Here is a 56,915-nt window from a genome sequence, read left to right as displayed (position 1 = left end):
GCGAACCGCGGGTCGGTCTCCCACCAGGGACGGTCGAGGAGCGGCTCGGCGGCTTCGGCCGCGGCCTGTCCCGGGGCGACGGCACCCCGCCCCGGCGCTGTCACGTCGCCACCATCGCCTCCGGCCCGGGCCGCCCTGAGGGCCTGCTCGGCGTCGAGGCGGGCGTCGACGGCGACCGCCTCGCGGGCGTCGGCGCGCACCCACGCCAGCACCGTCGCCGCGAGCAGCGGCAGCCCGACCGCCTCGGCGACGCCGAACATGGCGCCACCGCCGAGCCGCTGCTGCCACAACGGGTCCGACGCCGCGAGGTACGCCGCGACGGGCGCACCGAGCAGCGCGGGCGAGGCCATCACGACCACGCCGGGCACGGCGTCGAACAGCCCGTCGGCGAAGCCGATGAGCACCCGCACCCCGGCCGTGCACCAGGCTGGCACCAGCTCGTCGGCGAGCAGCGGCAGGGTGAACAGGACACCGGTGCCGAGCAGCACGGCATACGTCGCCTCACGCAGCCAGGCGTCCTGCAGGCTGTCGGCGAGCCACGGCGTGACGAAGAGCAGCAGGTGCACGGCGGTGGCGACGACCGACGCCAGCAGCGGGAACATCACCACGCGGGCCACGCGCCCGGACAGCACGCGGTCGAGCCGATGCACTCCCCCACCGAGCGCACGCCGCGTCACCCCCACCGGGTCGCCGAGGGCGAGGCCGACCGGTGTGATCGCGGCGAGCACCGCCGACTGCGCCGCAGCGGCGACGAAGGACTGCCCACGGTCGGCGGCCAGCCCGCCGTCGGTCGCGAGGACCAGGGAGCCCACCCCGAGACCCAGGAACGCCAGCGTGCGCAGCACGCCCACCCGGTGCCCCTGCGCCCGCCCGGCGCCCAGGGCGACGACGTAGCCCACGGCGAGCGCGACAGCGAGCGCCGTCCCGAACGGCGACACGACCCAGCGGGTGAGCAGGTCGGTCACCGGGAACGACATCAGCGCAGCGACGCGACCAGGTCGGCCACCTCGACCCGGCGGCCGGTGTGGAAGGGGATCTCCTCGCGGACGTGCATCCGGGCGCGGGAGGCCCGCAGCTCGCGCATCAGGTCGACGATGCGGTGCAGCTCGTCGGCCTCGAACGCCAGCACCCACTCGTAGTCGCCGAGCGCGAACGCGGCGATGGTGTTCGCCCGGACGTCGGGGTACTCGCGGGCCTGCTGCCCGTGCTCGCGCAGCATGTCGCGGCGGTCCTTGTCGTCGAGCAGGTACCAGTCGTAGGACCGCACGAACGGGTAGACGCAGATCCAGTCCTTGGGGTGCTCGTCCGCCAGGAACGCCGGGATGTGGCTCTTGTTGAACTCCGCGGGGCGGTGCAGCGCGGCCGCGGACCAGGTGCTCTCGAGCTGGCGGCCGAGCTCGGTGCGCAGCAGGGCGCGGTAGGCCGCCTGCAGGTCCTCCATCCGCTCGGCGTGCCACCAGACCATGAAGTCGGCGTCGGCGCGCATGCCGCCCAGCTCGTACACGCCGCGGACGACCACGCCGGTCTCCTCGAGCGAGGCGAACAGCTCCTCGACCTCCTTGGCGACCACGTCGCGGTTCTCGCCCAGCGGTGCGGTGACCGAGAAGACGGACCACATGGCATACCGGATCGAGTCGTTGATCTCACGGATGCGGGACGGGGAGGGCTTGCTGCTCATGCAGCCATTGTCACCCCTGCTCGGCGCGCCCTCTCAGGTGGGTCAGGACCGCCTCGGCCGCCGCCCGCCCGCTGGCGACGCAGGCGGGGATGCCCACCCCGTCGTATGCCGCCCCGGCCACCTCCAGCCCGGGCAGGCCGGCCACGCCGGCCCGGATCCGCCCGACCCGGTCGACGTGCCCGACGGTGTACTGCGGCAGGGCGCCGCCCCACCGCTGCACGTGCGCCTCGACGAGGCGCGGCAGGGGGTGCCCGAGCGCCTCGCTGACCTCCGTCACCGCGAGCGCCTCCAGCTCCTGGTCGGGGCGCTGCAGGTCGGTGGTCTCGCCGTACCGGCCGACCGAGGCACGCAGGAAGACCAGGTCGTCCGCGGCCTGCGCCGCCCAGCCCCACTTGGAGGACGTGAACGTGCTCGCCTTGATGGTGCGCCCCTCGGTGGCCGGCACGAGGAAGCCGGAGCCGGGCAGGTGGCGGACGGCGTCCCGGGCGTCCTCGACGCCGACCGCGAGGGTGACGATCGCCATCGACGCGTACGGGATGTCGGCGAGGTCGCGCGCGACGGCCGGCGTGTGGGGGGCGAGCAGCCTGCCGGTGGGGACGGCGGGCGCGGCGAGGACCACCGCGTCCGCGACGATGCGCTCAGGTGCCGTCGTCGGCCCGACGACGACCGACCAGCCACCGCCCTCCGAATCCGCTCGCGGGGCCACCTGCCGCGCGATCGTCTCGCTGCGGATCTCCACCCCCTCGGAGCGGAGCAGCTCGGTCAGCATCTCCGCGAGCCGGCCGATGCCGCCCTGCAGCCCGGTGAAGACCGGGGTGGGGACGGACGCGGCGCCGGGCACCGGCGCGGCGGCGGGCACCGGCGCGGAGCCCGACGACGCACTGGCGGTCACGGCCTCGGCGTTGGCGGCGGCCGCCCGGTCCGCGGCCGCGCGCGCCTCGGCGAGGAGCGACGCGCCCCGCTGGGCCGCGGCGAAGACCTGCGGCAGGCAGGCGCGCAACGACAGCGAACGCGCCTGCCCGGCATACACGCCCCCGAGCAGCGGCTCGACGAGCCGGTCGACGACGGCGTCGCCGAGCCGCGCCGCGACGTAGTCGCCGACGGAGACGTCGTCGAACTCCCCGCCGCCCCACGGCTGCTCGTCGGCCAGCCGGGCGACCTCGGCGGGGCTGAGGATGCCGGCTGCGGACGCAGGGGTCGACGGGATGCCCATGAGCGTCCCCCTGGGCATCGGCTGCAGCTCACCGCGGGACCAGATCGCGGCCGAGGTCGTCGCCGGGTGCACCCGGTCCGCGCCGAGCCCCACCTCGTCGATGAGGGCCACGGCCTCGGGGCGTCGCGCGAGGACCGACTCGGCCCCCACGTCGAGGGCCACCCCCGCCACCGGCTCGCGACGCAGCTTGCCGCCCGGGCGGTCACCGGCGTCGAGGACGGTGACCGAGACGGCGGCGTCCGCACGCACCAGGGCCCAGGCGCAGGCAAGCCCGGTGATCCCGCCCCCGACGACGACGACTCGTGACCGAAGCATGTCCACATGCTGTCAAGACCGTGACTGTTCCGATACCGGGGGCTGGGAACGTCGCGACTCCAGCGCCAGTCGCACCGGTGTCCGTTCGTTCCACCGTGCAGCCCGTAGGGGGTCGTCATGCCAGTCCCGAAGCACCGTCCCACCGTCCTCGCCACGGCCGCGCTCACTGCCGCCGTCGCCGTCCTCGTCCTCGCCGGGTGTGCGGGCGGGAGCAGCGACAGCTCCAGCGGCGCCGCCCGGTCCGACTCCGCCGGCGTCGCCGGAGGGAGCGGGCCGAAGTCCCTCACCGACGGGGCCGGCGGCTCTTCGGGGTCCTCGGGCTCGCGGGCCGGCTCACCGGCCCAGCCCTCGTCCGGCGCCAAGGCGTCGGGCGCCTCGGGGTCCGCGGCCCAGCAGGTCTCGCCGGCGAGCCTGCGCGCCGCCCAGCAGCAGCTCGCCCGCCGGGCGACGGTGGCCCTGGAGGTGAAGAACATCTCCCAGGCGGTGGCGCGGGTCCGCGCCACGACGGCGACCTCCGACGGGATCATCCTGTCCGAGAACATCGGTGCCACCGACGGCGCCGCACCCCTGGCCGAGCGCTCGAAGGTGAGCCCGACCACCTACGGCGAGATCACCATCTCGGTGCCGTCGACCAAGCTCGACGCGGTGGTCGCCGACCTCGGCTCGATCGGGACGGTGCTGCGGTCCACGACCTCCAGCGAGGACGTCGGCTCCCAGATCGTCGACACCCAGTCGCGGCTGGAGACCATGCGCGTCAGCGTCGCCCGCGTCCGGGCGTTCCTCGACCAGGCCAAGGGCCTGGACCAGGTCGTGAGCCTCGAGGCCGAGCTCACCCGCCGGCAGGCCGACCTCGAGGCGCTCGAGGCCCAGCTCGCCTCGCTCAAGGACAGCGTGGCCATGTCACCGGTGCAGGTCAGCCTGACCACGCAGCCCGAGGTCGTGCAGCCGAGGAAGGCCGACACCGGGTTCCTCGCCGGGCTGCGCAGTGGCTGGGACGCCTTCACCGGCTCGGCGGCCGTGGCACTGACCGTGGTGGGCGCAGTGCTCCCGTTCGCCGTGCTGCTCGCGCTGGTCGGGGTGCCCGTTGCGGTCTGGATGCGGCGACGCCGGCCGCTCGCGCCGTCGCCGGCCCCGCTGCCCGAGTGAGGGCGTCCCTCAGCCCGAGTGAGGGCGTCCCTCAGCGGGCGCTGACCTCGTGGACGAGCTCGACGACGCGGGTCAGGACGTCGGGGTCGGTGTCGGGCAGGACGCCGTGGCCGAGGTTGAAGATGTGCCCTGGGGCGGCCCGACCCTGCTCGACGATCTCGCGCACCTTGGCCTCGAGCGCCTCCCACGGAGCGAAGAGGAGGGCGGGGTCGAGGTTGCCCTGCACGGCATACGCGTCGCCGAGCCGGGCGATCGCGTCGGTCAGCGACACCCGGAAGTCGACCCCCACGACCTCGGCGCCGGCGGCCCCCATCGACGGGAGCAGCTCACCGGTGCCGACCCCGAAGTGGATGCGCGGTATGCCGCGTGCCTCGACCGCGCCGAGGGCGGCGGCGGAGTGCGGCTGGACGAACCGCTCGTAGTCCGCGCGGGGCAGCGCGCCGACCCACGAGTCGAACAGCTGGACCGCGGAGGCGCCGGCAGCCGCCTGCACGTCCAGGAACGCGCCGGAGATCTGCGCCAGCCGCGCGCACAGGTCGTGCCAGAGCTGGGGGTCGCCGTACATCAGCGCCTTGGTGTGCTCGTGGTTCTTGCTGGGACCGCCCTCGACGAGGTAGCTGGCCAGGGTGAACGGCGCGCCCGCGAAGCCGATGAGCGGCGTCTGCCCCAGCTCGGCGGTGAGCAGCCGGACGGCGTCGGTGACGTAGGGGACGTGGCCGGGGGTGAGCTCGGGCAGCCGGTCGAGGTCGGCGCGGGTGCGCACCGGCTTGGCGACCACCGGCCCGACCCCCGCGACGATGTCGAGGTCGACCCCCACGGCGGCGAGCGGGACGACGATGTCGGAGAAGAAGATCGCCGCGTCGACGCCGTGCCGGCGCACCGGCTGGAGGGTGATCTCCGTGACCAGGTCGGGACGGCGGCAGGAATCGAGCATCCCGACGCCCTCGCGGACCCTGCGGTACTCCGGCAGCGAGCGCCCGGCCTGGCGCATGAACCACACGGGGGTGTGCGGCACGGGCTGGCGCCGGGCAGCGCGGACGAGGGCGGAGTCTTCGAGCGAGGTCACGCGGCAATCCTAGGTGGGCTGCAGGTCGCCCCCTGACGCAGCGGTCCGTTCGTCGAGCTGCTGCGTCCCGACCACCCGGAGGAGGGCGAGGGCACCGGCCTCCGGGGTGCCGGGCGCCGCCGAGTAGACGACGAGCAGCTGGTCGGAGTCGGGGACGTGCAGGGTGTCGCAGTCGAGCGTGAGCGGCCCGACGGTCGGGTGGAGCAGCGTCTTGCGGTGGCTGCGCCAGAGGCCGGCGGACGTGTCCTCCCACAGGGCGACGAACTCCGCAGAGCCGGTCCGCAGGTCGTGGAGCAGCCGCTGGAGGTCGGGGTCGCGGGGGTAGCGGGCAGCGGCGCGGCGCAGGTTGGCCACGCTGTGGCGCGCGGACGCGGCACGGTCCTCGGGCGTGCCCCCCACGGGGGTCACCTGCTCCTCGGCCGGCTCCGGCAGGAACCGCAGGCGGGCGAAGTTGCGCCGTTCGGGCGGCAGGCGGGACCAGTCCCCCTGCAGCGCCGCCGACATCGCGTTCCACGCCAGGACGTCCCCCTTGGCGCTCTGGACGAAGGCGGGGAGGTCGACGAACCGGTCGAGCAGCCGCAGCACCGAGGGACGGACGTGCAGGTCGATCGTTCCCGCCTCGGGTGGCGGGCTGCCCGCCAGCCGGAACAGCTCGTCGCGCGCGTCGACGTCGAGGCGCAGGGCGCGCGCCAGGGCGCCGAGCACCTGCGTGGACGGCTGGGGTCCGCGGCCCTGCTCCAGCCGGACGACGTAGTCGACGCTGATCCCGGCGAGCAGCGCGAGCTCCTCTCTGCGCAGGCCCGGCACCCGGCGGCGCGACCCGGCCGCGAGACCGACGTCCTCCGGGCGGACGGCCTCGCGGGCACGGCGCAGGACGAAGGCCAGCTGCGGGCGGTTGGGTGGCACCGGCCCAGCATCCCCCGCCAGGCGCCGCGGTGGGTAGGACTGCCGGTCCCACGACGAACCGTCCCTTCCGCGGGTCCCTCGGCGGCCGCACGGTGGTGCCATGACCGACATCTCCATCAGCGCCACCTCCGCGACCGACATCACGACGACCGCCACCTCCACCAGCGACACGTCCGCGACCGCCACCACGACGCCCGCAACCTCCGTCCTGGTCACCGGCGCCACCAGGGGCCTGGGCCTGGAGACCTCGCACCGGCTCGCCGACCTCGGCTGGACCGTCTGGATGGGCGCACGTGACGCGGCGGCCGGCGAGGCCGCCGCCCGCGCGGTCGCGCAGGCCCACCCCGGTGCCGACGTCCGGTTCGTCGAGCTCGACGTGACCGACGACGACTCGGTCGCCAAGGCGGTCGAGGCGGTCGACGGCTCCGGCACCGGGCTCGACGTCCTCGTCAACAACGCCGGCATCCTCGGCCCCGGACGCCCCGCCCTCGACACGGTGCCCGCCGACTTCCTGCCCGTCCTCGACGTCAACCTGCTGGGGCCGGTCCGCGTGACGCACGCCTTCCTGCCCCTGCTCACGGCGTCGTCCCGTCCGCGGCTGGTCATGGTGTCCAGCGGCCTGGGCTCGATCCAGCACGTGAACGACCCGGCACGGACCGAGTCGAGGGTGCCGGGCCTCGTCTACCAGTCGTCCAAGGCGGCGCTCAACATGGTGACGACCCTCTACGCCAAGGCGCTGCCGGGGGTGCGGGTCTGCGCCGTCGACCCCGGGTACACCGCCACCGACCTCAACGGGCACTCCGGCACCCGGACCGTGCGCGAGGGCACTGACGCGATCGTCACGGCTGCGGCCGCCGACACGGTGCCGGGTCCCCACTTCGACCGGTACGGCGTCTCCCCCTGGTGACCCGGTGCCGGTGACCTCACCGCCGTGACCCCCCCCCCCCCCGTCGGGGCCGCGGCCTCGGGGCCGAGTCCGTCGTGGACGCGGCCTCGGCCGCCAGGGCGCGGCCGTCGACTCAGAGCGCGATGACCGCGGCCCCGGCGAGGGACAGCAGGGCGCCGACCTTCTGGATCGCCCGCAGCCGCTCCTTGAGGACGACCCGGGCGAGCAGGATGGTCATGACGGGGTAGAGCGAGCCGAGCACGCTGGCGACGCTCACCTGGCCCCGGCTGCTGGCGAGACCGAAGAGGATGTTCGCGAGCATGTCGCCGCACCCGATCACCAGCAGGGCCGGCAGCTCGCGCACGACGACCCCGCCGACGGACCGGGCCACGACCGCCACCGTGACGAAGACGACGACGGAGGTCGCGCGCATCCCCCACAGCGTCATGAGGGTCGAGGTGCGCGCGCCCCGGTCGATGCAGAACAGCGCGAACCCGAAGCCCATGGCGGCCACCGCCGCCAGCACCACGGGCCGGGGCGAGACGTCACCGCTCAGCTCCGGCCCGGAGGCCAGGGTGACGCCGATGACGGCGACGAGGATGCCGACCCAGGTCCAGGGCCCCGGCTCGTCGCCCGTGGCCACCCCCAGCAGCACCGGCACGGCGACGCCGAGGGCGGCGATGGGCGCGACCACGCCCATCGTCCCGGTCGACAGTGCGGTGTAGAAGCACAGCAGGCCGGAGAGCCCCGACAGGCCCGCGGCGACCGACCACAGCGGCCACCCGTGCCACGGCACGTTCCCGAGCTGGGTGAGCACGACGACGCTGATGACCACGAAGGCCAGCCCCTGGGTCCAGCCGACGACCGCCACGGCCGGACGACGGCGTGAGAAGAGCCCCGCGAAGAAGTCGGAGGTTCCCCAGACCACGCTCGACGCGAGGGCGAGCAGCGACACCATGGGGCGCACCGTACCGGCCCCCGATCCCGTCCCGGACGGCGTGTCCGCGCGGCGCGGGAGCGGCCCGACACCCCGCGCGGCGTGCCGTTGCCTGTGATACGCGACGCCGCGGCATACGCTCTGACGGTGGGCAGTCGAACGGTCCCCGGTGACCAATCCCCCGAGTTCGCGCAGGCGTTGGCCGATCTGCGTGGAGCGCGACTGCGCCCCGAGATCCGGCTCACCGAGGTGCCGGCTCCGCAACGCATCGCTCCGTATGCCGTGGCCCTCACCGCCGAGGTGGTGGGCGCCGCGTCCGACGAGGACGAGCTGGCCTCGGGCCGGTTCGTCCTCCTGCACGACCCGTCGGTCCCCGACCCGTGGGACGGCGCCTGGCGCGCCGTGACGTTCGCGCGGGCGGAGCTCGAGCCCGAGCTGGCCGCCGACCCGATGCTCGGCGCGGTGGGCTGGTCCTGGCTGGTCGACGCGCTCGACAGCCACCACATCGGCTACACCGCGGAGGCCGGCACGGTCACGCGGGTGGTCTCGGAGAGCTTCGCCGGTCTGTCGGACCGCCCGGCGAGCGTGGAGATGGAGGTGCGGGCCTCGTGGACACCGGTGACCGGCAACCTCGGCGCCCACCTGCTGGCCTGGTCGGACCTGCTGTGCACCATCGCGGGCCTGCCGCCCCTGCCCGACGGCGTCATCGCCCTGCCTGGCCCACGCCGCTGAGGGACCCAGCCGGTAGGTTGGGCCGGTGACCGACACCGACGCCGAGCGCGACGCCGAGCTGGACTCGGCGCCCGACGCGGCCCCGGCCGATGCGCTGGTCCCCCTCGACATGCCGGCCGAGGGCGTGCCCCCCGTTGTCGAGACCGAGCGCGCCCTCATGGAGGCCGCCCGCGCCATCCGCGCCGGCGAGGGGCCGGTGGCCCTCGACGCCGAGCGCGCCAGCGGCTACCGCTACGGACAGCGCGCCTACCTCGTCCAGCTGCGTCGCGAGGGCGCCGGCACCTGGTTGATCGACCCCATCGCCTGCCCCGACCTGTCGCCGGTCGACGAGGCCATCGGCAACGCCGAGTGGATCCTGCACGCCGCGACCCAGGACCTCCCGTGCCTCGCGGAGGTGGGGCTGCGACCACGGCAGCTCTTCGACACCGAGCTGGCGGGGCGGCTGCTGGGGCTGCCCCGCGTCGGCCTCGCCGCCGTCGTGGAGCACTACCTCGGCCTGTCGCTGGCCAAGGAGCACTCCGCCGTCGACTGGTCGACCCGCCCGCTGCCCGAGCCCTGGCTGCGGTACGCCGCGCTCGACGTCGAGGTGCTGGTCGACCTGCGCAACCTCATGGGCGTCGACCTCGCCCGGCAGAGCAAGGACGGCTGGGCGCGTGAGGAGTTCGAGGCCCTGCTCGACTTCACCGGTCCGGCGCCGCGCGTCGACCCGTGGCGCCGGACCTCGGGCATGCACAAGGTGCGGCACCGCCGGACCGCCGCCATGGTGCGCGAGCTGTGGGAGGCGCGCGACGCCATCGCCCGGGACCGTGACGTGTCCCCCGGCCGGGTCCTGCCGGACGGCGCCATCGTCGACATCGCCATGGCCGCCCCCGCCGGCCCCGACCAGCTCCCCGGTGGGCACCGCGCGGTCCGGCGCTACCAGCGCCAGTGGCTCGACGCCGTGAACCGCGCGAACGCCATCCCCGACGACAAGCTGCCCCCGATGACCCTGCGCTCCGACGGCCCCCCTCCGGCCCGGGCCTGGGCCGAGCGCGACCCGGTCGCGGCGGCCCGGCTGTCCCAGGCGCGGGCCGAGCTCACCGAGCTCGCGGCCGACCGGCAGGTGCCGGTCGAGAACGTCCTGTCCCCCGACCCGCTGCGCCGGGTCATCTGGACACCACCGGCCGACCGCAGCGCCGACGGGTTCGCCGAGGCGCTCGCGCGGCTCGGTGCCCGCCGCTGGCAGACCGACATCGTGGCGCCGATGGTCGCCCGGGCGTTCGCCGACCACCCCGATGCCAGCGGAGGCGCCGCAGTCGGCGCCGGCGAGGAGGCCGGCACCGGCGCGGAGGCGGGAGCAGGCGCGGAGGCCGACGCCGAAGCCGGCGCCGGGGCCGACGCGGGCTGACCCGCCCGACGACGGCGGGACCGCCGGGTGACGCCGCTCACCCCCGGCCTCCCGTGACCGGGCAGTTACCCGCGGGTAGCATCGAGCGGTACGCACCGGCATACCGGTGTCACCCCACCTTCCAAGGGAGACCACTCGTGCCCCGCACCCTGCGTGAGGTCGTGTTCGTCGACGGTGTCCGGACGCCGTTCGGCAAGGCCGGGGAGAAGGGCATCTACGCCCAGACCCGCGCCGACGACCTCGTCATCAAATGCATCCGTGAGCTCATCCGCCGCCACCCCGAGCTGCCGCCGGAGCGCGTGGAGGAGGTCGCCATCGCCGCGACCACGCAGATCGGCGACCAGGGCCTGACCCTCGGCCGCATGGCCGCCATGCTGTCCGGCCTGCCGAAGACCACGCCCGGCTACTCCATCGACCGCATGTGCGCCGGCGCGATGACCGCCGTGACCACCACCGCGTCCTCGATCGCCTTCGGCGCCATCGACGTCGCGATCGCCGGCGGGGTCGAGCACATGGGCCGCCACCCGATGGGTGAGGGCGTCGACCCCAACCCGCGCATCGTCGCCGAGAAGCTCGTGGACCCCTCCGCGCTCGTGATGGGCTCGACCGCGGAGAACCTGCACGACCGGTTCCCGCAGCTGACCAGGGAGCGCAGCGACGCGTATGCCGTCGCCTCCCAGGACAAGCTCGCGAAGGCGTACGCCAACAACCAGGTGCAGCCCGACCTCGTGCCGGTCGCGACCCGCCACGAGGAGCTCGGCTGGGGCCTGGCCACCGAGGACGAGCCGCCGCGTCCCGGCACGACCGTCGAGGACCTGGCCCAGCTGAAGACACCCTTCCGTCCCCACGGCAACGTGACCGCGGGCAACGCCGCCGGCCTCAACGACGGTGCCACCGCCTGCATCCTCGCCTCTGCCGAGGCCGCCGAGGAGCTCGGCCTGCCGGTGCGGATGCGCCTGGTGGACTTCGCCTTCGTCGGTGTCGAGCCCGAGGTGATGGGCATCGGCCCGGTGCCGGCCGCCGAGAAGGCGCTCGGCAAGGCCGGCCTGTCGATCGAGGACATCGGCCTGTTCGAGCTGAACGAGGCGTTCGCGGTGCAGGTGCTCGCGTTCCTCGACCACTTCGGCATCGCCGACGACGACCCGCGGGTCAACCAGTACGGCGGCGCCATCGCCACCGGCCACCCGCTCGCCTCGTCCGGGGTGCGGCTGATGACCCAGCTCGCGCGCCAGTTCGAGGAGCACCCCGAGGTGCGCTACGGCATGACTGCCATGTGCATCGGCATCGGCATGGGCGGCGCGGTCATCTGGGAGAACCCCAACCACGCCGACTACGGCAAGGAGGACGCAGCGTGAGCACGGACACCAAGCAGCAGGCCCCGGCGGACAAGACCGCCCAGGGCTTCGAGGAGGTCGTGACCCACACCCCGGTCCGCGACATCGCGCTCCCCGGTGGGGCGGGCACCCTCGCGCTCCTCACCCTCGACAACCGCTTCGACCACACCAAGCCAAACACCTTCGGGCCCAAGACGATCGAGGGCCTCGTCGCGGCGGTGGCCGAGCTGCGGCGGCGCGCCGACGCAGGTGAGATCCAGGCCGTCGGCATCACCGGCAAGCCGTTCATCTTCGCCGTCGGCGCCGACCTCAAGGCCGTGGCCCAGGCCCGCACCCGCGAGGACGCTCTCGAGGTCGCCCGCGCCGGTCACGCGGCCTTCGCCGGCATCATGGACCTGCCCGTGCCGACGTTCGCCTTCGTCAACGGCGCGGCGATGGGCGGTGGTGTGGAGATCGCGCTGTCGGCCGACTACCGCACCATCTCCTCGGGGGTGCCGGCGATCGCGCTGCCCGAGACGTTCCTCGGCCTCGTCCCCGGCTGGGGCGGCTGCTGGCTGCTCCCGAACCTCGTCGGCCCCGCGAACGCGCTCAAGGTCATCATCGACAACCCGATGAACATGAACCGCATGTTGAAGGGCCCGCAGGCCTTCGAGCTGGGCATCGCCGACGCCATGTTCGAGCCGGCCGACTTCCTCGAGGAGTCCCTGCTCTGGGCGGCCAAGGTCGTCTCCGGCGAGACGACGGTCGAGCGACCCGAGGTCCGCCGTGACGAGGCCGAGTGGGCGGCCGCGCTCAAGGCCGCGAAGGGTGTGGTCGACCTCAAGACCGGCGGCAAGTCTCCCGCTCCGTACCGTGCGCTGAAGCTCGTCGAGGCGGCCCGCACGGCCACCCGTGACGAGGGCTTCGCCGCCGAGGACGAGGCCCTCGCCGACCTCGTCATGGGCGACGAGCTGCGCGCCGGGCTGTACTCGTTCGACCTCGTGCAGCGCCGCGCCAAGCGGCCCGCCGGGGCTCCGGACAAGGCGCTGGCCCGCAAGGTCACCAAGGTCGGTATCGTCGGGGCGGGCCTCATGGCCAGCCAGCTCGCGCTGCTGTTCGCGAAGAACCTCGAGGTGCCGGTCATGATGACCGACCTCGACGAGGAGCGCGTCGCCAAGGGCGTGGGCTACGTCCACGGCGAGGTCGACAAGCTGCTCGCCAAGGGCCGCCTGGGCAACGACAAGGCGAACCGGCTCAAGGGCCTGGTCACCGGCTCGACCTCCAAGGACGGCTTCGCCGACGCCGACTTCGTGCTCGAGGCCGTCTTCGAGGAGATGTCGGTCAAGAAGCGGGTCTGGGCCGAGGTCGAGGCGATCGTCGGTGAGGAGTGCGTCCTCGCGACCAACACCTCCTCGCTGTCGATCACCGAGATGTCCTCGGGGCTCGAGCACCCGGAGCGGGTCGTGGGCTTCCACTTCTTCAACCCGGTCGCGGTCATGCCGCTGCTCGAGATCATCAAGGGCGAGCAGACCGACGACGCCACCCTCGCCACGGCGTTCGCCACCGGCAAGGGGCTGAAGAAGACGACGATCCTGGTCAAGGACTCCCCCAGCTTCATCGTCAACCGGCTGCTCGGCCGGTTCATGGGCGAGGTCGCCCGGGTCGTCGACGAGGGCACGCCGATCGAGGTGGCGGACCGCGCTTTCGCCGGCCTCGCGCCGATGCCGCCGTTCATCCTGCTCGGCCTCGTCGGGCCGGCGATCGCGTTGCACAACAACGAGACCCTGGCCAAGGCGTTCCCCGACCGGTTCTACGTGTCGGAGAACCTGCGCAAGGTCGTCGCCGCGAAGAAACCGGCGATCTACGCCTGGCCCGAGGGCAAGCCGGTCGTCGACCCCGAGGTCGAGGCGCTGTTCGACAAGCCCGCCGACCCGGTCGTCCTGACCACCGAGGAGGTGCGCGAGCGCGTCCTCGGCGTGCTCGCCGACGAGGCGCGCCGGATGCTCGACGAGGGTGTCGCGCAGGCGCCGATGGACCTCGACCTGGCGATGATCACCGGCGCCGGCTTCCAGTTCTGGAACGGCGGCCTCACGCCGCTGCTCGACCGGGAGGGCGTCTCGGAGAAGGTCACCGGGAAGCGCTTCCTGCCCCCGGGCGTGGCCAGCGTCCCTGCCTGAGCGAGCACGTCACTCCCCCAAGGGGCGGTACACGACACCGGTCGTGTACCGCCCCTCCGGCGTCAGTCGAGCAGCTGCGCCACCAGGGTCCGGCGGACGAAGTCGGCGTAGTCGTCGAGTGACCACCCCTGCTGCAGCACCAGGGTCTCGTAGAGGCCGGCGCCGGTGATCGCGAAGAGCACATCACGCGCCCTGCGTGTGGACAGGCCGGGTCGCAGGAAGCGGCGGATCGCCTTGGCGTTGTGGGCCATCCTACCCAGGCGAGCGGCCTCGAGCTCCTCGTGCAGGGCGGCCACCGCCGGGTCGCTCGCGGCCGCCGCGCGCACGAGGAGCTGTACCGGCGCGGCACGTGGTGCCACCTCGGCGCTGAGCCTGGCCCACGCATCGAGGACCACGAGGGCATCGGTCGCCGTGCTGGACACCGCGTCCGACCGGCGCTCCGCCGGCTCGGGCCCGGCGCCCTCGAGAGCCTGCAGCCACAGCGCCCGCACCAGGCCGGGCTTGCCACCGAACTGCTTGTAGACCGTCTCCACGGACACCCCGGCGTCCGCTGCGACGTCGGCCACCGTGGTGCCGGCGTAGCCCTGCGCCGCGAACCTCGCCGCGGCCGCGTCGACGACGGCCCGGCGCCGCTGGGCAGCCGCGGCACGGCGCCCCGACGAGTCGTAGGAGCGCCGCCTCTTGACGACCGCTTCGGGCAAGGAGCACCATCCCTGTATTGGTTACGAATCACTGTAACCAATACAGGGATCGAGGCACCATGGACACGACACACGCCACGCCCGCCAGCACCATCGACAGGCTCTTCGCAGCGACCAACGCGCACGACCTGGAGGCCCTGGTCGCCTGCTTCGCCCCGGACTACGTCAACGAGACGCCCGCCCACCCCGACCGCGGCTTCCGGGGCCCGGAACAGGTGCGCACGAACTGGACCCAGCTGTTCGCCGGCCTGCCCGACATGGCGCTCAGCGTGCGAGCGCAGGTCACCCAGGGGGACGACGTCTGGGCAGAGGTCGAGATGTCGGGCACGCGGGGCGACGGCAGCAGGCACCTGGCCCGGGGCGTGCTCGTCTTCACCGTCGGCGACGGGCTCGTGCGGCGGCTCCGCTTCTACGTGGAGCCGGTCGACGAGAGCGGCTCGACGGCGGACGACGCCGTGGCCCAGGCAGTCGCGGGCGGTGCGCCGTGATCACCGTGGTCGGCGGGACCGGCCACCTGGGACGTGAGGTGGTGCGACGCCTGCTCGCGGACGGCAACGCGGTCCGCGTGTACGCCAAGGGAGCCGCGTCCGCCACCGACCTCGCTGCCACAGGCGCCCAGCTCGTGCCGGGCGACATCCGTGACGCGGCGGCCGTCGCGCGGGCGGTCGAGGGAGCGACGGTCGTCGTGAGCGCGGCCCAGGGGCTCGCGGGCACCGGCAAGCCCTCCCCCGCCTCCGTGGACCGCGACGGCAACCGCAACGTCGTGGACGCAGCAGCCGCTGCCGGAGCGGCGGTCGTGCTCGTGTCGGTCGTCGGCGCCGGGCCCGGCCACCCCGTCGAGCTCCACCGCATGAAGGGCGCGGCCGAGTCGTACCTGCGGTCCAGCGGCGTGCCGTGGACGATCGTGCGTGGCACCGCCTTCGTCGAGACCTGGAGCGACATCCTTCGCGCGAGCGCCAACCGGGCGGGTCGGGTGCAGGTCTTCGGCACGGGCCGGAACCCGGTGAACTTCGTGTCGGTGACCGACATGGCTGCTGCCGTGGTTCGCGCCGCGGTCGACCCGACACTCCGGGGCGAGGTCATCGAGGTCGGCGGCCCCGATCAGCTGACCCTGGACGAGCTCGCCCACCTCGTCGCACCCGGGACGGAGCCGCGCCACGTGCCCCGGACGGCGCTGCGCCTCATGCGCGTGCTCGCCCGACCGGTGCAGCCGCAGCTCGCGCGCCTCGCCGAGGCCGCCCTGGCCATGGACACCACCGACATGACGTTCGACGCGTCACCGGCACACGCGGCATACCCGTGGCTGTCGTCGACGCACGTCGAGGCGGTGCTGGCCTGAGCACCGGCAAGCACCTCGAAGCACCCGGGAGCCGCGGTCCCGGGAGTGTCCGACTCGCCCTTCCGGCTGGACCTGGCTGATCCCGGCCCGCGACGGAGCGGGACCTGTCACAGTCCCCTGCGTGCCCAGTCCCTGTCGCGTGGTCCTCGCCGCCGTCACCGCCGTCGCGGTCGGCGGGTCCACCGCCGCGTGCCTCCGGGCGCCCTCGGGAACAGCCGTCCCGGCGAGCGCCGGAACGGCGACCACGGCAACGGCGACCACGGCAACGGCCGCCACGAACGGCTCCTCCGGCCCTGCACCCGTCGCTCCCGCAGGTGGCCAGTGGTCCGACTTCCGGGTGCCGGCGGCCGCCTGGACCAGCTGGAAACCCGTCCTGCGCCACGTGCGGCCCGCCGGCGAGGACGACGTCGAGTCCGTGGCACGCCGCAGCCGCACGGTCCTCGAGCGGCCGTTCACCGCGACGGTCCAGGGCCCGTTCGGCGAGTACACGCTCACCCGCAGCCCGGCCCGTTCCCACGTCCGGCTCGCGCTGCAGGACCGTCCCTTCCTGGACGTGTACGCCGACCGGACGGCCCTGGCGGACCCCGACCCGCAGCGCCTGCTCGTCGTACCGCTCACGGTGTGCCCCCACGCGGAGAGGAGCTGCTTCACGATCACGGGCAAGGAGCCCGCCGGTGACCGGCCGCACCTCTTCGACACCCTGACAGACTCCTTCGTCTACATCGCGGCGGCCGCGATGACCGCCCAGGCCCGCGGGCCGGCCTTCCTCGACTCGGTCCGCGGGCACGGCCTGGTCCTGGGAACGGCGACCGTGGAGTCCCCGCTCGGCACGCTGGCCTGTGTGGTCGTGACCGACGACCCGGGCACGCTCGCTGCCCTCGAGGGAGAGAAGCCCTCAGCGGGCGGCGGAGCAGCCGACCACGGGGAGCTGTGCGTCGACCGTCGCGGGCTGGTGGTGCTCGCCCCCGGTGAGGCCCTCTCCTCGGCCACCCCGTGGACCTCGCTGCGGACCGGCGCCTCCGACGACTCGGCCGGCTACCCCTACCCGGTTCGCCCCTACCCCTCCTGATCGGGTCGTCATCCCGGTGGCGGTCATCCGGGAGCGCCACACAGGACGGCGCAGAACTGTGGTCGGCCACCACATGCTCGACCGTCCGGCGCGCTCCTAGTCTCGCGGTCATGCCGACGACGCCAGCGCTGCTCGACCTGTCCGGACGCACGGCCTTGGTGACCGGCGCCGCGAGCGGGATCGGCGCCGCCTGTGTCGAGCGGCTGGCCGCGGCCGGGGCCAAGGTCTACGCGGTCGACCGCGACGAGGCCGGCCTCGCCCGGTTCGGGGGCAGGGACGTCGTGGCCCTCACCACCGACCTCAGCGACCCCGACGCCGTCGACGCCCTGCCGGACGACGTGGACGTGCTCGTCAACAACGCCGGGATCCAGCACGTCGCCCCGATCCACGAGTTCCCCACCGAGACCTGGGACCTCATCGTCCGCCTCATGCTCACCTCGCCGTTCCGCCTCGTGCGGCGGGTGCTGCCGCACATGTACGAGCAGCAGTGGGGTCGGGTGGTCAACGTCTCCAGCGTCCACGGCCTGCGCGCCAGCGAGTTCAAGGCGGCCTACGTCTCCGCCAAGCACGGCCTCGAGGGGCTGTCCAAGGTGACCGCCCTGGAGGGCGGACGGCACGGCGTCACCAGCAACTGCGTCAACCCTGCCTACGTGCGGACCCCACTGGTGGAGAGGCAGATCGCCGACCAGGCCCGCACCCACGGGATCGGCGAGGACGAGGTCGTCACGAAGGTCATGCTCGACCCCGTGGCGGTCAAGCGGCTCGTCGAGCCTGGTGAGGTGGCCGAGCTCGTGGCGTTCCTCTGCTCCCCCGCCGCGGACTCCGTCTCGGGCGCGTCGTTCGCGATGGACGGCGGGTGGACGGCCCACTGACCGTGCCCGCTCCCCTAGGATCCCGGGCGATGGCTGCGGACCGCGACGACCCGGCGATGACCCTGCTGCGCCTGCTGGCCGAGGGGGCGCCGGCGGCGGAGCTCGGTGGCGTCCGAGACGAGACCGGCGAGGCCCGCGAGCTCGCCTTGAGGGTGCGTGCCGCGTTCGACTCGCGGCGCCGCCGCGAGGCCGAGCTGACTGCGCTCGTCGAGACGGCGCGCGACCTGGCCTCGCTGCGCGACCCCGGCGGGCTGCTCGAGGCGATCGTGCGCCGTGCCCGCACGCTGCTCGGCACCGACGTCAGCTACCTCACGCTGTACGACCCGGACGCGGGCGACACCTTCATGCGGGCCACGGACGGGTCGGTGAGCGTGGAGTTCCAGAACGTCCGGCTCTCCCTCGGTGACGGGCTCGGGGGCCTGGTCGCGTCGACGCACAAGCCTTACTGGAGCGCCGACTACCTGCACGACCACCGGTTCCAGCACACGGGGACCATCGACAGCGCGGTCGGCGACGAGGGCCTGGTCTCGATCTGCGGCACGCCGCTGGTGGTCGAGGACGAGTTCGTCGGCGTGCTGTTCGCAGCGAACCGGTCCCCCCGCCCGTTCTCCCCCGACCAGGTGGCCCTGCTCGGCTCGCTCGCCGCCCTGGCCGCCGTCTCGATCGTGCAGACGCGCAGCGCGGAGGAGGTCCGCCGGCACACGGCAGGCGTCGAACGTGCGGCAGCCGCGCACGACCGGTTCGCCGAGCTCGTCCTCGCCGGCGGTGGGGTCGACGACATCACCAGGGCTCTCGGTGACCTGCTCGGCGGCTGGGTCGTGTTCCTCGACTCCGAGGGCGAGGCCCTGAGCAGCCACGGGCCGGTGCCCTCCGAGGGCGACAAGGACACCGCGGCCCTCGCCGGCTCCCGCGCGGTGGTCGAGACCTCCGGCACCGGCCGGCTCGCGCACGACCCCGACCGGGACCAGTGGGCCATCGCGGTCAAGGCGCCGCAGACGCCGCTGGGGGCGCTGGTCCTGGGCGGCGCAGGCCTGCTCGACGACGCCGACCGGCGCACCCTGGAGCGCGCTGCCGTGGTCTGCGCGCTCGTCCTGCTCTTCGAGCGCACGGCGGCCGAGGCCGAGCAGCGGGTCCGCACGGACCTCGTCAGTGACCTCGTGAGCGGGCGCGGCGACCCGCAGAGCCTGGCTGCCCGGGCCAGGTCCCAGGGCGTGGACCCGTCGGCGCCGCTCGCGGTCCTCGTCGCGCACGCGAGCGACCAGACGCCTCGGCGCACCCTGCTCCTCGCAGCGCATGCGGCCGCCGGCCCGGGCTCGGTGGTCGGCGAGCACGACGGCAACGTGGTGGCGCTGCTGCCGGCCGACGACCCCCACGCCGCGGCGGGGCAGCTCGCCGCCCGGCTGGCACGGCTGGGCTCGGTCACGGTCGGCGCAGCCGGGCCGGTCACCGTCGGGGGCGACGTCCCCGCGGGCTGGCGCGAGGCCGTGCGCACCCTGGACGCCATGGTCGCCCTCGGCCTGCAGGGGCGCGGTGCCGGCTCCGCCCACCTGGGGTTCGCGGGTCTCGTGGTCGGGTCGACCCCCGACATCGACGGCTACGTCCGCACGCAGCTCGGCCCGCTGCTGGACTACGACGCCCGTCGCGGCTCCGAGCTCGTCAAGACGCTGCAGGCGTACTTCGACGCCGGCGGCAGCCCCCGGCACGCGGCCACGACGCTGCACGTCCACGTCAACACGGTGAGCCAGCGCCTCGAGCGCATCACCGCGCTGCTGGGCGCCTCGTGGCAACAGCCCGACGCCGCCCTCGAGCTGCAGCTCGCGCTGCGGCTCCGCCGGCTCAGCGCAGGCGTTCGGCGAGCGAGGTAGCGACGGCGTCGGCCGTCAGGCCGAGCTCCTCGAGGAGCTCACCGCGCGAGGCGTGGTGCAGGAACTGCTTCGGTATGCCGTGCACGTGCACCGGCACCTCGAGGCCCGCCTCGCGCAGGGCGAGGGTGACGGCCGCCCCGATGCCGCCGCTGACGAGGTTGTCCTCGACGACGGCGACGGCCCCGGCCGTCCGCGCCAGGTCGACGAGGTCGTCGCTCACGGGGAGCACCCACCGCGGGTCGACCGCCGTGACGGTGTGGCCCTGCGCCTCCAGCTTGGCTGCCACGTCGACCGCCATCGAGGCGAAGACCCCGACACCGACCACGAGCAGCTCGCAGGAGTCGGAGGCCGTCTCGTGCAGGACGTCGACGCTCCCCTGGCGGCGCAGCGCGGGCACGCCCGCACCGACGTCGCCCTTGGGGAAGCGCAGGACGGTCGGGGCGTCGGAGACCTCGAGCGCCTCGCGCAGCTGCTGGCGCACCTGCTGGCCGTCGCGGGGGGCGGCCAGGCGCAGGCCGGGGACGATCGAGGCGAGGGTCATGTCCCACATGCCGTTGTGCGAGGCGCCGTCCGAGCCCGTCACGCCGGCCCGGTCGAGCACGAACGTGATGCCGGCGTGGTGCAGGGCCGCGTCCATGAGCAGCTGGTCGAACGCCCGGTTGAGGAACGTCGCGTAGACGGCCACGACCGGGTGCATCCCGCCGAAGGCCAGGCCGCTGGCCATCGTGACGGCGTGCTGCTCGGCGATGCCGACGTCGAACACCCGGTCGGGGTAGGCGGCGGCGAAGCCGTCGAGACCGACGGGGATGAGCATGGCGGCGGTCAGTGCCACGACGTCGTCGCGCTCCCTGCCGACCTGCACCATCTCGTCGTTGAACTCGTCGGTCCAGATCCGCCCGCTCACCTCGAACGGCAGGCCGGTCTCGGGGTTGATCTTGCCGATGCCGTGCATCCGGTCGGCCTCGTCGTTGAGCGCGGGAGCGTAGCCGCGGCCCTTCTGGGTGATGACGTGGACCAGCACCGGGGCGCCGAACGCCCTGGCCCGGCGCAGCGCCTGCTCGACCGCCTGCTCGTCGTGGCCGTCGACCGGGCCGAGGTACTTCAGGCCGAGGTCCTCGAACATCCCCTGCGGGGCGACGATGTCCTTGATGCCCTTCTTCATCCCGTGCAGCGTCTCGTACATCGCACCGCCGACGACCGGCGTCCGCGACAGGGTGCTCTTGCCCCAGTCGAGGAAACGCTCGTAGCCACGCGTGGTGCGCAGGGTCGCGAGGTGCTCGGCGAGGCCGCCGATGGTGGGGGCGTACGACCGCTCGTTGTCGTTGACCACGATGGTGAGCGGCAGGTCCTTGTCGGCGGCGATGTTGTTGATGGCCTCCCAGGCCATGCCGCCGGTGAGGGCGCCGTCACCGATGACGGCGACGGTGTGCCGACCGTGCTCACGGCGCAGGCGGCGCGCCTTGGCGATGCCGTCGGCCCAGGACAGGGCGGTGCTCGCGTGGCTGTTCTCGACGACGTCGTGCTCGGACTCCGCGCGGCTGGGGTAGCCGGACAGGCCGCCGCTCTTCTTCAGCCGGCTGAAGTCGTGCCGGCCGGTGAGCAGCTTGTGGACGTACGACTGGTGCCCGGTGTCGAAGACGATGGCGTCCCGGGGGCTGTCGAACACGCGGTGGAGCGCGATCGTCAGCTCGACGACGCCGAGGTTGGGGCCGAGGTGGCCTCCGGTCTTGGAGACCTCGCTCACCAGGAAGGTGCGGATCTCCTCGGCCAGCGCCGGGAGCTGGTCAGGCGTCAGCGCCTTGAGGTCTGCCGGGCCCGCGATCGTCTCGAGCAGTTCCACAGGGTGGGTCCTTTCGCCGTGCTGCGTCCGTGGTGGACTCGTGCTTGCGTCCTGGGGGGAACGCCCGAGTCTATTCCGTGACCACCACGGACACCGAGTCGGGCAGCCCCTCGACCCGCGTGCTGCCGTCGCGGGCCACGGCCACCGAGAAGGTCACGTCGCCCCAGCGCAGCCCGTCGACCCGCAGCGCCCCGAACGGGCCCGGGCGGACCGGGGCCAGGCGCAGCTCGCCGGCCGGCACGTCGGCGTCCAGCCCCAGGGCGACGGTGAGCAGGGCGGCGGCGGAGGCGGCCGACCACGCCTGCGGGCGGCAGGACGCCGGGTAGGGGGTCGGCCGGTCGAGCAGGACCTCTCCCGAGTACAGCTCGGGCCAGCGGAGGTCGAACGCCTCACCGGACGCGACGAGCGCTCGTGCGAGGGTGCCCGCCAGGTCGCCGAAGCCCTCACGGCTCAGCCCCAGCGCGCAGATGGCGGTGTCGTGCGTCCAGATCGACCCCGTGTGGTACCCGATCGGGTTGAACCCGCCGGTGTCGGTCGACATGCTCCGCACGCCGAACCGGTCGAGCAGCGCGGGCCCGGTGAGGGTGTCGGCGACGCTGCGGGCCTCCTCGGGGGTGAGGGCGCCGGTCGCCAGCACATGGCCCATGTTCGAGCCCAGCCCGTCGACCGGTGCGCCGGTCGCGTCGAGGGCCATGGCGAGGTAGCGGTGGCCACCACGCTCGACCCAGAACCGCTCCCGCAGCCGGTCGGCGAGCGCAACCCCCTCGGTTCGCCAGTGGTCGGCCCCCTCCGCCCCCAGTGCGTCGAGCAGGTCGGCCGCGGCCGCGAGGGCCTGCACGGCATACGCCTGCGCCTCGACGAGCGCGATGGGAGCCGGCGCGATGCTGCCCTCGAGGCGGCGCATCGAGTCGGCCGAGTCCTTCCAGCCTTGGTTGGCGAGGCCGTGGCCGGTGGGGTCGACGTAGGTGAGCAGGCCCGCGTCGCCCGGCTGTCCGTCGGTCGTCAGCCACGTGAGCGCCGCCTCGAGGTGAGGGAGCAGGGCTCGCGCCTCGCGCTCGGGCAGGCCCCAGCGCCACGCCTCGACGAGCAGCACCACCCAGAGCGCGGTCGCGTCGACCGTGCCGTAGTAGAGCGGGGGCAGCCTCAGCCCTCCCGCGCGGCCGCCGTCGTAGGCCGTGCGGCGCACCTCGTGCGGGATCTTGCCCGGCTGCTCGGCCGTGGCCGGGTCGTCCTTCGCGCCCTGGCGCCGGGCGAGCGACCACAGCGTGCCTGCGGCGAGCTCGGTGCCGAAGGGGAGCAGCATCCGGGCGGTCCACAGCGAGTCGCGGCCGAACAGCGTGAGGTACCACGGCGAGCCGGCCGCGGCGAAGACGTGCTCGCGCTGCTCCGGGTCGCGCTGGAGCAGGTGGCGCAGGTCGTCGAGCGACTGGCGCACCAGCGGCGCGAGCCGGGGGTCGTCGGACTGCACCCTGATGCCCGCCCACGACACGGCCTCGGCGCCGGGGTCGGAGTCGAAGAGGGACCGGGTCGTCCGCTCGACGTGCACGGTGAGGACCACTTCGGCCTCGCCGCCGGGCTCGAGGACCAGCTCGTGCTCGAGGACGGCGTGGTCGGCGCCGGCGCCGAGGCGCTGGGCGGCGGGCTCGGCCGTGACGGCCACGGCATGGCGGGACGTCTGCCACGTGGCGCGGCCGTCCTGCGCCGAGGGGACCAGCTGCGCGCCGTCCGTCGGCCCGGACTTGACCTCGGCGACCTGCGCGCCGTCAGCCGCGAGGGTCGTGCGCACCACCGCGCGCACCGCCTGCGACGCGCGCGACGTCACGACGACCCGCTCGCACAGGCCCGTGCCGCTGACCGTGCGCAGGCGGCGCACCTCGACGGTGGAGTCGGCGCCAGGGTCACCGAGCCCGCGGGCCGCGCCGAGGAACACGGCGGTCGCGCCCCGGGCCTCCGCCGCCACCGGGCTGGGCTCCTCGCCGGCGACCTCCAGCTCCAGCCGGGAGAGCACTCGCTCGTCGTCGACCCAGAGCCCCTGCACCCCTCCGAGGGCGATGTCGCCACCGGCGCCCGACAGCACGGTGGCGTTGCCGTCGACGGCGATGACGAGGTCGTGCAGCCACGGCTGGCGGCTTCGAGTGGCCATGCGGGCGGCTCCTTGGGCTCGGGGTGCGGTGCAGCGCCTGGGCGCCGGCGGGCGCGGACGGGCGATCCCACCCTTTCAGGTGACAGGCGTTCCTCGACAGCCTGGCCGCGTATGCGTTGTCCCGCCTCAGGTTCCGGCGCCCCAGCGGACGGTCACGTGCTGGTTCGAACCGCGGGACCCGACGTGATTGCGCCAGACGAGTGCAGCGCGAGACCTATCGTGGGGCGCATGACGACCTTCCGCACAGTGCTCCAGGCGACGGGTGGCAACAACGTGGGCATCGTCGTTCCCGAGGCGACGGTGCTCTCCTTCAACCGTAGAAAGCGAGTACCCGTCGTCGTGACGATCGACGGTGGATACACGTACAGGACGACCGTCGGGGGTGATGGGGGGCCGCTACCTCATCTCGTTCAACGCCGAGACCCGTAGGCAGACGGGGCGCGCCGCGGGCGACGAGGTCGAGGTGGAGCTGGTGGCCGACCCGGACCGCTGAGGCCGACCGAGCCTTGGTCGCGCCTGCGTGGGTTGCCGGCCAGGTAGCCGGATCACATGGGAGAGACGTCGAAGTCCTGGATGGGTGCCTGTCGGGTCGTGCCGTCCTTCAGCGTGATCCGCACCGTGGGGTTGGGGGGCCCGAACGAGGGGATCAACGACTTCCGACCGGGCCACCACGCGGCGAAGTAGCCGTCCTCCAGGGTCGACTGGACGTCGCCGAAGTCGGTGACGATCGACACGGAGACCACGTCGGCCCCCGCCTTGCCGGTGACCTCGAACGCGACGTCCCCGTTGTCGTCGGTCATCGAGCGGACGCTGTTCGTCATCAGGCCGGCCGACGGTGGCTCCTCTGCCAAGGGGCCCTCGAAGCCCTGCACCATGGTGAGCGGGCTCGTGTCGGGGTCCTGCGCCAGGCACGTGGCCTCGTACCCGTCACTCCCCTGTAGCACCGTGTACGCGTACCTGCCGCGGAGCTCGACGAGCCTGACGCGGTATCCGTGCCCACTGAGGTGTGACATGCAGTCCCAGCCCAACCGGGCTTGCTGCTCGGGGCTGGCCACTCGTGCGGTCGGCGTCCACGAGGCGTATGCCGTGCCGCCCCTCGCGAAGTCGACGAGGACGGCACCCCCGACCAGCACCGTTCCCGCCGCAACGGCGTACTTGAGCGCCCGGCGCGGGGACACACGGGCCGGCGGTGCAGCCAGCTGCGTCTCGTCCATGATCCGGCCCAGGACCTGACGCGCGTGCGGTGTACTCCCCAGATCGTCGGGGACACCGTGCGCCGCGTCGAGCTCCTTCAGCTTCGCCTCAACACTCATGGATCGGTCCCCTCTCGACGAGAGCCAGTGGTTCGTGGCGCGGACGGGGGGTGGCGGTCCCCGCGAACAGGGCCAGTGCCCTGCGAGCCCTGCTGAGCCGGATGCGGTACGCCACGGGCGAGATGCCGAGGACTGCAGCCGCCTGAGCGCCGGTGAGGCCCTCCCAGACGGTCAGGCTCAAGGCCTCCTGGTGCAGACCACTCAGGCGCGCCCAAGCCCTGGCAAGGTCCACGCTGCCGACGACCGCGTCCTCGTGCCCGACCTCGGTCGCATCCAGGTCCGTCGGGTCGCACACCCGGACACGCAGGGCGAGGTCCCGGCGGTTGCTCGCCATCAGGAGGTTGCGGGCGATGCCGAACAGCCAGGCCCGCGCGTCACCCAGCCCACGCGGCAGGTCGGCCGACCGTCGCCACGCGACGGCGAAGGCCTCCGCCGCGACGTCTTCTGCCCGCTGCGGGTCGGTCCGCCGCGCGGCGAACCTCACCAGATCGGCGTAGGTGGCCTCGAACACCTCGACGAACCACTCCCCTGTGTCCCTCACACGCTGATCATGTCGTCCGGGTCGCAAGTGTTTCGACCGAATCCAACGCAGTACGCCGGCGATCGGCGTCGCGGACCACGGGAAGGCACGCGTCGACTGCGCGAACGCACGCGCTCAGAGACGCGGCACGTAGCGCTTGCCCTGCAAGGCGTCGTAGACCAGGCCGGCACTGCGTCGGGCGGCGAGCAGCCGGACGCCCTCGGCCTCGAGGTCGGCGAGCACCTGCGCCAGGCCCTCGTCGGTGAGGTGCTCGCCGAGCTCGACGCGGACCTCGCGGTAGGCCTGGCGCATCGCGACGAGTTGGGCCTCGATGTGCCGGGTGGCCAGCCACGCGAGCGCGACCGGCTGGCGACGCCACGAGGCGTAGAGCCGGTAGTCCGCCGGGCAGAAGTCGAGCAGCCACGACACCGCCGGGACCTGCCAGCCGTCGGCCTCCGGGGGTGGGACGAGCGGCGGCCAGCCCGGCGGCACGGCTGCCGTCCTGGGCTGTCTATCGAACACATGTTCGAGTGTAGGACAGGTTCCGACCGGCCGCGGAACGACGAGCAGAACAGGCCAGGAACTGGCCGGAGGCGCTCCTACGCTGGATCCATGGACACCACCTCGCCCCCGTCCCAGTACCCAGCCTCCCCCGCCTCGCGCGAGCGCGAGGACATCGTCGAGACGCTGCGCCGTCACCGCGGCTTCCTGCTGTTCACCGTCCGCGGCATCACCGACGAGCAGGCCCGCACCAGGACCACGGTGAGCGAGCTGACCCTCGGCGGCCTCATCAAGCACGTCGCCGAGACCGAGGCGAACTGGGCGACCTTCATGACCGAGGGCGCCCGCACCGCACCTGACGTCGACTGGGCGTCGATCGACTGGCAGAACCCGCCGCCGGAGGTGGCCGCCTTCCGCGACTCCCACCGCCTCACCGAGGACGAGACGCTGGCCGGGCAGCTCGCCCGCTACGAGGAGGTCGCCGCCCACACCGACGAGCTCGTCCGCACCCTCGACCTCGACACCGCGTACGAGCTACCGAAGGCCCCGTGGTTCGAGCCGGGCGCGACGTGGACGGTCCGGCGGGCGGCGCTGCACGTCATCGCCGAGACGTCGCAGCACGCCGGCCACGCCGACATCATCCGCGAGGCGCTCGACGGCCAGAAGACCATGGGCTGAACCGCTCGCCGCACCGCGTCCGGCCGACCGGACAGGGCCGGGACGACCGCCGGACGCCGGCGCGGACCACGGGGTGGACGCCCGGCATACCCAATCCGCGGCAGCGGAGTTAGCGTGAGGCGGTGACGCACCCTTCCTCCGCGACCACCACCCCCACTCCCGCCCCCGCCGCCCGCACCGTGGGCGAGCTGCGCGCCTCCGGCCACCAGCACAAGCCGCTGCGCCAGGAGGTCCGCGACAACCTGCTGGCCAAGCTCGCCGCCGGCGAGGACCCGTGGCCCGGCCTGCACGGCTTCGAGACCACCGTGATCCCCCAGCTCGAGCGGGCGCTGCTCGCCGGGCACGACGTCGTCCTGCTCGGCGAGCGCGGCCAGGGCAAGACGCGCCTGCTGCGCAGCCTCGTCGGCCTGCTCGACGAGTGGACCCCCGTCATCGAGGGGTCCGAGCTCGGCGAGCACCCGTTCCACCCCGTCTCCCCGGGGTCGATCCGCCGCGCGGCCGAGCTCGGCGACGACCTGCGGGTGTCGTGGCGCCACCGCGACGAGCGGTATGCCGAGAAGCTCGCCACCCCGGACACCTCCGTCGCCGACCTCATCGGCGACGTCGACCCGATGAAGGTGGCCGAGGGCCGCTCGCTCGGCGACCCGGAGACGATCCACTTCGGCCTGATCCCCCGCAGCCACAGGGGGATCGTCGCGATCAACGAGCTGCCCGATCTCGCCGAGCGCATCCAGGTGGCGATGCTCAACGTCATGGAGGAGCGCGACATCCAGATCCGCGGGTACGTCCTGCGGCTGCCGCTGGACGTGCTCGTCGTGGCGAGCGCGAACCCCGAGGACTACACCAACCGCGGCCGGATCATCACGCCGCTGCAGGACCGGTTCGGGGCCGAGATCCGCACGCACTACCCGCGCGAGCTCGAGGACGAGATGGCGGTGATCCGGCAGGAGGCCGACCTCGTCGCCGAGCTGCCCGACCACCTCGTCGAGGTCCTCGCGCGGTTCACCCGCGGTCTGCGGGAGTCCTCGTCGGTCGACCAGCGCTCGGGCGTCTCCGCCCGGTTCGCGATCGCCGGCGCCGAGACGGTCGCCGCCGCCGCCCTGCACCGTGCCACCCGGCAGGGTGAGGACGCGGCGGTCGCCCGCGTCGTCGACCTCGACAGCGCCGTCGAGGTCCTCGGCGGCAAGATCGAGTTCGAGACCGGTGAGGAGGGGCGCGAGACCGAGGTGCTCACCCACCTGCTGCGCACCGCGGTCGCGGAGACCGCGCGACGGCACCTCGGGGGGATCGACCTCGGGCTGCTCGTCTCGGCGCTGGAGAACGGCGCCACGGTGACGACCGGCGAGCAGGTGTCGGCGCGGGACGTCCTGACCGGACTGCCGGTGCTGGGCGAGTCCGACCTCTACGACCAGCTGGCCGACCGGCTCGGGGCGACGACGGACGGGGGCCGGGCCGGTGCGGTCGAGCTGGCCCTCGAGGCCCTCTACCTCGCGCGCCGGGTCGACAAGGACAGCGCCGACGGCGAGACGGTCTACGGATGAGCGAGTCCTCCGGTATGCCGGGTGGGCGCGGTCCGCACGGAGTGGCCCGCGGGCACCGGGCTCGCTACGCCCGGTACTCGGGTGGTCCCGACCCGCTCGCCCCCCCGGTCGACCTCGCCGAGGCGCTCGACGCCATCGGCGAGGACGTCATGGCGGGCTACTCCGCCGAGCACGCGATGCGGGAGTACCTGCGCCGAGGCTCGCGCCAGCAGACCGGTCTGGACGACCTCGCGGCGCAGGTCGCGCGCAAACGCCAGGAGCTGCTCCAGCGACACTCGCTCGACGGGACACTGCAGGAGGTCAAGGAGCTGCTCGACCGCGCCGTCCTGGCCGAGCGCAAGCAGCTGGCCCGCGACCTCGACGACGACGCCCGGTTCGCGGAGATGCGGCTGGAGAACCTGCCGCCGTCGACGGCGGGGGCGGTGAGCGAGCTCGCCGACTACCAGTGGCGCAGCCCGTCCGCGCGCGAGGACTACGAGCGGATCAAGGACCTGCTGGGGCGGGAGGCGCTCGACCAGCGGTTCGCCGGCCTGAAGCAGGCGCTGGAGAACGCCACCGACGAGGACCGCGAGGACGTGCGGCGGATGCTATCCGACCTCAACGACCTGCTGGCGGCCCACCGACGGGGCGAGGACACCACCGAGCAGTTCCGCGAGTTCATGGAGCAGCACGGCGACTACTTCCCGGACAACCCGCAGTCGGTCGAGGAGCTCGTCGACAGCCTGGCCCAGCGGGCGGCCGCGGCGCAGCGGATGCTCAACTCGATGACACCGGAGCAGCGCGCCGAGCTGATGGAGCTGTCGGCCCAGGCGTTCGGCAGCCCCGACCTCATGGGCGCGCTCGCCGACCTCGACGCGAACCTCCAGGCGCTGCGTCCCGGTGAGGACTGGTCGGGGTCGGAGCAGTTCGAGGGCTCACAGGGGCTCGGGCTGGGCGACGGCACCGGCGCGCTGCAGGACCTCGCGGCGCTCGACCAGCTGAGCGAGCAGCTCTCGCAGTCCTACCCTGGTGCCCGGATGGACGACATCGACGTCGACGCGCTCGCCCGGCTCGTCGGGGACGAAGCGGCCGTCGACGCCCGGACGCTGTCACGGCTGGAGAAGGCGCTGCGCGACTCGGGTTACCTCAACCGCACCTCCGACGGACAGCTCCGCCTGTCCCCCAAGGCCATGCGCCAGCTGGGCCGGGCGCTGCTGCGCGATGTGGCGAGGCGTCTCTCGGGGCGGCAGGGCCAGCGCGACGTCCGGCAGTCGGGCGCCGCGGCCGAGCCCAGCGGCGCCACCCGCGAGTGGCAGTTCGGCGACACCCAGCCGTGGGACGTCACGCGGACGGTGACCAACGCCGTCCTGCGCACGGCGTCGTCGGGCTCCGGCCTCGCTGGACCAGCACGGGACGCTGCGGGCAGCACGCGGCGAGCACCCGGCATACGGCTCGACCTCCGCGACGTGGAGGTCGCCGAGACGGAGGCTCGGACCCAGGCTGCGGTGGCGCTCCTGGTGGACACGTCGTTCTCGATGGCGATGGACGGGCGGTGGGTGCCGATGAAGCGCACGGCGCTCGCGCTGCACCACCTCGTCCGGACGCGGTTCCGCGGCGACCACCTGCAGCTCATCGGGTTCGGCCGGCACGCGCAGGTGATGGAGATCGAGGAGCTCACCACGCTCGACGCCGAGTGGGCCAAGGGCACCAACCTGCACCACGCACTCCTGTTGGCGCAGAGGCACTTCCGCAAGCACCCGAGCGCGCAGCCGGTGCTGCTCGTCGTCACCGACGGCGAGCCGACCGCCCACCTCGAGCCCGACGGCGACGTCTACTTCGACTACCCGCCGCACCCCCTGACCATCGCCTACAGCGTGCGCGAGCTCGACAACGTGGCGCGGCTGGGGGCGCAGGCGACGTTCTTCCGGCTCGGCGAGGACCCGGGGCTGGCGCGGTTCGTCGAGCAGATGGCGCGGCGGGTCGAGGGACACGTCGTGGCACCCGAGCTCGACGACCTGGGGGCGGCCGTGGTCGGCAGCTACCTCGGGTCGCGCGCGGGCGGCCGGGGCGGGTCCTACCGGGACCAGTTCGGCGACTGGTTCGGCGGTGGCCGGGGCTTCTGGGTCGACGACTGAGTCGGGGTGGGGTCCGGGAGGCCGCGCGAGGAGGGAGTCGGGCTCAGAAGTCCAGGACCAGCGGCTGGCGCTCGACGTAGGCATGGGCCGCCAACGGCAGGAACACCGACAACCCGAACCGGCCGCAGGTGGCCACGTCCGCGCCCCGGTCCGGCGGCCCGGCCGCGCGGATCGCCAGTCGCTCGTCCTTGTCGGCGAGACCGATCGCCTCGGCGAGGTCCTTGAGCTCGAGCAGCAGCCGGCTCAGGGGCGCCATCGTCGTCAGTGGCCCGTCGGGGCGTGACGCCCGGAACACGCGGCCGCCGGTCTCGACCGGCAGCCACCACTGGGTCGCACCGAGCAGGCTGGGGAACCGCTTCGGCGCCGCGCTGGCGGCGCGGTAGGCCTCCGCCTCACCGAAGTCCCGCGGCTCGTCGCCGCGGGCGCGGCGCAGGAGGCCGCGCGCGGGTGAGGGCTCGAGGTCCGGTCGTTCGAGGTATGCCGCGAGCAGCACCAGCCCGCCGTACCCGTCCCAGTCCGGCTTGTCCGTCCAGTACGGCAGGTCGCAGCGGTCGGCCCACGGCGTGTCGCTCCCGAGCGCTTCGAGGAGCTCGCGCTGCCAGGCGGCAGCCATCGCGTCGGCAGACCCTCGGTCGGGAGCCGGCTCGTCGTCCGGCCGCAGGACCTGCACGGGTCGCCCCGTCGCCGCGCCGACCTGCTGCACGGTCGTCATCCAGTCGCGTGCCAGGTACCGGGCCAGCGGCCCCACGTAGACGTCCATCCCCATGGCGGGAGGGTGGCACGCGGCCGGGCGTGTGGAGTGGGTGACGGCCCGAAGCCGACCGTTCGGTGGAGGATGCCAGGGCGTGGCGCCCACACCGGGATGCGGCCCAGGACCCGCGCCCAGGACCCGCGCCGAGGGTCTCGGTGAGGAGGCGGAGCCGTTGCCGCGCAGACGATTCCGTCTGTACACGGTCCGTCCGCTGCTGACTGCGTTGTCAGTGGTCGCCCCTAGGGTCGTGTCATGTCGATCGCACCCGAGGACTTCACCTGGCGAGGGCCTGCGGGCCCGCGGCCGGTGCTGGCCGCCACCGCGGCGGCCCTCGAGGCGATGACCTCGTCCTCCCCCGAGCGGCTCTGGGCCCTCGGCGAGGGCGAGATCACGGCGGCGCTGCAGCTGCTCGGCCGCCTCTCCGCCTGCGTCGACGCCCACCTCGTCTCGGTGCTGGCCGAGGCCAAGCGGCGCAGCCTGGACAAGGGCGACGGCTGGGGGCCGGTGGACTGGGCTCGGGCCACGGCCCCGGAGCTGCCCCAGCGCACCGTGCTCGCCGCGGACGCAGTGGCCGACGCGGCCGACGAGCCGCGCCTGGCCGAGGTCGTCGACGCCGCCACCAAAGCCGCCTCCGGCGCCACGACCTCGAGCCTGCCCGTCGCGAAGGCAGCCCAGCTGGTCCGGTTCCACCGTTCCGTCCGCGGCCTGGCAGACCCGTACCAGCTCGAGGCCGTCATGGACGACCTGCTCGACTCCGCTCGCGGACACGGCGGGCTGTCGGAGAGCGACCTGGCGGTGGCCCTCCGCCACACTGGCGACCTGCTGCGCCCCGACCGCCTCGTCGAGCGCGACGCCGACGTGCGTCGGGCCCACCGCTCATTGGTGAAGTGCCCGGGGCCGATGGGTCTGTCCCGCTACACGCTGCTGCTCGACGACGAGGGTGCCGCCGTCGTCGACGCCGCCGTCGACGTGCTCGCCAAGCCCTCGCGCGACGAGGAGACCGGCGAGCTCGACCTGCGCACGCCGGCCGCCCGCCGGGCCGACGCCCTGCTCGACCTCGTGCGCCGCGCCGTCGAGGCGCCCGACGGGGTCCCCCGGCAGGCGAAGACCAGCCTCGTGGTGACCATCGGTCTGGACGCGCTGACCCGACGGTGCCGGGGTGCCGGCCTGACGTTCGGCGACCAGGTGCTGACCACCGACACCGTGCGGCGCCTGGCCTGCGACGCCGAGGTGGTGCCGGTCGTCCTCGGTTCACGCGGCGAGGTGCTCGACCAGGGCCAGGCGAAGAGGCTGTTCAAGCGGGGCCAGATCCGGCACCTGTGGCTGCGAGACCGTCGGTGCACCTTCCCGGGGTGCTCGAAGCCCGCACGCTGGACCGACGCGCACCACCTCGTCCACTGGGCCGACGGCGGCGCGACCGACGTCGGCAACGCAGCCCTCCTGTGCCGCGCGCACCACACCGTGGTCCACCGAGAGCGGTACGCCGGCGCCGTGGTCGAGGGTGAGCACGGTCCACGGGTCCAGTGGGAGCTGGTCCCCGGGTCTTACGACGACCAGGTGGAGGCCCTGCGTCGCAGCCGCCTCAGGGCCGTGGCGCCGGAGTCGCCCGACCCCGACGACCGGGACGACCTGCACGACCCGGCCGACCCGCACGACCCGGACGACCCCTCGCCACCCCCACGACCATGACGCCGCTCCAGACCCCGCCCACCCGGACGGGGCCACAGCCGTGCCACCGGGTCCCGACGGTCGCCGCCCCCACGGGAGCACGGTCCTGCGATCGTGCCGTCGCGTTCCCCACCCGCTGCGGACGCCCGCTCCCGACGCCCGCTCCTGACGCCCCGCAGACCGACGCCCCGCAGACCGACGAGAGGGGTGTGCCGCGTGGTGACCACGCGGCACACCCCTCCCTCGGAAGGTTGCGCCAGCGGCGAGCTCAGCTGTTGACCAGGGACCGCAGGACGTACTGCAGGATGCCGCCGTTGCGGTAGTAGTCGGCCTCGCCCGGGGTGTCGATCCGCACGACCGCGTCGAACTCCACCGGCGCCCCGCCGTCCTTCTCGGCCCGGACCTTGACCGTCTTCGGCGTCCGGCCCTCGTTGAGCTCGGTGATGCCGGTGATGGAGAACGTCTCCGTGCCGTCCAGGCCCAGCGACTCCGCCGACTCCCCCTGCGGGAACTGCAGCGGGATGACGCCCATGCCGATCAGGTTCGAGCGGTGGATGCGCTCGTAGCTCTCCGCGATGACCGCGTTGACGCCCAGCAGCCGGGTGCCCTTGGCGGCCCAGTCGCGCGACGACCCGGAGCCGTACTCCTTGCCCGCGAGGATGACCAGCGGGACGCCGGCCTCCTGGTAGGCGACGGAGGCGTCAAAGATCGTCGTCTGCTCGCCACCGGCGAGGAAGTTGCGCGTGAAGCCGCCCTCGACGCCGTCGAGCAGCAGGTTCTTGAGCCGGATGTTGGCGAACGTGCCGCGGATCATGACCTCGTGGTTGCCGCGCCGCGAGCCGTAGGAGTTGAAGTCCTTGCGCTCGACACCGTGCTCCGCGAGGTACTTGCCCGCCGGGCTGTCGGCCTTGATCGAGCCGGCCGGGCTGATGTGGTCGGTCGTGACCGAGTCGCCCAGCTTGGCGAGCACGCGCGCGCCGCTGATGTCCTCCACCGGGGTGGTCTCCATCTGCATGCCGTCGAAGTACGGGGGCTTGCGGACGTAGGTGGAGTCCTCGGCCCACTCGAAGGTCTTGCCCTCGGGCGTCGGCAGCGACTGCCAGCGCTCGTCCCCGGCGAACACGTCGGCGTAGTCCTTGGTGAACATCTCCTTGTTGATCGACTCGGCGATCGTCCGCTCGACGTCCTCCGGGGTCGGCCAGATGTCCTTGAGGAACACGTCCGCGCCGTCGGTGTCCTGCCCCAGCGGCTCGGTCTCGAAGTCGAAGTCCATCGTTCCCGCGAGGGCGTAGGCGATGACCAGCGGCGGCGACGCCAGGTAGTTCATCTTCACGTCCGGGTTGATCCGGCCCTCGAAGTTCCGGTTGCCCGACAGCACCGACACGACGGCGAGGTCGTTGTCGTTGATGGCCTGGGAGATCTCGTCGGCCAGCGGGCCGGAGTTGCCGATGCAGGTCGTGCAGCCGTAGCCGACGAGGTGGAATCCGAGCTTCTCGAGGTAGGGCCACATGCCGGCCTTTTCGTAGTAGTCGGTCACCACCTTCGAGCCCGGCGCCATCGAGGTCTTGACCCACGGTGCCACCGTGAGCCCACGGTCGACCGCGTTCTTGGCCAGCATCGCGGCGGCCATCATCACCGAGGGGTTGGAGGTGTTGGTGCAGCTGGTGATCGAGGCGATCGACACGATGCCGTGGTCGATCTCGAAGGACGCGCCCTCCCCCGTCGTGACGGTCACCGGGTGCGAGGGGCGGTCGACGCCGTCGCCCTCGTATGCCGGCTGGTCGCCGCCGTTGTAGCCGTCACCCGAGCCGCCACCGGACTGCGGGTCGCTCGCCGGGAACGAGGACGCCGCGCCCGGGTCGCCCTCGTGGTGGGCGACGTAGGTCGGGAGGACCTTGCGGAACGCCGACTTGGCGTCGGTGAGCGCGATGCGGTCCTGGGGTCGCTTCGGGCCGGCGATCGACGGGACGACCGTCGACAGGTCGAGCTCGAGGTACTCGGAGTACCGGGCCTCGGGCTGGTCCGGCCCGGGCTGCAGCCACATCCCCTGCTCCTTGGCATACACCTCCACGAGGGCGACGGACTCCTCCGAGCGGCCGGTCAGGCGCAGGTACTCCAGGGTGACCTCGTCGATCGGGAAGATGGCGCAGGTGGAGCCGAACTCGGGGCTCATGTTGCCGATGGTCGCGCGGTTGGCCAGCGGGACCTGGGCGACACCCTCGCCGTAGAACTCGACGAACTTTCCGACGACCCCGTGCTTGCGCAGCATCTCGGTGATGGTGAGGACCACGTCCGTGGCCGTGGCCCCGGACGGGATCGCGCCGGACAGCTTGAAGCCGACCACGCGCGGGATGAGCATCGACACGGGCTGGCCGAGCATCGCGGCCTCGGCCTCGATGCCGCCGACGCCCCAGCCGAGCACACCGAGGCCGTTGACCATGGTGGTGTGGGAGTCGGTGCCGACGCAGGTGTCCGGGTAGGCAACGCCGTCGCGGACCATGACCGTGCGGGCCAGGTGCTCGATGTTGACCTGGTGGACGATTCCGGTGCCGGGCGGGACCACCTTGAAGTCCTCGAACGCGGTCTGGCCCCAGCGCAGGAACTGGTAGCGCTCGCCGTTGCGCTGGTACTCGATCTCGACGTTCTTCTCGAAGGCGTCCTTGCGGCCGAACACGTCGATGATCACCGAGTGGTCGATGACGAGCTCGGCCGGGCTGAGCGGGTTGATCTTCGTGGGGTCGCCGCCGAGGTCGGCGACGGCCTCGCGCATGGTGGCGAGGTCGACGACGCAGGGCACGCCGGTGAAGTCCTGCATGATCACGCGCGCGGGGGTGAACTGGATCTCGGTGTCGGGGTCGGCGTTCTCGTCCCAGCCGCCGACGGCCCGGATGTGGTCGGCGGTGATGTTGGCGCCGTCCTCGGTGCGCAGGAGGTTCTCGAGCAGCACCTTGAGGCTGTACGGGAGGGTCTCGGCGCCCTCGACCGCGGAGAGCCGGTACATCTCGTAGGAGCTGTCACCGACCTTCAGCTCACCGTGGGCGTTGAAGCTGTTCGTGCTGGCCACTGCAGGCTCCTTCGATACTGTCGACGTCGTCGTCCGATTTATCTTGATGTCAAGATATCACGTCAGGAAGCGCTCTGCTCTCGATCCTGCTCCAGGGCGCGACGCAGCGGAAGCGGAAGGTCTCGCTTGGTCCGCTCGGCGAGACCGGCCGCGACGTAGGTGATGGTGAGGACGGCGCACAGCTGCCCGTCGCCGGCCCGGTGGATCTCGTGCCGGAGCGTGAAGGACGTCGTGCCGACGCGCACCGGTCGCACGACGATCTCCGCGTGGTCCCCCGCCGACAGGCTCGCGAGCCACTCGATCTCGGCGTGCCGCACCAGCGGCATCGCGTCGTGCGCCTTGGCCTCCTCGATGCCGTAGCCGCGGGCGTCGCAGTAGGCGAGGCGGGCATCGTCGCACCAGGCGAGGTACCACGCGTTGAACACGACCCCGACCTGGTCGACCTCGTAGAAGTGCACCTCGACCCGGTGCACGAACGGGTCGGCCGCCCCTGCGGCAGCCGACCCAGCCCCGCTCGCACCAGGCTTGCCCGGGGCGCTCGTCAGGTCGGTCTGGTCGGTGGTGCTCACGGGCCGGTCCTCTCGAAGAGCACGATGCACTCCAGGTGGTGGGTCATGGGGAAGGCGTCGAAGGCACGCAGGCTCTGCAGCGCGTAGCCGTGCTCGGCGAGGTATGCCGTGTCGCGCGCGAGCGCCGCGGGGTCGCAGGCGACGTAGGCGACGCCCCTCGCCCGGAGGGCCGCGACCTGCGCCACGACGTCGCGGCCTGCCCCGGTGCGAGGTGGGTCGAGGACGACGAGGTCGGCCGTCGGCGGCAGCATCGGGTGGCGGCGCAGCTTGCGGCCCCGGGTGGCGCGGCGGTTGCCGCCCGCGCCCTTGCGACTGGGTCGCGGCACGCCGAAGACGTCGTCCACCCGACCGCGGACGACCAGGGTGGACGGGAGCCCCGCCAGGTTGCGCTCGGCCTCGTCCGTGGCCCGCGGGTCGGACTCCACCGCGACGACCCGGCCGGTCGGGCCCACCTGTTCGGCCAGCGCGCGGGCAAAGAGGCCGACGCCGGCATACAGGTCGAGGGCGGTCTCCCCCGGCTGTGGCGCCAGCAGGCGGAGCACCGTGTCGACGAAGGTGGGGGCGGCGGCGGGGTGCACCTGCCAGAACCCGCGCGCGGAGACCTCGAACTCGCCGGAGAAGTGCTCGCCGCGGACTGCCTCCGTGACCACGGGCACGGCGTCCGCGCCGGGCACGGGGACCACGACGGCCTCGCCCTCCGACGGCGCCACGACGTCGACCGAGGTCTCCCCCGGCCAGTCGCGCTGGAGGACCCCCGTCGCGAGCACGCGCGGATCGGCGATGAGGCAGGTGTCGACGGGGACGACGTCGTGCGACCGGTGCTTGCGCAGGCCGGCCCGCCCCGACTCGTCGACGGCGAACTCGACCCGCGTCCGCCAACCGAGGCCGTCCGGCGCACCGGGCAGCTCCTCGACCACGACCTCGACGTCAAGACCGGCCAGGCGGGAAAGCTGCTCGCGGACGACGGCCGTCTTCAGCTCGCGCTGGTACGCCGGGTCCACGTGCTGGAAGTCGCACCCGCCGCACAGTCCCGGCCCGGCATACGGGCACGGTGGCTGGACCCGGTGCGGGCTCGCGGTGGTCACGGCCACGGCGTCGGCCCGCACGAACCGCTGCCCCTCCCGCGCCTCGGTCACGCGGGCGACCACCCGCTCCCCCGGCAGCGCGTGTCGCACGAACACGACGCGGCCCTCGTGCCGGGCGACGCAGAAGCCGCCGTGGGCGACCGGCCCGACCTCCACCTCGACCTCGTCCCCGACGGACAGGTCGCCGGGGTTGGCGCGCACCGTCGGCTCGCTGCCGCCGCTCACTGGCCGAGCCGGACCGAGCCCGCCGTGGGGCCGTCGAGCCGCTCCTCGACGCCCTCGGAGGACCGGAGCTGCCACGGGACGCTCGCGACCATGACCCCAGGGGTGAACAGCAGCCGGCCCTTGAGCCGCAACGCGCTCTGGTTGTGCAGGACCTGCTCGTACCAGCGGCCCAGGACGTACTCGGGGATGTAGACGACCACGACGTCACGCGGGTGGCCCGAGCGCAGGGACTTGACGTACTCCACGACCGGCCGGGTGATCTCGCGGTAGGGCGAGTCGAGGGCCTTGAGCGGCACGGGGATCCGGCGCCGGTCCCACTCCTCCTGCAGGGCCTTGGTCTCGTCCGGCTCGACGTTGACGGTGATGGCCTCGAGCCGGTTGGGACGGGTGGCGCGGGCATACGCGAGCGCCCGCAGCGTCGGCTTGTGGATCTTGGAGACCAGGACGATCGCGTGCACCCGGCTCGGCAGGAGCTGGGCCTCGCTGTCGTCCTCCATCACCCGCAGCTCCTCGCGGACCCGCTCGTAGTGCTTGTGGATGCGCAGCATGATGAAGAACAGCACCACCATGGCCGCGATGGCGTAGCCCGCGCCGTGGACGAACTTGGTGAGCAGCACGACGACGAGGACGAGGCCCGACATCGTCGCCCCGATCGCGTTGATGACCCGGCTGCGCATCATGCGGGCGCGGGCGCGGGGGTCGCGCTCGAGTCGCAGGTGCCGGTTCCAGTGCCGGATCATGCCGGTCTGGCTCAGCGTGAACGAGACGAAGACGCCGACGATGTACAGCTGGATCAGCTTGGTGACCTCGGCGTTGTACAGGACGATGAGGAACGCGGCGGCGCCGGCGAGGATGAGGATTCCGTTGGAGAAGGCGAGCCGGTCGCCGCGGGTGTGCAGCTGGCGCGGCAGGTACCCGTCCTTGGCCAGGATCGAGCCCAGCACCGGGAAGCCGTTGAAGGCGGTGTTGGCCGCGAGGACGAGGATGAGCCCGGCCACGATCGACACGATGACCACGCCGGGGCGGAAGCCGGAGAACACGGCCTTGGAGACCTGGCCCATGATCGTGTCCTGGACGTAGCCGTTGCCGACGGGCCTGCCGTTGTCGAGCAGCTGGGTCGCCGGGTTCTCGGCGTACTTGATGCCCGTCCACTTGGCGAGCACGAGCATCGACATCAGCATGGTGATGGCGACCAGGCCCATCATGAGCAGGGTCGTCGCGGCGTTGCGGGACTTGGGCTTCTTGAACGCCGGCACGCCGTTCGAGATCGCCTCGACCCCGGTCAGCGCCGCACATCCCGACGAGAAGGCGCGCAGCAGCAGGAACATCAGCGCGAAGCCGCCGAGCGTCTCGAACCCGCTCTCCGGCGCCAGGGTGAGCCGGGCGCTCTCGGCCTGCGGCAGGGTCCCGCTCACCTCGCGGACGAGCCCCACGACACCCATGCCGATGACGCTGAACATGAACGCGTAGACGGGGATGGCGAAGGTCCTCCCCGACTCGCGCACGCCACGCAGGTTCATGGCGGTGAGGACCACGACCAGGCCCACGGCCACGATCACCTCGTGCCCGCGGATGAACGGCAGGGCGGCCGCGGCGTTCTGCACGCCCGAGGAGATCGACACCGCGACGGTGAGGACGTAGTCGACGAGCAGGGCCGAGGCGACGGTGAGCCCCGCCTTCGGCCCCAGGTTGGTGTTGGCCACCTCGTAGTCGCCGCCGCCGGAGGGGTAGGCGTGGACGTTCTGCCGGTAGGACGCGACCACCACGAGCATGACGGCCACGACGCACAGGCCGATCTGCCAGGAGTGCGTCAGGGCCAGGGCCCCGCCGGCGAGGCCCAGGGTCAGGAAGATCTCGTCCGGGGCGTAGGCGACGGACGAGAGCGCGTCGCTGGCAAAGATCGGCAGCGCGAGCTTCTTGGGGAGCAGCGTCTCGCCGAGCCTGTCGCTGCGCATCGCGCGCCCGACGAGCACCCGCTTGAGGACGCGTCCAGAGGTTGGCACGGCGAACACTCTATGGGGCCCCAGCGGGCGGTGCGCGCCGCCCTGCACCGCTGGTCACGGGCCGGACCGGCCCCTGCGCGCCGCCCTGCACCCGGGCTCGGCCGGCGGTGTAGCGTCGGCGACGTGCATTTCGTGATCATGGGCTGTGGGCGGGTGGGGTCCTCCCTCGCGCACAGCCTCGAGGCCCAGGGCCACGACGTTGCCGTCATCGACCAGGAGGAGTCGGCCTTCCGCCGGCTCGGGTCCTCGTTCGAGGGGCGTCGGGTCACCGGTGTGGGCTTCGACCGCGACACGCTCAAGGAGGCCGGCATCGACGACGCGTACGCGTTCGCGGCCGTCTCCAGCGGTGACAACTCCAACATCCTGGCCGCCCGGGTCGCGCGCGAGACGTTCGGCGTCGAGCACGTCGTCGCCCGCATCTACGACCCCGGCCGCGCCGAGGTCTACCAGCGGCTCGGCATCCCCACCGTGGCGACGGTCAAGTGGACGTCCGACCAGATGATCCGCCGCCTGCTCCCCCAGGGCCACGTGCCCGAGCTGGTCGATCCCTCCGGGAAGGTCGTCATCGCCGAGGTCACCGTGAACCCGGCCTGGGTGGGCCACCGCATCAGTGCGCTCGAGGCGGCCACGGGCGCCCGCACGGCATACCTGACGCGACTGGGCTCGGGCATCCTCGTCGAGGCCGACACGGTGTTCCAGGAGGGCGACCTCCTCCACGTCGCCACCCTCGTCAGCGAGCTGCCCTCGGTGGAGCGCACGCTCGACGCGCCCCCGGCGCCCGGCGAGCACTGACCGCACCGGCCCCGAGGCACTCCGCACCGCGCCCCCGAGAACCACCCGACCCAGGAGAAGATCGATGCGTGTCGTCATCGCCGGCGCCGGCAGCGTGGGCCGCTCCATCGCCCGGGAGCTGCTGCACAACGGCCACCAGGTGCTCCTCATGGACAAGGAGCGCAAGGAGATCCAGAGCCGGATCCCCGAGGCCAGCTGGCTGCTCGCCGACGCCTGCGAGATCACGGCGCTGCACGAGGCCGGCCTGGCCGACTGCGACGTCGTCGTCGCGGCCACCGGCGACGACAAGGTCAACCTCGTCGTCTCGCTGCTCGCCAAGACCGAGTTCGGCGTGCCACGCACCGTGGCCCGGGTGAACAACCCGAAGAACGAGTGGATGTTCGACGAGGCCTGGGGCGTCGACGTCGCCGTCTCCACGCCGCGCCTCATGACGGCCCTCGTCGAGGAGGCCGTGAGCGTCGGTGACCTCGTCCGGATCTTCCAGTTCCAGCAGGGCCAGGCCACCATGGTCGAGCTCACGCTGCCGGCGGACAGCCCGTATGCCGGCAAGCGCGCCGGTGACGTGGCCTTCCCCGGGGAGACCGTGCTGGTGGGGATCATCCGTGAGGACCACCCCATCGCCCCCAGCCGCGACGACTCGCTCGAGCCGCACGACGAGTTGCTGTTCATCACCACTCCCGAGTTCGAGGACGAGCTCGAGGCGATGCTGAGCCCGGGCGACCGGCACCCCCGCGCGGCCGACTGAGGTACCGCCGGCTGAGGTACCACGGACCGAGGCACCACGGACCGTGGGCCGCTGAGCGGGATCGCTGAGCGAGGCTCGCGGAGCGGGCGCTCGGACCGAGGCGCTCGGACCGGGGCGCTCGGACCGGGGCGCTCGGACCAGCGCGTGCGGACGGGGTGGTGCGCCGGGTCCGGCTAGGGCGCGGCGGACTCGGTATCCGTCGAGGTCCCCCGCTCGGCCGCCTCCGCTGCGTGCTGGTGGGACGCGAGGGCGGCCGACGCGGCCTGGAGGTCCTGCGGCGTGTGGCCCCGGACGAGGAGCACGCCCATGACGGCGACCGCGCCGAGCCACAGCGGCCAGCCCAGGACGATCTTGGCGACCCCGAGCGCGGCGACGGCGCCGCCGAGGTAGAGCGGCACCATGATGAGGAGCCGGATCGCGAAGATCGCCACGAGCACGAGCGTGAGGCGCTGGCACACCCGGACGAGCCCGCGGTCGCGACGCCAGCCCAGGGGGTCCTCGGCGAGGTCCGGGTCTCCCGCGGCCACCATGAAGCCGACGAGGGGCCAGCGCGTGGCCACCGAGACCACCGCGACGACGCCCATCACGGCGTTCCAGAGGATCCCGGGCAGGAACGCGTCCTCGGCCCGGCCCGAGCGCAGCGCGAAGACCGCGGCAACGGCCGTGGGCAGGACGGCCTGGAGCACGTACTTCACGCTCTGGCGCTGGGCCACCCGCACGAGCGCGAGCACGACGGTGACGGCCACGGCCGCGACGACGGCGGTGCGCAGGTCGTCACGCACCACCCACGCGACGACGAAGGCGAGCGTGGGCAGCGCGGTCTCGAGCGAGCCGCGCCACCCGCCCAGCGCGGCGGACAGCCGGTGCCGGATGACCTCCTCGACCGTCGCCGTCCCGGTGACGGCGGGGTCAGTGCCCACGCGGCGGCACGATCTCGTAGGACGGGTTGAAGATGGTGGGGACACCGCGGGTCCAGGTGACCCGGCCGCTGGCGCGCAGGTACGTGCCGGGCGAGATCCCCCCGATGGTGCGCCGGCCGAGCCAGACCAGGTTGATGGTGCGGCTGCCGTCGTACAGGTCGACGACCAGCGCGGGGACGTTGACGCGCGGGCGCAACGTCACCGCGCGCACCGTGCCCGACACGGTGGCCTCCTGGCGGTCCACCAGGTCGCACATCGGGGTGCAGCCCATGCGGGCCGCGTCCTCTTGGAGCTCGTCGGCCTCCAGCTGGGTGACGGACTTGGTCAGCCGTTCGCCCAGCCGTGACAGCGCCGAGCGGCGCTCCTTCGTGCCGGGGCCTCCTGCCCGCGGGGTGGCGGTGGGGTGCGCCATGACTGCCTACCTGACCTCGGTGATCTCGGGACCGCGCTGGAACGGCTTGAGGTCGTCGGCGTGCGCGGGGGCCTCGCCCGACGGCGGGGTCTCGGGCCCTGCCGCCTGCGCGGGGAGCTGGAGCGCGAGCATCTCGCGCGGGGCCATCGCGGCGTCACCGCGGACCACCACGGTGCTGCGCACGACCTCGAGCAGCGGGGCTGCGGCCTCGTCGTCGATGGCGGCGCGCCCGGAGAAGACCGCCCGCAGGAACCAGCGGGGGCCGTCGACGCCGGCGAACCGGGCGGGGGCGAACACCGTCCGGCCGTCAGGACCGGCCGAGGGCATCCGCGTGCGCAGCTCGATGCCGAGCTGCCCTCGCGCCTCGTCGGCCGTGCCACCCTGGTCGAGGATGGACTCGGCGATCTCGCTGCGGATCTCGTCCCAGATGCCGGCGGTGCGGGGAGCCGCGAAGGCCTGCAGCTGCACGGCCGAGTCGGCGATGACGGCGGTGGCGCCGACCACCTGGCCGGCCTCCTCGTCGACCTCCAGCCGCAGCTCCATGCCGGGGATCCCTTGGATGCGCAGCCCCCCGAGGTCGAGCCGGCCGTCCGTCTCGGCGTCGACCTCGGAGGCGTCGAACGGGCCGACCTCCTCGCGACGGCCGGTGCGCGGTCCGGCGCCCGAGCCCGCAGCACTGTCCACCGCCGCGTCGTCCGTCTCCACCGCTGCGTCGTCGGTCGCCGGGCCCGACTCGTCCGTGGCCGGGTCCGCCTCGCCCGCCGTCGCGGCCGAGAGGCCGGCTGACTGCTCGTCGGCCCGGGCGTCGTCGACGCCGTCAGCCGGGACGGCCTGGTCGGTCTCGTCGCTCTGCTTGCCTCGTCGGAAGATTCCCACTGCTGTCGTCAGTCCTTCGTCGTCGTGGTGTGGTGCCCGAAGCCACCACTGGCCCCGTGTCCAGTGTCGCCCCGGGAGCTGTCGTCGAGCGAATCCACCTCGACGAACTCCACCCGCGCGACCTGCTGCACCACCAGCTGGGCGATGCGGTCGCCGCGGCGCACGGTGAACGGCTCCGTCGGGTCGAGGTTGACCAGGTTCACCAGCACCTCGCCCCGGTAGCCGGCGTCGACGGTGCCCGGCGCGTTGACGATGGTGATGCCGTGGCGGGCGGCGAGCCCGGAGCGGGGGTGCACGAGCCCGACGTACCCCTCGGGCAGGGCCAGGGCCACGCCGGTCGGGACGAGGGTGCGCTCCCCCGGCGCGAGCACCACCTCGAGGGCCGCGTGCAGGTCGGCACCGGCGTCGCCCGGGTGGGCGTACGAGGGCACCGGGAGGTCCGGGTCGAGCCGGCGCAGGGGCACCGGTACAGCGGTCGCGGGCAGGGCAGGCGCCGGGACGCGGGAAGGGTCAGCCACGTGGACTGACCCTATCCCTGTCCGGCCCTGCTGCCGTCCGTGCGGACGTCGGGGCCACCTACGCGGCGCACTCCCGGCACACCAGCACCCCGCCGGCCTCACTGGCCAGCTGGCTGCGGTGGTGCACCAGGAAGCACCGCGAGCAGGTGAACTCGTCGCTCTGGCGTGGGATGACCCGCACCGAGAGCTCCTCCCCCGACAGGTCGGCACCCGGGAGCTCGAAGCCCTCGGCCTGCTCGGCCTCGTCGACGTCCACGCTCGAGGCGCTCTTGTCGACCCGTCGGGACTTCAGCTCCTCGATCGAGTCCTCGGACAGCTCGTCATCGGTCTTGCGCGGCGCGTCGTAGTCAGTCGCCATGGTCGCTGTCGCTCTCCTGTTGCTCGGTACTGCTGGCCTCCCGCTCGCCGGGAAGTCAGTTCGCCGGTGTCAACGCGGGTGCGTGCGGTTTTGTGCCCACCGCAGGCCGGGATTGTGCCCCATGCAGCCCGAGGAGTCACCTCCGGGTCCAGATCCGTCGAGGCGGCCGTCGTGCAACGGCAGGGCGGTTGCCCCCTTCGGCCCGGATCGTGCCGGTTCGGCGGCCCCGATCCGGGGCACCGGGGCAACACCGATCCGGGCACCGGGGCAACACCAAGGAAGGGTCTGCGTTCACCCACGGTTCAGCCAAGACGGACAACCCGGTTCCCTCCCCGTGCGTTCCGGTGCATAGAGTCACTGGCCCGGCCCGAGCCCGACCTACGCCTCGTCCCAGACGAAGAGAGGGGTGCACGATGACCGAGTTCCACCATGAGATCCGAGCCCACGCGGTGAGCGCCATCGAGTCCCTGCGGGGAGCGCAGGACACCGGCGACGACTACCTGGCCTCGGTCCGCGAGGCCGAGCTGGAGAACCTGGCCCGCCTGGCGGCCGAGCACGGCCTGCGCATCCCCGAGCTGGCGGGGTTCGCCTCCGCCTGAGCACCCACGTCCCGACGAGCGGACGACGCGCCGGCCGGAGGGGTGCCGCCCTCAGGGGTGCAGGGCCGCCCACGCTGCCCTCAGGGGTGCAGGGCCGCCCACGCTGCCCTCAGTGGTGCAGGGCCGCCCACGCCGCCCTGACGGCGCGCTCCAGCTCCCGGTGCAGCGCGGGGGCGCCGGCGACCACCATGTCCGGGGTCGGCGGCCTGCCGTCCAGGCCCGTGAAGGCCCCACCCGCCTCCGTGAGCACGATCCAGGCGGCGGCCATGTCCCAGGCGTTGAGGCCCCACTCGAAGTAGCAGTCCAGGGTGCCGTGGGCGACCGCGCAGATGTCGAGCGCGGCGCTGCCGATGCGACGGATGTCACGGACCTGCGGCAGCACCTCGACGAGCAGCTCCGCCTGCGCCCGGCGACGGGCCGGGTCGTAGCCGAACCCGGTCCCCGTGAGCGCCTGCCCCAGGACCGGCGGCTCCCCCAGCTGCAGGCGGAGGGGCTCGGCGCCGGCCGCCCGCAGCCACGAGCCGCCGCCGCTGCGCGCGTGGAACAGCTCGCCGGTGACCGGGTTGACCACCGCTCCCGCGACGGGCTCCCAGGCGCCGGCCGTCGTGGGGTCGCCCACGACGGCCGCCACGGACACGGCATACGCGGGTAGGGAGTAGAGGTAGTTCACGGTGCCGTCGATCGGGTCGACGACCCAGGTCACGGCGGACCGAGCCGCCGCGCCGCCCTCCTCCTCACCGAGGAAGCCGTCCTGGGGGCGCAGCTCGGCCAGCCGGCTGCGCAGCAGGTCCTGGGCGCGCTGGTCCATCACCGTGACGATGTCGGTGGCAGTGCTCTTGGTCTTGGCCACCCGCAGGTCGCCCGGGCGCTCGTGCACGATGAGCCGGCCGGCCTCGACGGCCACCGCCATGGCGACCTGCTCCAGCTCCTCGAGCTCGTGCGCGCCGAGGCCCTCGACCCCCATCGTCAGTCCCGACCGCACAGGGCGGGCTTGGCCACCCGGAGGTTGGGGCAGCAGCCCGGGGCGCAGACCGAGTTCAGCGGCTCGCGGCCGGGCCACGACGGCTGGGCGGGCGCCTCGCCGCGCGCCAGCGCAGCCCGCTCCAGCAGCAGGTCGGCCAGCCCCGAGACGAACTCGGGGTCGACGCCGACGGTCGGCACCCGCACCATCCGCAGCCCGAGCCGCTCGGCGGTCTCTGCCGCCTCGGTGTCGAGGTCGTAGACGACCTCCATGTGGTCCGACACGAACCCGATCGGGGCGACCACGACGGCGCGCGCGCCCTCGGCAGCCAGCTCCTCGAAGCGGTCGTTGACGTCCGGCTCGAGCCACGGCTGGGTGGGCGGCCCGGACCGCGAGCAGAAGACCAGCTCGCCGTGCAGGTCGGTGTCCAGCGTCGCGTTGACCTCGTCGGTGATTGCCGCACCAAGGGCCCGGTGCTGGCGGGAGTAGGCGTTGCCCTCGCCGTCGCCCGGACCCGAGGTGTCGTCCATGGCGGTGGGGATCGAGTGGGTGACGAAGAGCAGGCGCACGGCGCCCGGGTCCTCCCCCGTGCGCAGGACCTCGCGGACCGCCTCGGTCACGAGCCGGCTGTTGGTGCGGGAGAAGCCCGGGTGGTTGGCGTAGGTCCGGATCTTGTCGACCTGCACGTCGACTCCCGCGGCCTCGACCTGCTCGCGCGCCGCCGCGAGGTCCTCGCGGTACTGCCGGCAGGAGGAGTAGCAGGAGTAGGCGCTGGTCATGACCGTCACCAGCCGTCGGATGCCGCGCTCGTGCGCCTCGGTGAGGGCGTCGGCGACGAACGGGGTGAAGTTGCGGTTGCCCCACACGATGGGGGTGTCGATCTCGCGGCGGTCGAGCTCGTCGCGCAGGGCGGAGATGAGCGCCCGGTTCTGGTCGTTGATCGGGCTCCGGCCGCCGAAGCCGTAGTAGTGCTCACCGACCTCCTCGAGCCGCTCGTCGGGGATGTCCCTGCCGGCCGTGACCCGGCGCAGGAACGGCAGGACGTCCTCGGGCTTCTCCGGGCCGCCGAAGGAGAGCAGGAGGATGCCGTCGTACGGCGCGAGGGGGTGCACGGCGCTCTCGGGTGCCGGCTGGGGGGCGTTCTCAGGAGTGCTCACGGGTAGATCCTCTACTGGGGGAGCTCGGTACGCAGGGGGCGGGGTGCGTGGACGTCGAGGACGACGGCCACCATCCGGACCGCGAAGACGAGGGCGACGCAGGACCAGATGACCAACGGGGTGGCGAGGTCGAAGTGGTGGGCGGTGACGATGAGGGCGGAGCCGAACAGCGCGGGCAGGGCGTACATCTCCCGGCGCAGCACCTCCGGCACCTGCCCTGCCAGCAGGTCGCGCAGCATGCCGCCCCCGACGGCCGTGATGCCGCCGACGAGCACGGAGGTGAGCGGGTCCATGCCGGCGCCGAGCGCCTTGAGCGAGCCGCCGATCGCGAAGACGGCGAGGCCGGCGGCGTCGAGCACGCGCACGAAGCGCGAGATGCGCTCGACGCCGGGGTGGTAGACGAAGGTCACCAGCCCGGCGACGACGGCGCAGGTGACCAGGCGCCAGTCCGAGATCCCGACCGGCGGGACGTGCCCGATGAGCAGGTCGCGCAGGACGCCTCCCCCGAGCGCCGCCGCACCGGCCAGCACGAGCACCCCGAAGAGGTCGAACCGCTTCTTCACCGCGACCAGGCCCCCCGACAGGGCGAACGCGAAGACCCCGACGAGGTCGAGGACCAGCTGCAGGTGGGTGTCGAGGGTGAGCATCGCAGGTCAAAAGTACCCGTGCGGCGTGGGCGCTTTCGTGGTGACCTCACGGATGGCAGAGTCGACGGACGAGGCCCTGCACCCACCGGGGCGGTACGGGAGAGGCAATGCGAGACCTGCGGCTCATCGGAGTCCACGAGGACGGGCAGCACCTGCTGCTGTCCGACAGCGCGGGCGAGCGGTTCCGCGTCCCGCTCGACGAGCCCCTGCGGGCGGCCGTGCGCCGCGACCGTCCCCGCCTGGGACAGCTGCAGATCGAGATCGACGGCGGCATGCGTCCCCGTGAGGTGCAGGCCCTGATCCGGGCCGGGTACTCCGCCCAGGAGGTGGCCGAGCGGTCGGGCTGGACGGTGGAGAAGGTCGCGAGGTACGAGGGACCGATCCTCGCCGAGCGCGAGTACGTCGCCGGGCTGGCCCGGACGGTCCGGATGCGCGGGCGCGGGGCCGGCGCCTCCGGGACGACGACGCTCGTGGCCCGGGTCAGCCAGCGGCTCTCGGGTCGCGGCGTCGACCCGGGCCTCGCCGAGTGGGACTCGGCCCGCAACGACAGCGGCGAGTGGACCGTCATCGTCACCTTCCCCGCGGGCGGCCGCGAGCGCCAGGCCCGCTGGTCCTTCGACGTGCCGGCCCGCACCGTCACCGCCGCCGACGACGAGGCGCGCTGGCTGAGCGAGGAGGAGGCCGCGACGCCGGCCTCGCCACTGCCCGCCCCCCACCTCGTGTCGACGCCGGTCCGGGCGACGACGGTGTACGACGTCGAGGCCGAGGGCGGTGTCGGCTCGCCCCGGCGACAGGCCGCTCCCCCGGTTCCCGACGAGCCGCTCGACCTCATGTCGGCGATGCGCGAGCGTGCGGCCCACCGGGGCCGGCCGCGGCGACGGCGCAGCACGCCGGCCCAGACCCCCGTCGACGAGGCACCCCGCGAGGACGCCCTGCCGCTGGAGGACCTGGCCTACGACCCCGAGACGATGCCCCCACCGCCCTCCGCCAAGGGTCGCCACCCGCTGGACGACGACGGCGCCGAGGTCGGCCTGGACGTGCTCCCCGCGGCCGAGCCGGAGACGGCGCCCGAGCCGACGCCGGCGGGGGCGCCGGAGGAGACGCGAGAACCGGAGGCGGGGCCGGAGACGGAGGCAACGGCGGAGCCCACGGCGACCCGTGTGCCGACGGCGACGCCTGCGCCGAAGAAGGCGCGAGAGCCGGAGGCAGCGCCCGGGCCGAAGTCAGCAGCCGAGCCGACGCCAGCGCGTGCGCCGGAGGCAGCGCCCGAGCCGAACTCAGCAGCCGAGCCGACGCCCGCGCGTGCGCCGAAGGCAGCGCCCGAGCCGACGCCCGAGCCGACGCCGGCGACCCGCCCGGCGAAGCGGCGTGCGGGCCGGCCCAGCGTGCCGAGCTGGGACGACGTCATGTTCGGGGCCAAGCCCCGGGAGTGACGCCTGCCGGGCGGCGTCAGCCCTGCGGCACCGGGCAGACGTCGAGGTCGAACGGCAGCACGTCGGGAGAGCTCGCCGCGGCCCGAGCCGCAGCAGAGTTCATCCGGCGCATGAAGTGCCGGCGGCACAGCACCTCGTACTCGACCAGGTCCTCGCCGCCGGGCTGGGTGTCGCCCACCACGACCTGCTCGCCCTCGACCACCATGGCGCCGTTGACGACGCGGGCGTTGTGCGTGGCACGACGGCCGCACCAGCACAGGGCCTCCACCTGGAGCACCTGCACCTTGTCCGCGAGCTCGATGAGTCGCTGCGAGCCCGGGAACAGCTGGGTGCGGAAGTCGGCGGTGATGCCGAAGGCGAAGACGTCCACCCCCATCTCGTCGACGATCCGGGCGAGCTGCTCGACCTGCTCGGCGGAGTAGAACTGGGCCTCGTCGCAGATGAGGTAGTCGACCCGGCGGCCCGAGGTGGCCTGCGACACCACGGTCTCCCAGAAGTCGAGGTCGTCGTGCACCTCGTGGGCCGCCGTCGACAGGCCCAGCCGCGAGGACAGGCGGTCCTCGCCACCCCGGTCGAGCTTGCTGAAGATGAGCCCGTGCCGGCCCCGGGTCCGGTGGTTGTGGTCCATCTGGAGGGCGAGGGTGGACTTGCCGGAGTCCATGGTCCCGGAGAAGAAGACGAGCTCAGCCACGAGAGGACACCCTAGGCGCTGATCCGGGCCGGGACGTGGAACAACGGCACCGCGGACTCCTCCGGTGTCAGGGATCCGTGCAGGCCGAGCAGCGCCAGCAGCTTCGGACGCGCCCGCCGCGAGTCGACGATGGCGAAGTTGTCGCGCATCGCGACGACGAGGTCCCCGATCCGCGGCCGGTTGCGGTCGGCCACCGCGCCGAACCAGCCCTCCTCGACCGCGTCGTCCCGCGTACGGATCCACGCCCGCTCGCCCACCCGCTCGCGCCAGATGTGGGCGACGTCCCGCGCCGCACCGGGCTGGCAGTACAGGTGCAGGGCGCGGGGCTCGCCCCCGACGTGCCGGATGCCGGCGGCCAGCTCGACGTCGTGGGCCAGGTCGATCCGCAGCGCGTGGGGCGCGTCGACCATGCCGTGGTCGGCCGTCACGAGCACGGCGGTGTCCGAGGGGACGCCGCCGACGAGCCGGGAGATCTCGGCGTCGATCGCCTCGAGCTCGTCGCCCCACTCCCAGGACTGGCACCCGTGGACGTGGCCCACCTTGTCCAGGTCGCCCCAGTAGACGTAGACCAGGGCGCGCGGGTCGCGGCGCAGGGCAGCCTGGGCGGCGTCGACCCGGGCGGCGAGGCTGTCGGCGGCGACGAAGCGGCCCCCGCGCACCGCGGCGCGGGTCAGGCCCGAGCCGTCGAAGAACGCCGGCCCGACCCGGGTGACGCGGACCCCGTCGCGGTCGGCGGCCTCGAGCACGGTCTCGACCGGCTGCCAGACGCGCGGGTCGGGGCCGTCCTCCCAGGACAGCTCGTTGACGAGCCGGTCCTCCCCCGGCACCAGCACCTCGTACCCCAGCAGGCCGTGGACGCCGGGCGGGGCGCCGGTCCCGAACGTCGCCATGGACGTCGCGGTCGTCGAGGGGAAGCCGGCGGTGAGCCGGTGGGCGGCGGGGAGCAGGGACCGCAGGTAGGGCGCGTGACCGCCCCGGCGGCGGATCAGCTCGTAGCCGAGGCCGTCGACGAGGACGACCACGGCGCGCCGGGCCGGGGGCAGCTCGATCGGTGCCCGCCCGGCATACCCGGCGACGCCGAGGGCGGCGGCCACGGACGGGAGCACGCCGGCGAGGCCTGCGTCGTCGTAGCGGGGTTGGGTCAGGCCCTCGTGCGGCATCGGCTAGCCGACGTCCGGGGCAGTCAGCACGGGCACGACGTCACCGTCCGATGCCGGCGGACAGGTCGCGGGCGAAGCCCAGCGCCTGTCGCAGTGCTGCCTCGCCCTCGGCGTCGGCGCTGATCCGCAGGGAGATGTCGTCGGAGGCGATGCTGCCCTCGTAGCCGTGGTCGGCGTCGCAGTCGGGGTCGGCGCACGAGGCCGGCACGAGGTCCACGCGGCTCACCGCACCCCAGCCGAGCGTCAGCGTGATCTCGCGGCCGAGCGAGCCGGGGCGGTACTCCTGTGGGTTGGAGACGACGTGGGTGACCATCACGCCGCGCACGGCCGACAGCGGCACGCTCTCGGTGGTGGCGGTGGCGGTGTCCTCGTGCTCGGGGCTCTCGTCGGTGTGGTCGTCGGCGTGGGCGATGACGAGCCGGGTCGCGGTCACGGCGAGCACCGTGATGTGGCGGCGCACCACGTCGTGGTCGAAGGTCGTCTCCTGGTGGACCAGGTGCGTGACGACGTCCTCCCCCGCGAGCGCTGCCTGGACGACGTCACCCACGAGGGCGGGGTAGTAGCCGGCCCGCTCGATCGCCCTGGTGAGGTCGTCGGGGAGCGGTGCCAGCGGCGTGGACGCGCTGGACGGCGAGGTCGGACCCATGAGCCCATCCTGCCCTAGCGCGGGACACCTCGCCGGACTGGGCCGGGGCCCCGGCATCCCCGCAGGTCAGCCTCTCGCCGGGGCCCGCGGGCCGCTCAGGTGAGGGTGCGCCGGCCCGGGTCCTTGCGCCGCGGCATCGGCGACAGGGTCACCTCGGCCCCCAGCACCTCGACCCCACCGGTGTGGGCGTTCACCGGGTTGAGCACGAGGCTCGCGACCTCGGGGAGGTTGTCGGCGAGCACCGAGACCCGGGCGATGAGGTCCGCGAGCGCGGCCCGGTGGACCGGGGCGGCGCCCCGGTGGCCGTGCAGCATCGGGGACGCCTTCACCGAGGAGATGAGGTCGGAGACGTCGACGTCGGTCAGGGGCGGGATCCGGTGGCCGATGTCGCCGAGCAGCTCGGTCGGAGCCCCGGCGATGCTGAACGACACCACCGGCCCGAAGAGCGGGTCCTCCTCGCTGCGCACGACGCAGGAGATGCCGGGCTGGGTGGCCATCCGCTGCACGACGAACGCGTTCGCGGCCAGCGGGGTGAGCAGCTCGTTGAGCGCCTCGAACGCCCCGCGGAGCTGGGCCTCGGTGCGCAGGTCCACACGGATGCCGGACAGGCCGGGCGAGTGCTGCATCAGCGGCGCGACCGACTTCACCACGACGGGGTAGCCGACCGCCTCCGCCGCCGCGACGGCCTCGTCCGCCGTGGTGGCGGGCAGGCTCTGCCACATCTCGATGCCGTACGCCTGCAGCAGGTGGCCCGCCTCGGCCGGCGTGAGCCGCCGTCCCTCCGGGTCACGCTCGAGCACCTCGTCGACGAGGTGCTGGGCCGCCTCGCGGTCGATGCCCACCGGCCGGACGGGGACGCCGTGGTCGCGCGAGCGCCACGCGGCATACCGGGTGGCGGCGGCGAGGGCGCGCACCGCGTCCTCGGGCATGGAGTATGCCGGGACCACCTCCTCGCGCCCGTCGCTCGTCGTGCCGGCGAGGCGCTCGACGACGCCGCGCATCCCGAGGAACGTCGCCAGGCACGGCTTGTCGGACTCCAGCGCGGCGTCTCGGACGGCGGTCGCGACGTCCTCGTCCAGGGTGACCAGGGGCGGGATGAAGCAGGTGAGCACGCTGTCGACGTCGGGGGCGGCGAAGGCGTCCGCGAGGGCCTGCGCGAACAGCTCGCCCCGCGCGTCGCTCGGCAGGGACACCGGGCCGTGGGTGACCTCGAGCCCCCAGCTGACGCAGGCCTCCGCGGTGAGGGCGCCGAGGGCGTCGGAGTTGCCCACGACGGCCACGCGGTTCCCGCCGGGCAGGGGCTGGTGCACGAGCAGCTGGGCCACGTCGAACATCTGGTGCACGTTCTCGACGCGGATGACGCCGGCCTGGCGCAGCATCGCGTCGAAGGCCTCGGGCCGCACCCTGGTCGTCCGGGCCCGGTGCCCCGGGGGGACGCCGTAGGAGGAGACCCCCGACTTCACCACGACGACCGGCTTGGTGAGGGCGAGGCGCCGGGCGATCCGGGAGAACTTGCGCGGGTTCCCCATCGACTCGAGGTAGAGGCCGACGACGTCGGTGTCCGGGTCGTCGATCCAGTACTGCATGAAGTCGTTGCCGGAGACGTCGACCCGGTTGCCGGCCGACGCGAACACCGAGATCCCCAGGCCGCGACGCGCGGCGGAGGCCAGGACCGCGATGCCGAGGGCGCCGCTCTGGGCGAACAGGCCCAGGCGACCGGCGGGCGGCAGCTCCGGGGCGAGCGAGGCGTTGAGCCGCACGTGCGGCGAGTTGTTGATGACGCCGAAGGAGTTGGGCCCGAGCACCCGCATCCCGGCGTCCCGCGCCGCGGTGAGGAGCGCGGCCTGCCGCTGCTCCCCCTCCGGTCCGGCCTCGGCGAAACCGGCGCTCACCACGAGCAGCGTCCGCACCCCCGCCTCGGCGCAGTCGGCGACCACCTCGAGGACCTCGTCCGAGGGGACCGCGACGACCGCGAGGTCGACGTCGTCCGGGATCTCCGAGACGCGCGTGTGGCTCGGCAGCCCGAGCACCTCCATCGCCTCGCGGTTGACGGCGTGCACCGCGCCGTGGAAGCCGGCGGCGAGGATGTTGGCCAGGATCCGGTGGCCGATCGAGTCGGTGCGGCGGCTGGCGCCGACCACGGCGATGGAGTCCGGGAACAGGACCGAGTGCATGCTCACCGACTCGGCGCGGTGCTCGCGCGACAGCCGCACGGCCTCGGAGCGCTCGGTGGGCTGGATGTCGAACCGCAGCGACACCACACCGTCCTCGAACCGCCGGCTCACCTCGTACCCGGCGTCGCCGAACACCGAGATCATCTTGCGGTTCTGCGGCAGCACCTCCGCCGTGAACTCCTCGATCCCGGACTCCCACGCGATGACCGCGAGGTGCTCGAGCAGCACCGAGCCGATGCCCTTGCCCTGGAAGGAGTCCGAGATGTTGAACGCCACTTCGGCGCTCGTCGGGGTGACCCGGTCGTAGCGGCCGATGCCGATGATCTCGCCCCGCACGGTCGCCACCAGGGCGACCCGGTCGTGGTAGTCGACCGTGGTGAAGCGGGTGACGTCACGCTCGCTGAGCTGGCGCAGCGGCGCGAAGAAGCGCATGTAGATCGACTCGTCCGACTGCCCCGCGTGGAAGCGGTGCACGGCCGGTGCGTCGGCGGGGGTGATGGGGCGCAGGTGGGCGACCGACCCGTCGCGGAGCACGACGTCGGCCTCCCACCACGCCGGGTACCCGGGTGGAGGGGCCGCGGCCTGCGTCATGGCGCCAAGCATGGCAGACCGGCACGACCGACCGGAGGGCGTCAGCGCCGCAGGGGGACCTGGCTGAAGTGCTGGCCGGCGTCGGTGCTGCGCCAGTACGACAGGCCGCCCTCGACGGCGTACACGAGCGACCCGCCGGCGGCCCCCGCCCAGGCGGGCGCTCCCCCGCGACCGGGCCCGGTGTCGCTCCACGTGCGCCCCCCATCGGTGCTCACCAGCAGCGAGCTGGACGCGGGCGCACCGGACGCGCTCGTCGGCGCTCCCCCGGTGACGGCGACGAGGCGCTGGGCATCCGTGCTCGTGAGCCAGGGCCCCGGTGCGGTGGGGGCCCCGAGCCCCGGCGACGGCGTGGCCGTCCAGGTCATGCCGCGGTCGGTGGAGACGACGACCGACCACTCGTCCTGCGCCTTGCCCTTCGTCGGGCACAGGCCGACGAGGGTGCCCCGCGCGGCCGCCGACCCCGACGCCCACAGGCCGAAGTCGCAGCCGGCGACCGGCTCGACCGCGCCGGCCGGACCCGTGAGCCGGACGAGCGGACCCGGGTGGGCGACCTGCAGACGGGCCGGGTCGGAGAGCGAGGTGTTGAGGTAGGCGTCGTGGCCGTCCATGGTGATCCAGGCCGCCAGGGCATCGACCGGGGTGTGGTTGGCGAAGACCACGGAGGTCGAGGTGTCCCCGGCCTTCCCGGTCCGGGGCTCGAGGTCGGTGCAGCCTGTCCGCGTGTACGTGTCCGTGGCCGTGCACGACCGCGCGGTGGCCATCCAGACCCGGTCGCCGTCGGTCTCGAGCGAGAGCACGACCCGCCGGTCGACGTCGACGTCCTGCCAGCTGCGGCCGCCGTCGACGGTGCGCTTGGTCGTGCTCCCGAAGACGTAGCCGACCTCGGGTGAGGCGAACCGGATGCCCACCAGCTGGTGGGGGCCCGTCGGGGTGCTGCGGGCACCCGGCGTGGTCAGGGTCGTGAAGGTGGACAGCGCCGTCCAGGTGCGGCCGTCGTCGCGCGACGTCACGACCTGGGTGCAGGCCTTGCCGCCGGGGCAGGTCGCGGAACCGAGCGCGTAGAGGACGCCCCGGCCCGCGTTCGTCATGGACACCAGGCTGAACGACGTGGCGACGGGCAGCGGGCCCGGCGGGGTCGACACCGGCGGCACGGGCGTCGTGCCGCCCAGCGTGGTGGCGGCCGAGGGTGAGGGTGCGGGCGCCGTGACGGTCCGGGTGACCGTCTCCAGCGCACGCTGCGAGGAGGACGCGGTCGCAGGGCTGGTGCGGTCGCCCGGGCCGTGCACGAGACCGGCCCAGGCCCCCGCGGCGACGACCGCCGCGACGGCGGCCGCGGCGGCGTACGGCAGCCACGGGCGACGGGCGGGCCGGCGGGCCTCGCGGACGATGTCCTCCCAGTGCTCGCGCCCGGCCGGCAGGTCCCGGACCTCGGCACGCTCGCGGGCGAAGAACTCCTCCACCGGGTCGTGCTGGTCGCCCGACCCGGGCAGGTCGGTCAGGTCGCGGCTCATCGGGTCTCTCCCAGCGTCTGCGCCATCCGTCGGCGCGCGTCGAACAGGTCTCGCTTGACGGTGCCCTCGGACTTCTCCAGCTGCCGGGCGACCGTCGCGACCGGCAGGTCCGCGAAGTAGTGCAGCAGGACGACCACCCGCAGGCGGTCCGGCAGGGCCTGGACCGCGTCGCGCACCGTCAGGGTCGTGGCGTGGTCGGGGGCGTGCGTCACGGGGTCGCGCCCCGCCTCGTGGCGCTGGTAGGCCGCCGCCTCGCGTCCGCGCTTGCGCCAGTGGTCGCGGACGAGGTTGGCCGTCACCGTGTACAGCCACGGGCGCGGCTCGTCGACCCTGGCGAAGTCGCGGTAGAGCTTGACGAAGGCCTCGCTGGCCAGGTCGTGGGCGATGTCCGGGTCGCCGACGAGCTTGGTCGTCCACCCGGCGAGCCGTGCGTAGTGGATCTCGTAGAGCTCACGCAGGGCAGACTCCACGTCCACCGACTCGTGCGCAGGCACCGCATCCACTCCCCGACAGCTCACCGCGGGGATCGGCCCGGCCAACGTGGTCATGTCCCTGTGACGCCACTGGGGTCCGCGCGGTTGGGCAGCATTCTGGCAGCCCCGGGTGCGGGCGGGACCTTGGCCTCTGCGCCCACGCCCGACGCGGCGCCCACGATGGGTCATGAGGTCGTCGCCGGCGAGGTCACGTGCGGTGCTGGTCGCCACCGGGCTCGTGGCCGCGGTGCTGTGGTCCGGCTGCGGCTCGCCGGAGCGCACCCCGGCCACCCCCACGGGGAGCGGCAGCTCCGCTCGCCCCAGCACCGGCACGACGTCCTCCACGACGTCCTCGGCGCCGACGACGCCGGCCTCGACGACCTCGACCCCGAAGCCACGGACGACCACCACCCCGAGGACGACCTCCTCGACCCGCCCCACGTCCCCCACGCCGTCCCGGACCTCGACGACCTCCTCGGCGCGTCCGCCCACGCCGCGCCCGACCCTGCCCGCCGCCCTGGCCGACGGGGTCGTGACGCGCCTCCCGACCACCCGGCGGGTCGTGGCGCTGACCTTCGACGGCGGGGCGGGCGCGCAGGGCGCCGCGTCGATCCTGGCGACCCTGCGCAGCCAG

Annotated in this window: 52 protein-coding genes (2 of these 52 cut by a window edge); 21 read left to right on the top strand and 31 right to left on the bottom strand. The window is 73.6% G+C overall.

The features are described from left to right. The 3 genes in view from ACYVDO_RS03670 to hemG are tightly spaced (at most 10 nt apart) and all read right to left on the bottom strand, a layout consistent with a single transcriptional unit that may run on beyond the window. Positions 1–977, bottom strand: the 5' portion of a protein-coding gene (locus ACYVDO_RS03670) for a cytochrome c oxidase assembly protein (RefSeq protein ID WP_460932872.1). The gene continues 22 nt to the left of window position 1, outside the view; 977 of the gene's 999 nt are visible here — the first part of the coding sequence; its start codon is at positions 975–977; its stop codon lies off the left edge, out of view. Continuing rightward, positions 977–1,678, bottom strand: coding sequence for a hydrogen peroxide-dependent heme synthase (hemQ, locus tag ACYVDO_RS03665; protein ID WP_460932871.1), 702 nt, complete (start codon positions 1,676–1,678; stop codon positions 977–979). Before hemQ ends, ACYVDO_RS03670 begins: the two co-directional genes overlap by 1 nt. Before the next feature lie 10 nt (positions 1,679–1,688). Continuing rightward, positions 1,689–3,206: a protoporphyrinogen oxidase gene (gene hemG / locus ACYVDO_RS03660; protein WP_460932870.1), complete on the bottom strand. Its 1,518-nt coding sequence runs from the start codon at positions 3,204–3,206 to the stop codon at positions 1,689–1,691. Positions 3,207–3,323: 117 nt separating this feature from the next. On the opposite strand from hemG, the gene ACYVDO_RS03655 reads away from it, so the two are divergent. Next, the gene (locus ACYVDO_RS03655) at positions 3,324–4,352 is read left to right on the top strand and encodes a DUF4349 domain-containing protein (RefSeq protein WP_460932869.1); all 1,029 of its coding nucleotides are present in this window, start codon (positions 3,324–3,326) and stop codon (positions 4,350–4,352) included. A 31-nt stretch (positions 4,353–4,383) separates the two neighbouring features. Here ACYVDO_RS03655 and hemE read toward each other — a convergent pair whose 3' ends face one another. After that, positions 4,384–5,418, bottom strand: coding sequence for a uroporphyrinogen decarboxylase (gene hemE / locus ACYVDO_RS03650; protein ID WP_460932868.1), 1,035 nt, complete (start codon positions 5,416–5,418; stop codon positions 4,384–4,386). A gap of 9 nt (positions 5,419–5,427) precedes the next feature. Next, positions 5,428–6,324 (bottom strand): helix-turn-helix domain-containing protein, encoded by an 897-nt coding sequence (locus tag ACYVDO_RS03645; protein WP_460932867.1) that lies wholly within the window; start codon positions 6,322–6,324, stop codon positions 5,428–5,430. Between the two features lie 100 nt (positions 6,325–6,424). On the opposite strand from ACYVDO_RS03645, the gene ACYVDO_RS03640 reads away from it, so the two are divergent. Then, positions 6,425–7,231: an SDR family NAD(P)-dependent oxidoreductase gene (locus tag ACYVDO_RS03640; protein ID WP_460932866.1), complete on the top strand. Its 807-nt coding sequence runs from the start codon at positions 6,425–6,427 to the stop codon at positions 7,229–7,231. Positions 7,232–7,343: 112 nt separating this feature from the next. Here the strand turns inward: ACYVDO_RS03640 and ACYVDO_RS03635 are convergent, their stop codons facing one another. Continuing rightward, positions 7,344–8,168: a DMT family transporter gene (locus ACYVDO_RS03635; RefSeq protein ID WP_460932865.1), complete on the bottom strand. Its 825-nt coding sequence runs from the start codon at positions 8,166–8,168 to the stop codon at positions 7,344–7,346. 126 nt (positions 8,169–8,294) lie between these two features. On the opposite strand from ACYVDO_RS03635, the gene ACYVDO_RS03630 reads away from it, so the two are divergent. From ACYVDO_RS03630 to ACYVDO_RS03615, 4 genes are all read left to right on the top strand, one after another. Next, a complete protein-coding gene (locus tag ACYVDO_RS03630) occupies positions 8,295–8,879 on the top strand; it encodes a DUF3000 domain-containing protein (RefSeq protein ID WP_460932864.1) in 585 nt (194 codons plus the stop codon). A gap of 25 nt (positions 8,880–8,904) precedes the next feature. Further along, on the top strand, positions 8,905–10,266 hold the full coding sequence (locus ACYVDO_RS03625) for an HRDC domain-containing protein (RefSeq protein ID WP_460932863.1): 1,362 nt from the start codon (positions 8,905–8,907) through the stop codon (positions 10,264–10,266). A 137-nt stretch (positions 10,267–10,403) separates the two neighbouring features. Continuing rightward, positions 10,404–11,621: a thiolase family protein gene (locus tag ACYVDO_RS03620; protein ID WP_460932862.1), complete on the top strand. Its 1,218-nt coding sequence runs from the start codon at positions 10,404–10,406 to the stop codon at positions 11,619–11,621. Then, on the top strand, positions 11,618–13,756 hold the full coding sequence (locus tag ACYVDO_RS03615; protein WP_460932861.1) for a 3-hydroxyacyl-CoA dehydrogenase NAD-binding domain-containing protein: 2,139 nt from the start codon (positions 11,618–11,620) through the stop codon (positions 13,754–13,756). The genes ACYVDO_RS03620 and ACYVDO_RS03615 overlap by 4 nt, the downstream gene beginning before the upstream one ends. A gap of 62 nt (positions 13,757–13,818) precedes the next feature. Here the strand turns inward: ACYVDO_RS03615 and ACYVDO_RS03610 are convergent, their stop codons facing one another. Next, the gene (locus tag ACYVDO_RS03610; protein WP_460932860.1) at positions 13,819–14,457 is read right to left on the bottom strand and encodes a TetR/AcrR family transcriptional regulator; all 639 of its coding nucleotides are present in this window, start codon (positions 14,455–14,457) and stop codon (positions 13,819–13,821) included. Between the two features lie 59 nt (positions 14,458–14,516). On the opposite strand from ACYVDO_RS03610, the gene ACYVDO_RS03605 reads away from it, so the two are divergent. The 5 genes from ACYVDO_RS03605 to ACYVDO_RS03585 all read left to right on the top strand — a co-directional run bounded on the left by ACYVDO_RS03605 (position 14,517) and on the right by ACYVDO_RS03585 (position 19,602). Next, positions 14,517–14,945 (top strand): nuclear transport factor 2 family protein, encoded by a 429-nt coding sequence (locus tag ACYVDO_RS03605; protein ID WP_460932859.1) that lies wholly within the window; start codon positions 14,517–14,519, stop codon positions 14,943–14,945. Then, positions 14,942–15,796, top strand: a complete 855-nt coding sequence (locus ACYVDO_RS03600) for an NAD(P)H-binding protein (protein ID WP_460932858.1) — start codon at positions 14,942–14,944, stop codon at positions 15,794–15,796. Before ACYVDO_RS03605 ends, ACYVDO_RS03600 begins: the two co-directional genes overlap by 4 nt. Positions 15,797–15,917: 121 nt before the next feature. Continuing rightward, positions 15,918–16,865, top strand: coding sequence for a hypothetical protein (locus ACYVDO_RS03595; protein WP_460932857.1), 948 nt, complete (start codon positions 15,918–15,920; stop codon positions 16,863–16,865). 110 nt (positions 16,866–16,975) lie between these two features. Next, complete coding sequence (locus tag ACYVDO_RS03590; protein ID WP_460932856.1) at positions 16,976–17,737, top strand: 3-hydroxybutyrate dehydrogenase; 762 nt, start codon at positions 16,976–16,978, stop codon at positions 17,735–17,737. Between the two features lie 29 nt (positions 17,738–17,766). Further along, on the top strand, positions 17,767–19,602 hold the full coding sequence (locus ACYVDO_RS03585) for a helix-turn-helix domain-containing protein (RefSeq protein ID WP_460932855.1): 1,836 nt from the start codon (positions 17,767–17,769) through the stop codon (positions 19,600–19,602). Here the strand turns inward: ACYVDO_RS03585 and dxs are convergent. Then, the gene (gene dxs / locus ACYVDO_RS03580; RefSeq protein ID WP_460932854.1) at positions 19,574–21,442 is read right to left on the bottom strand and encodes a 1-deoxy-D-xylulose-5-phosphate synthase; all 1,869 of its coding nucleotides are present in this window, start codon (positions 21,440–21,442) and stop codon (positions 19,574–19,576) included. The genes ACYVDO_RS03585 and dxs overlap by 29 nt on opposite strands. Before the next feature lie 70 nt (positions 21,443–21,512). Beyond that, the gene (locus tag ACYVDO_RS03575) at positions 21,513–23,585 is read right to left on the bottom strand and encodes a glycogen debranching N-terminal domain-containing protein (protein ID WP_460932853.1); all 2,073 of its coding nucleotides are present in this window, start codon (positions 23,583–23,585) and stop codon (positions 21,513–21,515) included. A gap of 385 nt (positions 23,586–23,970) precedes the next feature. Between ACYVDO_RS03575 and ACYVDO_RS03570 the strand changes: the two genes are divergently transcribed. After that, a complete protein-coding gene (locus ACYVDO_RS03570) occupies positions 23,971–24,078 on the top strand; it encodes a DUF1905 domain-containing protein (protein ID WP_460932852.1) in 108 nt (35 codons plus the stop codon). Between the two features lie 52 nt (positions 24,079–24,130). On the opposite strand, the gene ACYVDO_RS03565 is transcribed toward ACYVDO_RS03570, so the two are convergent. The 3 genes from ACYVDO_RS03565 to ACYVDO_RS03555 form a co-directional block, all read right to left on the bottom strand. Continuing rightward, entirely contained in the window at positions 24,131–24,898 is a 768-nt protein-coding gene (locus ACYVDO_RS03565) for a hypothetical protein (protein ID WP_460932851.1), read from the bottom strand. Continuing rightward, positions 24,888–25,439 carry an RNA polymerase sigma factor gene (locus ACYVDO_RS03560; RefSeq protein WP_460932850.1) on the bottom strand — a complete coding sequence of 184 codons (552 nt, stop codon included), beginning with the start codon at positions 25,437–25,439 and terminating at the stop codon, positions 24,888–24,890. Before ACYVDO_RS03560 ends, ACYVDO_RS03565 begins: the two co-directional genes overlap by 11 nt. Before the next feature lie 114 nt (positions 25,440–25,553). After that, positions 25,554–25,940: a hypothetical protein gene (locus tag ACYVDO_RS03555; protein ID WP_460932849.1), complete on the bottom strand. Its 387-nt coding sequence runs from the start codon at positions 25,938–25,940 to the stop codon at positions 25,554–25,556. A 90-nt stretch (positions 25,941–26,030) separates the two neighbouring features. Between ACYVDO_RS03555 and ACYVDO_RS03550 the strand changes: the two genes are divergently transcribed. The 3 genes from ACYVDO_RS03550 (at position 26,031) to ACYVDO_RS03540 (ending at position 30,252) form a co-directional block, all read left to right on the top strand. After that, the gene (locus ACYVDO_RS03550) at positions 26,031–26,597 is read left to right on the top strand and encodes a DinB family protein (RefSeq protein ID WP_460932848.1); all 567 of its coding nucleotides are present in this window, start codon (positions 26,031–26,033) and stop codon (positions 26,595–26,597) included. Positions 26,598–26,719: 122 nt separating this feature from the next. Further along, the gene (locus ACYVDO_RS03545) at positions 26,720–28,138 is read left to right on the top strand and encodes a magnesium chelatase (RefSeq protein ID WP_460932847.1); all 1,419 of its coding nucleotides are present in this window, start codon (positions 26,720–26,722) and stop codon (positions 28,136–28,138) included. 14 nt (positions 28,139–28,152) lie between these two features. Then, a complete protein-coding gene (locus ACYVDO_RS03540; protein ID WP_460933410.1) occupies positions 28,153–30,252 on the top strand; it encodes a vWA domain-containing protein in 2,100 nt (699 codons plus the stop codon). A gap of 43 nt (positions 30,253–30,295) precedes the next feature. On the opposite strand, the gene ACYVDO_RS03535 is transcribed toward ACYVDO_RS03540, so the two are convergent. Next, positions 30,296–31,018: a hypothetical protein gene (locus ACYVDO_RS03535; RefSeq protein ID WP_460932846.1), complete on the bottom strand. Its 723-nt coding sequence runs from the start codon at positions 31,016–31,018 to the stop codon at positions 30,296–30,298. Positions 31,019–31,255: 237 nt separating this feature from the next. On the opposite strand from ACYVDO_RS03535, the gene ACYVDO_RS03530 reads away from it, so the two are divergent. Beyond that, positions 31,256–32,692, top strand: coding sequence for an HNH endonuclease signature motif containing protein (locus ACYVDO_RS03530; protein ID WP_460932845.1), 1,437 nt, complete (start codon positions 31,256–31,258; stop codon positions 32,690–32,692). Positions 32,693–32,939: 247 nt separating this feature from the next. On the opposite strand, the gene ACYVDO_RS03525 is transcribed toward ACYVDO_RS03530, so the two are convergent. The 4 genes from ACYVDO_RS03525 to ACYVDO_RS03510 form a co-directional block, all read right to left on the bottom strand. Further along, positions 32,940–35,735, bottom strand: coding sequence for an aconitate hydratase (locus ACYVDO_RS03525; RefSeq protein ID WP_460932844.1), 2,796 nt, complete (start codon positions 35,733–35,735; stop codon positions 32,940–32,942). 62 nt (positions 35,736–35,797) lie between these two features. Continuing rightward, positions 35,798–36,304, bottom strand: a complete 507-nt coding sequence (locus tag ACYVDO_RS03520) for an acyl-CoA thioesterase (protein ID WP_460932843.1) — start codon at positions 36,302–36,304, stop codon at positions 35,798–35,800. Next, positions 36,301–37,614: a class I SAM-dependent RNA methyltransferase gene (locus tag ACYVDO_RS03515; RefSeq protein ID WP_460932842.1), complete on the bottom strand. Its 1,314-nt coding sequence runs from the start codon at positions 37,612–37,614 to the stop codon at positions 36,301–36,303. The genes ACYVDO_RS03520 and ACYVDO_RS03515 overlap by 4 nt, the downstream gene beginning before the upstream one ends. Beyond that, positions 37,611–39,569 carry an APC family permease gene (locus ACYVDO_RS03510; protein ID WP_460933408.1) on the bottom strand — a complete coding sequence of 653 codons (1,959 nt, stop codon included), beginning with the start codon at positions 39,567–39,569 and terminating at the stop codon, positions 37,611–37,613. Before ACYVDO_RS03510 ends, ACYVDO_RS03515 begins: the two co-directional genes overlap by 4 nt. A 171-nt stretch (positions 39,570–39,740) precedes the next feature. On the opposite strand from ACYVDO_RS03510, the gene ACYVDO_RS03505 reads away from it, so the two are divergent. Both ACYVDO_RS03505 and ACYVDO_RS03500 read left to right on the top strand, forming a co-directional pair. After that, on the top strand, positions 39,741–40,409 hold the full coding sequence (locus tag ACYVDO_RS03505; RefSeq protein ID WP_460932841.1) for a potassium channel family protein: 669 nt from the start codon (positions 39,741–39,743) through the stop codon (positions 40,407–40,409). A gap of 64 nt (positions 40,410–40,473) precedes the next feature. Beyond that, positions 40,474–41,154 carry a potassium channel family protein gene (locus tag ACYVDO_RS03500; RefSeq protein WP_460932840.1) on the top strand — a complete coding sequence of 227 codons (681 nt, stop codon included), beginning with the start codon at positions 40,474–40,476 and terminating at the stop codon, positions 41,152–41,154. Between the two features lie 173 nt (positions 41,155–41,327). Here the strand turns inward: ACYVDO_RS03500 and ACYVDO_RS03495 are convergent, their stop codons facing one another. The 5 genes from ACYVDO_RS03495 to ACYVDO_RS03475 are packed head-to-tail and all read right to left on the bottom strand — an operon-like array spanning position 41,328 to position 44,238. Continuing rightward, positions 41,328–42,074, bottom strand: a complete 747-nt coding sequence (locus ACYVDO_RS03495; protein ID WP_460932839.1) for a DUF3159 domain-containing protein — start codon at positions 42,072–42,074, stop codon at positions 41,328–41,330. Beyond that, entirely contained in the window at positions 42,064–42,486 is a 423-nt protein-coding gene (locus ACYVDO_RS03490) for an OB-fold nucleic acid binding domain-containing protein (RefSeq protein ID WP_460932838.1), read from the bottom strand. The genes ACYVDO_RS03495 and ACYVDO_RS03490 overlap by 11 nt, the downstream gene beginning before the upstream one ends. A 6-nt stretch (positions 42,487–42,492) precedes the next feature. Then, positions 42,493–43,362 (bottom strand): DUF3710 domain-containing protein, encoded by an 870-nt coding sequence (locus ACYVDO_RS03485; protein WP_460932837.1) that lies wholly within the window; start codon positions 43,360–43,362, stop codon positions 42,493–42,495. An 8-nt stretch (positions 43,363–43,370) separates the two neighbouring features. Next, the gene (gene dut / locus ACYVDO_RS03480) at positions 43,371–43,880 is read right to left on the bottom strand and encodes a dUTP diphosphatase (RefSeq protein ID WP_460932836.1); all 510 of its coding nucleotides are present in this window, start codon (positions 43,878–43,880) and stop codon (positions 43,371–43,373) included. Positions 43,881–43,938: 58 nt separating this feature from the next. Continuing rightward, a complete protein-coding gene (locus ACYVDO_RS03475; RefSeq protein ID WP_310156266.1) occupies positions 43,939–44,238 on the bottom strand; it encodes a DUF4193 domain-containing protein in 300 nt (99 codons plus the stop codon). A gap of 413 nt (positions 44,239–44,651) precedes the next feature. Here ACYVDO_RS03475 and ACYVDO_RS03470 point away from each other — a divergent pair, with 413 nt between their 5' ends. Beyond that, positions 44,652–44,837 carry a hypothetical protein gene (locus ACYVDO_RS03470; protein WP_460932835.1) on the top strand — a complete coding sequence of 62 codons (186 nt, stop codon included), beginning with the start codon at positions 44,652–44,654 and terminating at the stop codon, positions 44,835–44,837. A gap of 109 nt (positions 44,838–44,946) precedes the next feature. Here ACYVDO_RS03470 and ACYVDO_RS03465 read toward each other — a convergent pair whose 3' ends face one another. Genes ACYVDO_RS03465 through ACYVDO_RS03455 form a run of 3 tightly spaced genes read right to left on the bottom strand, consistent with a single transcriptional unit; the run spans position 44,947 to position 47,602 of the window. Continuing rightward, positions 44,947–45,801, bottom strand: coding sequence for an inositol monophosphatase family protein (locus tag ACYVDO_RS03465; protein WP_460932834.1), 855 nt, complete (start codon positions 45,799–45,801; stop codon positions 44,947–44,949). Between the two features lie 2 nt (positions 45,802–45,803). Further along, complete coding sequence (locus ACYVDO_RS03460) at positions 45,804–46,955, bottom strand: ferrochelatase (RefSeq protein ID WP_460932833.1); 1,152 nt, start codon at positions 46,953–46,955, stop codon at positions 45,804–45,806. 11 nt (positions 46,956–46,966) lie between these two features. Continuing rightward, on the bottom strand, positions 46,967–47,602 hold the full coding sequence (locus ACYVDO_RS03455) for a trimeric intracellular cation channel family protein (protein WP_460932832.1): 636 nt from the start codon (positions 47,600–47,602) through the stop codon (positions 46,967–46,969). 107 nt (positions 47,603–47,709) lie between these two features. On the opposite strand from ACYVDO_RS03455, the gene sepH reads away from it, so the two are divergent. Continuing rightward, the gene (gene sepH / locus ACYVDO_RS03450; RefSeq protein WP_460932831.1) at positions 47,710–49,035 is read left to right on the top strand and encodes a septation protein SepH; all 1,326 of its coding nucleotides are present in this window, start codon (positions 47,710–47,712) and stop codon (positions 49,033–49,035) included. A 16-nt stretch (positions 49,036–49,051) separates the two neighbouring features. On the opposite strand, the gene ACYVDO_RS03445 is transcribed toward sepH, so the two are convergent. The 6 genes from ACYVDO_RS03445 to ACYVDO_RS03420 all read right to left on the bottom strand — a co-directional run bounded on the left by ACYVDO_RS03445 (position 49,052) and on the right by ACYVDO_RS03420 (position 56,773). Next, on the bottom strand, positions 49,052–49,726 hold the full coding sequence (locus ACYVDO_RS03445) for a thymidine kinase (protein WP_460932830.1): 675 nt from the start codon (positions 49,724–49,726) through the stop codon (positions 49,052–49,054). 11 nt (positions 49,727–49,737) lie between these two features. Then, entirely contained in the window at positions 49,738–50,886 is a 1,149-nt protein-coding gene (locus tag ACYVDO_RS03440; RefSeq protein ID WP_460932829.1) for an alkaline phosphatase family protein, read from the bottom strand. 40 nt (positions 50,887–50,926) lie between these two features. Then, on the bottom strand, positions 50,927–51,532 hold the full coding sequence (locus ACYVDO_RS03435; protein ID WP_460932828.1) for a DUF5998 family protein: 606 nt from the start codon (positions 51,530–51,532) through the stop codon (positions 50,927–50,929). A 95-nt stretch (positions 51,533–51,627) separates the two neighbouring features. Continuing rightward, entirely contained in the window at positions 51,628–54,297 is a 2,670-nt protein-coding gene (locus tag ACYVDO_RS03430; RefSeq protein WP_460932827.1) for a bifunctional acetate--CoA ligase family protein/GNAT family N-acetyltransferase, read from the bottom strand. A gap of 41 nt (positions 54,298–54,338) precedes the next feature. Continuing rightward, positions 54,339–55,808: a sialidase family protein gene (locus ACYVDO_RS03425; RefSeq protein WP_460932826.1), complete on the bottom strand. Its 1,470-nt coding sequence runs from the start codon at positions 55,806–55,808 to the stop codon at positions 54,339–54,341. After that, complete coding sequence (locus tag ACYVDO_RS03420; protein WP_460932825.1) at positions 55,805–56,773, bottom strand: RNA polymerase sigma factor; 969 nt, start codon at positions 56,771–56,773, stop codon at positions 55,805–55,807. Before ACYVDO_RS03420 ends, ACYVDO_RS03425 begins: the two co-directional genes overlap by 4 nt. 40 nt (positions 56,774–56,813) lie before the next feature. Between ACYVDO_RS03420 and ACYVDO_RS03415 the strand changes: the two genes are divergently transcribed. After that, positions 56,814–56,915, top strand: the start of a protein-coding gene (locus ACYVDO_RS03415) for a polysaccharide deacetylase family protein (protein WP_460932824.1). Its footprint extends 507 nt past the window's final position; only the first 102 of its 609 coding nucleotides appear in the window; its start codon is at positions 56,814–56,816; its stop codon lies beyond the right edge, outside the window.

It is taken from the genome of Phycicoccus ginsengisoli (genome assembly GCF_054779295.1).
The sequence above is the reverse complement of the archived record's forward strand: the minus strand, read 5'-3'. Positions and strand labels throughout refer to the sequence as shown.

Excerpts from the sequence above, each read along its gene's own strand:
- hemQ (WP_460932871.1), bottom strand. The coding sequence starts at position 1,678 with ATGAGCAGCAAGCCCTCCCCGTCCCGCATCCGTGAGATCAACGACTCG.
- hemG (WP_460932870.1), bottom strand. The coding sequence starts at position 3,206 with ATGCTTCGGTCACGAGTCGTCGTCGTCGGGGGCGGGATCACCGGGCTT.
- ACYVDO_RS03655 (WP_460932869.1), top strand. The coding sequence starts at position 3,324 with ATGCCAGTCCCGAAGCACCGTCCCACCGTCCTCGCCACGGCCGCGCTC.
- ACYVDO_RS03640 (WP_460932866.1), top strand. The coding sequence starts at position 6,425 with ATGACCGACATCTCCATCAGCGCCACCTCCGCGACCGACATCACGACG.
- ACYVDO_RS03635 (WP_460932865.1), bottom strand. The coding sequence starts at position 8,168 with ATGGTGTCGCTGCTCGCCCTCGCGTCGAGCGTGGTCTGGGGAACCTCC.
- ACYVDO_RS03605 (WP_460932859.1), top strand. The coding sequence starts at position 14,517 with ATGGACACGACACACGCCACGCCCGCCAGCACCATCGACAGGCTCTTC.
- ACYVDO_RS03590 (WP_460932856.1), top strand. The coding sequence starts at position 16,976 with ATGCCGACGACGCCAGCGCTGCTCGACCTGTCCGGACGCACGGCCTTG.
- ACYVDO_RS03585 (WP_460932855.1), top strand. The coding sequence starts at position 17,767 with ATGGCTGCGGACCGCGACGACCCGGCGATGACCCTGCTGCGCCTGCTG.
- ACYVDO_RS03575 (WP_460932853.1), bottom strand. The coding sequence starts at position 23,585 with ATGGCCACTCGAAGCCGCCAGCCGTGGCTGCACGACCTCGTCATCGCC.
- ACYVDO_RS03570 (WP_460932852.1), top strand. The coding sequence starts at position 23,971 with ATGGGGGGCCGCTACCTCATCTCGTTCAACGCCGAGACCCGTAGGCAG.
- ACYVDO_RS03565 (WP_460932851.1), bottom strand. The coding sequence starts at position 24,898 with ATGAGTGTTGAGGCGAAGCTGAAGGAGCTCGACGCGGCGCACGGTGTC.
- ACYVDO_RS03550 (WP_460932848.1), top strand. The coding sequence starts at position 26,031 with ATGGACACCACCTCGCCCCCGTCCCAGTACCCAGCCTCCCCCGCCTCG.
- ACYVDO_RS03540 (WP_460933410.1), top strand. The coding sequence starts at position 28,153 with ATGCCGGGTGGGCGCGGTCCGCACGGAGTGGCCCGCGGGCACCGGGCT.
- ACYVDO_RS03535 (WP_460932846.1), bottom strand. The coding sequence starts at position 31,018 with ATGGGGATGGACGTCTACGTGGGGCCGCTGGCCCGGTACCTGGCACGC.
- ACYVDO_RS03530 (WP_460932845.1), top strand. The coding sequence starts at position 31,256 with ATGTCGATCGCACCCGAGGACTTCACCTGGCGAGGGCCTGCGGGCCCG.
- ACYVDO_RS03510 (WP_460933408.1), bottom strand. The coding sequence starts at position 39,569 with ATGCGCAGCGACAGGCTCGGCGAGACGCTGCTCCCCAAGAAGCTCGCG.
- ACYVDO_RS03500 (WP_460932840.1), top strand. The coding sequence starts at position 40,474 with ATGCGTGTCGTCATCGCCGGCGCCGGCAGCGTGGGCCGCTCCATCGCC.
- ACYVDO_RS03490 (WP_460932838.1), bottom strand. The coding sequence starts at position 42,486 with ATGGCGCACCCCACCGCCACCCCGCGGGCAGGAGGCCCCGGCACGAAG.
- ACYVDO_RS03475 (WP_310156266.1), bottom strand. The coding sequence starts at position 44,238 with ATGGCGACTGACTACGACGCGCCGCGCAAGACCGATGACGAGCTGTCC.
- ACYVDO_RS03470 (WP_460932835.1), top strand. The coding sequence starts at position 44,652 with ATGACCGAGTTCCACCATGAGATCCGAGCCCACGCGGTGAGCGCCATC.
- ACYVDO_RS03465 (WP_460932834.1), bottom strand. The coding sequence starts at position 45,801 with ATGGGGGTCGAGGGCCTCGGCGCGCACGAGCTCGAGGAGCTGGAGCAG.
- ACYVDO_RS03455 (WP_460932832.1), bottom strand. The coding sequence starts at position 47,602 with ATGCTCACCCTCGACACCCACCTGCAGCTGGTCCTCGACCTCGTCGGG.
- sepH (WP_460932831.1), top strand. The coding sequence starts at position 47,710 with ATGCGAGACCTGCGGCTCATCGGAGTCCACGAGGACGGGCAGCACCTG.
- ACYVDO_RS03440 (WP_460932829.1), bottom strand. The coding sequence starts at position 50,886 with ATGCCGCACGAGGGCCTGACCCAACCCCGCTACGACGACGCAGGCCTC.
- ACYVDO_RS03435 (WP_460932828.1), bottom strand. The coding sequence starts at position 51,532 with ATGGGTCCGACCTCGCCGTCCAGCGCGTCCACGCCGCTGGCACCGCTC.
- ACYVDO_RS03430 (WP_460932827.1), bottom strand. The coding sequence starts at position 54,297 with ATGACGCAGGCCGCGGCCCCTCCACCCGGGTACCCGGCGTGGTGGGAG.
- ACYVDO_RS03425 (WP_460932826.1), bottom strand. The coding sequence starts at position 55,808 with ATGAGCCGCGACCTGACCGACCTGCCCGGGTCGGGCGACCAGCACGAC.